Origin of the sequence: Echinicola jeungdonensis (assembly GCF_030409905.1) — a bacterium.
Taxonomy (GTDB): domain Bacteria; phylum Bacteroidota; class Bacteroidia; order Cytophagales; family Cyclobacteriaceae; genus Echinicola; species Echinicola jeungdonensis.
Map to the genome: position 1 here is coordinate 3,163,358 of NZ_JAUFQT010000001.1, position 57,671 is coordinate 3,221,028.

The 57,671-nt window shown below is 38.5% G+C and carries 47 protein-coding genes, 3 pseudogenes and 2 riboswitches (2 of these 52 running past the window's edge); of the genes and pseudogenes, 25 read left to right on the forward strand and 25 right to left on the reverse strand.

All coding sequences use genetic code 11. The features are described from left to right. The 3 genes from QWY93_RS13175 to QWY93_RS13185 all read left to right on the forward strand — a co-directional run. Nucleotides 1-1,044: the 3' portion of a TIGR00366 family protein gene (locus QWY93_RS13175; protein ID WP_290248739.1), read on the forward strand. 270 nt of this gene lie to the left of the window's left edge; 1,044 of the gene's 1,314 nt are visible here — the last part of the coding sequence; its start codon lies beyond the left edge, outside the window; it ends in the stop codon at nucleotides 1,042-1,044. 166 nt (nucleotides 1,045-1,210) lie between these two features. Next, a complete protein-coding gene (locus QWY93_RS13180; RefSeq protein WP_290248740.1) occupies nucleotides 1,211-3,475 on the forward strand; it encodes an aconitate hydratase in 2,265 nt (754 codons plus the stop codon). A gap of 270 nt (nucleotides 3,476-3,745) precedes the next feature. Then, a complete protein-coding gene (locus tag QWY93_RS13185; protein WP_290248741.1) occupies nucleotides 3,746-6,340 on the forward strand; it encodes an ATP-binding protein in 2,595 nt (864 codons plus the stop codon). Here QWY93_RS13185 and QWY93_RS13190 read toward each other — a convergent pair. Beyond that, entirely contained in the window at nucleotides 6,328-7,170 is an 843-nt protein-coding gene (locus QWY93_RS13190; protein WP_290248742.1) for a tetratricopeptide repeat protein, read from the reverse strand. The genes QWY93_RS13185 and QWY93_RS13190 overlap by 13 nt on opposite strands. Nucleotides 7,171-7,561: 391 nt before the next feature. Here QWY93_RS13190 and arsC point away from each other — a divergent pair, with 391 nt between their 5' ends. The 4 genes from arsC to QWY93_RS13210 all read left to right on the forward strand — a co-directional run bounded on the left by arsC (nucleotide 7,562) and on the right by QWY93_RS13210 (nucleotide 13,163). Beyond that, the gene (gene arsC, locus QWY93_RS13195) at nucleotides 7,562-7,915 is read left to right on the forward strand and encodes an arsenate reductase (glutaredoxin) (protein ID WP_290248743.1); all 354 of its coding nucleotides are present in this window, start codon (nucleotides 7,562-7,564) and stop codon (nucleotides 7,913-7,915) included. A 33-nt stretch (nucleotides 7,916-7,948) separates the two neighbouring features. After that, nucleotides 7,949-8,947 (forward strand): cation diffusion facilitator family transporter, encoded by a 999-nt coding sequence (locus QWY93_RS13200; RefSeq protein WP_290248744.1) that lies wholly within the window; start codon nucleotides 7,949-7,951, stop codon nucleotides 8,945-8,947. 1,076 nt (nucleotides 8,948-10,023) lie between these two features. Then, on the forward strand, nucleotides 10,024-12,318 hold the full coding sequence (locus QWY93_RS13205; protein WP_290248745.1) for a TonB-dependent receptor: 2,295 nt from the start codon (nucleotides 10,024-10,026) through the stop codon (nucleotides 12,316-12,318). 2 nt (nucleotides 12,319-12,320) lie between these two features. Beyond that, nucleotides 12,321-13,163: a DUF4249 domain-containing protein gene (locus QWY93_RS13210; protein ID WP_290248746.1), complete on the forward strand. Its 843-nt coding sequence runs from the start codon at nucleotides 12,321-12,323 to the stop codon at nucleotides 13,161-13,163. A 145-nt stretch (nucleotides 13,164-13,308) separates the two neighbouring features. Here the strand turns inward: QWY93_RS13210 and QWY93_RS13215 are convergent, their stop codons facing one another. Beyond that, nucleotides 13,309-15,336, reverse strand: coding sequence for a M3 family metallopeptidase (locus tag QWY93_RS13215; protein WP_290248747.1), 2,028 nt, complete (start codon nucleotides 15,334-15,336; stop codon nucleotides 13,309-13,311). A gap of 307 nt (nucleotides 15,337-15,643) precedes the next feature. On the opposite strand from QWY93_RS13215, the gene QWY93_RS13220 reads away from it, so the two are divergent. Both QWY93_RS13220 and QWY93_RS13225 read left to right on the forward strand, forming a co-directional pair. Further along, nucleotides 15,644-16,165, forward strand: coding sequence for a DinB family protein (locus tag QWY93_RS13220; protein ID WP_290248748.1), 522 nt, complete (start codon nucleotides 15,644-15,646; stop codon nucleotides 16,163-16,165). Nucleotides 16,166-16,308: 143 nt separating this feature from the next. Beyond that, entirely contained in the window at nucleotides 16,309-16,821 is a 513-nt protein-coding gene (locus QWY93_RS13225; protein ID WP_290248749.1) for an acyl-CoA thioesterase, read from the forward strand. A 61-nt stretch (nucleotides 16,822-16,882) separates the two neighbouring features. Here QWY93_RS13225 and QWY93_RS13230 read toward each other — a convergent pair whose 3' ends face one another. Continuing rightward, nucleotides 16,883-18,094: a hypothetical protein gene (locus QWY93_RS13230; protein ID WP_290248750.1), complete on the reverse strand. Its 1,212-nt coding sequence runs from the start codon at nucleotides 18,092-18,094 to the stop codon at nucleotides 16,883-16,885. A gap of 306 nt (nucleotides 18,095-18,400) precedes the next feature. Here QWY93_RS13230 and QWY93_RS13235 point away from each other — a divergent pair, with 306 nt between their 5' ends. Both QWY93_RS13235 and QWY93_RS13240 read left to right on the forward strand, forming a co-directional pair. Further along, nucleotides 18,401-19,558, forward strand: a complete 1,158-nt coding sequence (locus tag QWY93_RS13235) for an acyl-CoA dehydrogenase family protein (RefSeq protein ID WP_290248751.1) — start codon at nucleotides 18,401-18,403, stop codon at nucleotides 19,556-19,558. A 364-nt stretch (nucleotides 19,559-19,922) separates the two neighbouring features. Then, on the forward strand, nucleotides 19,923-21,608 hold the full coding sequence (locus QWY93_RS13240) for an AMP-binding protein (protein WP_290248752.1): 1,686 nt from the start codon (nucleotides 19,923-19,925) through the stop codon (nucleotides 21,606-21,608). A 34-nt stretch (nucleotides 21,609-21,642) separates the two neighbouring features. Here the strand turns inward: QWY93_RS13240 and bioB are convergent, their stop codons facing one another. Together bioB and QWY93_RS13250 are read right to left on the reverse strand one after the other, a co-directional pair. Next, nucleotides 21,643-22,620, reverse strand: a complete 978-nt coding sequence (gene bioB / locus QWY93_RS13245; RefSeq protein ID WP_290248753.1) for a biotin synthase BioB — start codon at nucleotides 22,618-22,620, stop codon at nucleotides 21,643-21,645. A 265-nt stretch (nucleotides 22,621-22,885) separates the two neighbouring features. Further along, nucleotides 22,886-23,443, reverse strand: a complete 558-nt coding sequence (locus tag QWY93_RS13250) for a DinB family protein (protein ID WP_290248754.1) — start codon at nucleotides 23,441-23,443, stop codon at nucleotides 22,886-22,888. A 146-nt stretch (nucleotides 23,444-23,589) separates the two neighbouring features. Here QWY93_RS13250 and QWY93_RS13255 point away from each other — a divergent pair, with 146 nt between their 5' ends. Together QWY93_RS13255 and QWY93_RS13260 are read left to right on the forward strand one after the other, a co-directional pair. Further along, complete coding sequence (locus QWY93_RS13255; RefSeq protein WP_290248755.1) at nucleotides 23,590-24,969, forward strand: exonuclease domain-containing protein; 1,380 nt, start codon at nucleotides 23,590-23,592, stop codon at nucleotides 24,967-24,969. Nucleotides 24,970-25,296: 327 nt separating this feature from the next. Then, a complete protein-coding gene (locus QWY93_RS13260; protein ID WP_290248756.1) occupies nucleotides 25,297-26,100 on the forward strand; it encodes a hypothetical protein in 804 nt (267 codons plus the stop codon). 218 nt (nucleotides 26,101-26,318) lie between these two features. Here the strand turns inward: QWY93_RS13260 and QWY93_RS13265 are convergent, their stop codons facing one another. The 3 genes from QWY93_RS13265 to QWY93_RS13275 all read right to left on the reverse strand — a co-directional run bounded on the left by QWY93_RS13265 (nucleotide 26,319) and on the right by QWY93_RS13275 (nucleotide 28,575). Then, nucleotides 26,319-26,936 carry an RNA polymerase sigma factor sigma-70 region 4 domain-containing protein gene (locus tag QWY93_RS13265; RefSeq protein ID WP_290248757.1) on the reverse strand — a complete coding sequence of 206 codons (618 nt, stop codon included), beginning with the start codon at nucleotides 26,934-26,936 and terminating at the stop codon, nucleotides 26,319-26,321. 68 nt (nucleotides 26,937-27,004) lie between these two features. Further along, a complete protein-coding gene (locus QWY93_RS13270) occupies nucleotides 27,005-28,033 on the reverse strand; it encodes a patatin-like phospholipase family protein (protein WP_290248759.1) in 1,029 nt (342 codons plus the stop codon). A 53-nt stretch (nucleotides 28,034-28,086) separates the two neighbouring features. Next, a complete protein-coding gene (locus QWY93_RS13275) occupies nucleotides 28,087-28,575 on the reverse strand; it encodes a DUF4199 domain-containing protein (protein WP_290248760.1) in 489 nt (162 codons plus the stop codon). A gap of 96 nt (nucleotides 28,576-28,671) precedes the next feature. Between QWY93_RS13275 and QWY93_RS13280 the strand changes: the two genes are divergently transcribed. Both QWY93_RS13280 and QWY93_RS13285 read left to right on the forward strand, forming a co-directional pair. Further along, nucleotides 28,672-28,977, forward strand: a complete 306-nt coding sequence (locus tag QWY93_RS13280) for a hypothetical protein (protein ID WP_290248761.1) — start codon at nucleotides 28,672-28,674, stop codon at nucleotides 28,975-28,977. A gap of 62 nt (nucleotides 28,978-29,039) precedes the next feature. After that, entirely contained in the window at nucleotides 29,040-30,449 is a 1,410-nt protein-coding gene (locus QWY93_RS13285; RefSeq protein ID WP_290248762.1) for an alkaline phosphatase PhoX, read from the forward strand. A gap of 404 nt (nucleotides 30,450-30,853) precedes the next feature. Here QWY93_RS13285 and QWY93_RS13290 read toward each other — a convergent pair whose 3' ends face one another. The 3 genes from QWY93_RS13290 to metE are packed head-to-tail and all read right to left on the reverse strand — an operon-like array spanning nucleotide 30,854 to nucleotide 34,110. Then, nucleotides 30,854-31,243 (reverse strand): acyl-CoA thioesterase, encoded by a 390-nt coding sequence (locus tag QWY93_RS13290; RefSeq protein WP_290248763.1) that lies wholly within the window; start codon nucleotides 31,241-31,243, stop codon nucleotides 30,854-30,856. Next, nucleotides 31,240-31,731, reverse strand: a complete 492-nt coding sequence (locus QWY93_RS13295) for a PAS domain-containing protein (protein WP_290248764.1) — start codon at nucleotides 31,729-31,731, stop codon at nucleotides 31,240-31,242. The genes QWY93_RS13290 and QWY93_RS13295 overlap by 4 nt, the downstream gene beginning before the upstream one ends. 54 nt (nucleotides 31,732-31,785) lie before the next feature. Further along, nucleotides 31,786-34,110, reverse strand: a complete 2,325-nt coding sequence (metE, locus tag QWY93_RS13300; protein ID WP_290248766.1) for a 5-methyltetrahydropteroyltriglutamate--homocysteine S-methyltransferase — start codon at nucleotides 34,108-34,110, stop codon at nucleotides 31,786-31,788. Nucleotides 34,111-34,283: 173 nt separating this feature from the next. Next, nucleotides 34,284-34,479: riboswitch (cobalamin riboswitch) on the reverse strand. A 249-nt stretch (nucleotides 34,480-34,728) separates the two neighbouring features. Between metE and QWY93_RS19690 the strand changes: the two genes are divergently transcribed. The 3 genes from QWY93_RS19690 to QWY93_RS13310 are packed head-to-tail and all read left to right on the forward strand — an operon-like array spanning nucleotide 34,729 to nucleotide 35,807. Next, the gene (locus QWY93_RS19690) at nucleotides 34,729-35,043 is read left to right on the forward strand and encodes an LbetaH domain-containing protein (protein ID WP_353959640.1); all 315 of its coding nucleotides are present in this window, start codon (nucleotides 34,729-34,731) and stop codon (nucleotides 35,041-35,043) included. Between the two features lie 32 nt (nucleotides 35,044-35,075). Further along, nucleotides 35,076-35,312 carry an acyltransferase gene (locus QWY93_RS19695; protein ID WP_353959641.1) on the forward strand — a complete coding sequence of 79 codons (237 nt, stop codon included), beginning with the start codon at nucleotides 35,076-35,078 and terminating at the stop codon, nucleotides 35,310-35,312. A gap of 12 nt (nucleotides 35,313-35,324) precedes the next feature. Further along, nucleotides 35,325-35,807 carry a cupin domain-containing protein gene (locus tag QWY93_RS13310; RefSeq protein WP_290248768.1) on the forward strand — a complete coding sequence of 161 codons (483 nt, stop codon included), beginning with the start codon at nucleotides 35,325-35,327 and terminating at the stop codon, nucleotides 35,805-35,807. A 47-nt stretch (nucleotides 35,808-35,854) separates the two neighbouring features. On the opposite strand, the gene QWY93_RS13315 is transcribed toward QWY93_RS13310, so the two are convergent. Beyond that, nucleotides 35,855-36,742, reverse strand: a complete 888-nt coding sequence (locus tag QWY93_RS13315) for an AraC family transcriptional regulator (RefSeq protein WP_290248770.1) — start codon at nucleotides 36,740-36,742, stop codon at nucleotides 35,855-35,857. Nucleotides 36,743-37,262: 520 nt separating this feature from the next. On the opposite strand from QWY93_RS13315, the gene QWY93_RS13320 reads away from it, so the two are divergent. The 5 genes from QWY93_RS13320 to QWY93_RS13340 all read left to right on the forward strand — a co-directional run bounded on the left by QWY93_RS13320 (nucleotide 37,263) and on the right by QWY93_RS13340 (nucleotide 45,398). Beyond that, nucleotides 37,263-40,412 carry a SusC/RagA family TonB-linked outer membrane protein gene (locus QWY93_RS13320; RefSeq protein WP_290248772.1) on the forward strand — a complete coding sequence of 1,050 codons (3,150 nt, stop codon included), beginning with the start codon at nucleotides 37,263-37,265 and terminating at the stop codon, nucleotides 40,410-40,412. A 15-nt stretch (nucleotides 40,413-40,427) separates the two neighbouring features. Further along, entirely contained in the window at nucleotides 40,428-42,017 is a 1,590-nt protein-coding gene (locus tag QWY93_RS13325; RefSeq protein WP_290248773.1) for a RagB/SusD family nutrient uptake outer membrane protein, read from the forward strand. A 496-nt stretch (nucleotides 42,018-42,513) separates the two neighbouring features. Beyond that, a complete protein-coding gene (locus QWY93_RS13330) occupies nucleotides 42,514-43,104 on the forward strand; it encodes an MFS transporter (RefSeq protein ID WP_290248774.1) in 591 nt (196 codons plus the stop codon). Beyond that, the gene (locus QWY93_RS13335) at nucleotides 43,089-43,904 is read left to right on the forward strand and encodes an MFS transporter (RefSeq protein ID WP_290248871.1); all 816 of its coding nucleotides are present in this window, start codon (nucleotides 43,089-43,091) and stop codon (nucleotides 43,902-43,904) included. Before QWY93_RS13330 ends, QWY93_RS13335 begins: the two co-directional genes overlap by 16 nt. 6 nt (nucleotides 43,905-43,910) lie before the next feature. After that, the gene (locus tag QWY93_RS13340; protein ID WP_290248776.1) at nucleotides 43,911-45,398 is read left to right on the forward strand and encodes a DUF5107 domain-containing protein; all 1,488 of its coding nucleotides are present in this window, start codon (nucleotides 43,911-43,913) and stop codon (nucleotides 45,396-45,398) included. A 27-nt stretch (nucleotides 45,399-45,425) separates the two neighbouring features. Here QWY93_RS13340 and QWY93_RS13345 read toward each other — a convergent pair whose 3' ends face one another. The 10 genes and pseudogenes from QWY93_RS13345 to QWY93_RS13400 form a co-directional block, all read right to left on the reverse strand. Then, nucleotides 45,426-45,650: a hypothetical protein gene (locus QWY93_RS13345; protein ID WP_290248777.1), complete on the reverse strand. Its 225-nt coding sequence runs from the start codon at nucleotides 45,648-45,650 to the stop codon at nucleotides 45,426-45,428. Then, nucleotides 45,634-45,834 (reverse strand): DUF5107 domain-containing protein, encoded by a 201-nt coding sequence (locus tag QWY93_RS13350; RefSeq protein ID WP_290248778.1) that lies wholly within the window; start codon nucleotides 45,832-45,834, stop codon nucleotides 45,634-45,636. Before QWY93_RS13350 ends, QWY93_RS13345 begins: the two co-directional genes overlap by 17 nt. Before the next feature lie 4 nt (nucleotides 45,835-45,838). After that, a pseudogene (locus tag QWY93_RS13355) lies at nucleotides 45,839-46,150 on the reverse strand (DUF5107 domain-containing protein); the annotation flags it as partial. A 5-nt stretch (nucleotides 46,151-46,155) separates the two neighbouring features. Then, complete coding sequence (locus QWY93_RS13360; protein ID WP_290248779.1) at nucleotides 46,156-46,749, reverse strand: DUF5107 domain-containing protein; 594 nt, start codon at nucleotides 46,747-46,749, stop codon at nucleotides 46,156-46,158. Nucleotides 46,750-46,755: 6 nt separating this feature from the next. Next, nucleotides 46,756-47,585 (reverse strand): annotated as a pseudogene (locus QWY93_RS13370) (MFS transporter). Continuing rightward, nucleotides 47,555-48,144: pseudogene (locus QWY93_RS13380) on the reverse strand (MFS transporter). The pseudogenes QWY93_RS13370 and QWY93_RS13380 overlap by 31 nt, the downstream one beginning before the upstream one ends. Before the next feature lie 496 nt (nucleotides 48,145-48,640). Then, complete coding sequence (locus QWY93_RS13385; RefSeq protein ID WP_290248773.1) at nucleotides 48,641-50,230, reverse strand: RagB/SusD family nutrient uptake outer membrane protein; 1,590 nt, start codon at nucleotides 50,228-50,230, stop codon at nucleotides 48,641-48,643. A 15-nt stretch (nucleotides 50,231-50,245) separates the two neighbouring features. After that, nucleotides 50,246-51,481, reverse strand: coding sequence for a SusC/RagA family TonB-linked outer membrane protein (locus tag QWY93_RS13390; protein WP_290248783.1), 1,236 nt, complete (start codon nucleotides 51,479-51,481; stop codon nucleotides 50,246-50,248). Next, the gene (locus tag QWY93_RS13395) at nucleotides 51,430-53,097 is read right to left on the reverse strand and encodes a SusC/RagA family TonB-linked outer membrane protein (protein WP_290248784.1); all 1,668 of its coding nucleotides are present in this window, start codon (nucleotides 53,095-53,097) and stop codon (nucleotides 51,430-51,432) included. Before QWY93_RS13395 ends, QWY93_RS13390 begins: the two co-directional genes overlap by 52 nt. After that, nucleotides 53,067-53,393 carry a carboxypeptidase-like regulatory domain-containing protein gene (locus QWY93_RS13400; RefSeq protein ID WP_290248785.1) on the reverse strand — a complete coding sequence of 109 codons (327 nt, stop codon included), beginning with the start codon at nucleotides 53,391-53,393 and terminating at the stop codon, nucleotides 53,067-53,069. Before QWY93_RS13400 ends, QWY93_RS13395 begins: the two co-directional genes overlap by 31 nt. Before the next feature lie 520 nt (nucleotides 53,394-53,913). Here QWY93_RS13400 and QWY93_RS13405 point away from each other — a divergent pair. Next, nucleotides 53,914-54,801, forward strand: a complete 888-nt coding sequence (locus QWY93_RS13405) for an AraC family transcriptional regulator (protein WP_290248770.1) — start codon at nucleotides 53,914-53,916, stop codon at nucleotides 54,799-54,801. A 46-nt stretch (nucleotides 54,802-54,847) separates the two neighbouring features. On the opposite strand, the gene QWY93_RS13410 is transcribed toward QWY93_RS13405, so the two are convergent. From QWY93_RS13410 to QWY93_RS19705, 3 genes are read right to left on the reverse strand one after another with little or no spacing between them, the layout of a single operon-like run. Then, complete coding sequence (locus QWY93_RS13410) at nucleotides 54,848-55,330, reverse strand: cupin domain-containing protein (protein ID WP_290248768.1); 483 nt, start codon at nucleotides 55,328-55,330, stop codon at nucleotides 54,848-54,850. Nucleotides 55,331-55,342: 12 nt separating this feature from the next. Continuing rightward, nucleotides 55,343-55,579: an acyltransferase gene (locus QWY93_RS19700; RefSeq protein WP_353959641.1), complete on the reverse strand. Its 237-nt coding sequence runs from the start codon at nucleotides 55,577-55,579 to the stop codon at nucleotides 55,343-55,345. Between the two features lie 32 nt (nucleotides 55,580-55,611). Then, entirely contained in the window at nucleotides 55,612-55,926 is a 315-nt protein-coding gene (locus tag QWY93_RS19705; protein WP_353959640.1) for an LbetaH domain-containing protein, read from the reverse strand. Nucleotides 55,927-56,174: 248 nt separating this feature from the next. Continuing rightward, nucleotides 56,175-56,370, forward strand: a riboswitch (cobalamin riboswitch). Nucleotides 56,371-56,543: 173 nt separating this feature from the next. On the opposite strand from QWY93_RS19705, the gene QWY93_RS20015 reads away from it, so the two are divergent. Next, nucleotides 56,544-57,671 carry the 5' portion of a hypothetical protein gene (locus QWY93_RS20015; protein WP_435380193.1) on the forward strand. 102 nt of this gene lie beyond the right edge of the window, so only the first 1,128 of its 1,230 coding nucleotides appear in the window; it begins with the start codon at nucleotides 56,544-56,546; the stop codon falls past the right edge of the window.

The following is a 57,671-nucleotide window of genomic DNA, read 5'->3' on the forward strand; positions in this document are numbered from 1 at the left end:
GCCAAAACAAATACCCAAGCCGTAATGATTACCGGTATTTCAACAATGGTGGCTGGTTTTCTAAATTGGGGATTTGGTTTGATCCTGGGAGCCATTTTGGCAAGAAAAATAGGGGAGGAGGCTCACGCAAACCGTAAACCAGTAAATTACTCCCTGGTAGCTGCTTCTGGATATTTGGGAATGTTAATTTGGCATGGAGGGTTTTCAGGTTCAGCCCCACTAAAAGTTGCCGAACCCCAACATTTTTTGATGGACAAAATTGGAATTATTCCAATAGAGGCCACTTTGCTTAGTGGTTTTAATTTAAAGATAAATCTGATCCTTTTTCTTGCAATAGGAGTAACTCTATTTGCTCTTTCCAAAGTGCATTTTAAAACAAATTTCCCTCCCGAACTTTCAAAGAAAAATAAAAAAGTTTTCCAAAAGTCAAGTTCCGGGTTTTCGGGAATTATCGTGGGAGGGATAATGGTGGTTTTGGCTTTATCGGAAATATGGTTCCAAACGGGCCAAGGTTTGGGCTTTGTTCATTTAAACTATATCAATTTTTTACTTTTTGGATTGGCATTAGTATTTCACATTAATTTAAGTTCATTTGTTAAGGCTATTAAAAATGCCATTGCAGGAGCAAGTGGAATAATCCTTCAATTCCCATTTTATGCAGCCATTTTAGGAGTATTAAAAGAATCAGGCTTGTTGGTCCTGGTTGCCGATTTTTTTGTAAAAATCAGCTCCCCAGTCAGTTTTCCCTTATATGCTTTATTTAGTGCAGGTTTGATCAATTTGTTTGTTCCCTCCGGTGGAGGTCAATGGGCAGTACAAGGGCCTGTGATAATTGAAGCTGCCCAAAAAATGAATTTATCCATTCCCCAAATGATTATGATAATGGCCTACGGTGATCAATTGACCAATATGCTTCAACCCTTTTGGGCTTTACCCCTGTTGGCGATTACAGGTGTGGCGCCAAAAGAATTGTTGAAATATACCTTTTATTTTTTTATGGTGGGGGGAATTGTTTTGGGGATTGGGGTGTATTTGGCCTTTTAAAAAGAGGTGATTTAGAAAAAACAAGTTGAAAAAGCAGCAATAAGTTATTTTAAACCCTTATAAATAAGTAATAATACTTAGTGCGGGCTTCTATTTTTCGGCTAAAACCGTATCTTTGCCAACGATTTAAATGAAATCAAGTTATCACTAAAATAATTCATTTCAAATGGCATTTGATATAGAAATGATCAAGGCAGTGTATGCGAAGTATCCTGAGCGTATCGCGGCTGCCAGGAAGGTAGTGGGAAAACCGCTTACTTTAGCAGAGAAAATACTTTACGCTCACTTGTGGGATGGAGATGCTTCACAAAGCTTTGATAGAGGAAAATCATATGTGGATTTTGCTCCTGATAGAGTTGCCATGCAAGATGCAACAGCTCAAATGGCCCTTTTGCAGTTCATGCAAGCTGGCAAGGAAAAAGTAGCAGTACCTTCAACTGCCCACTGTGACCACCTTATCTTGGCACAAAACGGGGCAAAAGAAGATTTGAAAAGCTCTCTTTCTGCCAGTGGTGAAGTATTTAACTTTTTGGAGTCTGTATCTAATAAATATGGAATAGGATTCTGGAAACCAGGTGCAGGGATTATCCACCAAGTGGTTTTGGAAAACTATGCATTCCCAGGTGGAATGATGATCGGTACTGACTCCCATACTGTAAATGCCGGAGGTCTTGGTATGGTTGCTATTGGTGTTGGGGGTGCAGATGCCGTTGACGTGATGGCAGGAATGCCTTGGGAACTTAAATTTCCTAAATTAATTGGAGTGAAGTTGACCGGTAAAATGAACGGTTGGACTTCAGCAAAAGATGTGATTTTGAAAGTGGCCGGTATCCTTACCGTAAAAGGAGGAACTGGTTGCATTGTTGAATATTTCGGAGAGGGTGCCAAGTCCCTTTCTGCTACCGGTAAAGGTACCATTTGTAATATGGGTGCTGAAATCGGGGCTACCACTTCTACATTTGGTTATGATGAGTCCATGGAGCGTTACCTGAGATCAACCGACCGTTCTGATGTAGCTGACTTGGCTAATGAAGTGAAAGAACACTTGACCGGAGATGAGGAAGTTTATTCCAACCCTGAAAAATACTTTGACCAGGTAATTGAAATTGACCTTTCTACCCTAGAGCCACATATCAATGGACCTTTCACCCCAGATAGAGCTACTCCTGTTTCTCAGATCAGAGAAGAAGCTGAGAAAAATGGTTGGCCTACTAAAGTAGAATGGGGATTGATTGGTTCTTGTACCAACTCTTCTTATGAAGATTTATCTAGAGCTTCCTCCATTGCTCAACAAGCAGTTGATAAGAATTTGAAGACCAAGGCAGAATTTGGCATCAACCCAGGATCAGAACAAGTAAGGTTTACCGCGGAAAGAGATGGATTGCTGAAGATATTTGAAGATTTGGATGCCACTATCTTTACCAATGCTTGTGGACCTTGTATTGGTCAATGGGCAAGAACCGGCGCTGACAAACAAGAGAAAAATACCATTGTTCACTCTTTCAACAGAAACTTCTCTAAGCGTGCAGATGGCAACCCTAATACGCATGCTTTTGTAACTTCTCCGGAGATGGTTGCTGCAATTGCTATTTCCGGTGATTTAGGGTTCAATCCGCTTACTGATACCCTTAAAAATGCTGATGGGGAAGAAGTAAAGCTTGATCCACCAAAAGGGAAAGAACTTCCAGAAAAAGGTTTTGCAGTTGAAGATAATGGATACCAGGCACCTGCAGAAGACGGAAGCGGGGTAGAAGTAGTAGTAAAATCTGATTCCAAGCGTTTGCAATTACTTGAGCCTTTCCAACCTTGGGATGGTCAAAATATTACCGGTGCTAAGCTATTGATTAAAGCTTATGGTAAATGTACCACTGACCACATCTCTATGGCAGGCCCATGGTTGAGGTTTAGAGGTCACTTGGATAATATTTCCGATAACTGCTTGATTGGTGCGGTGAATGCATTTAACGAAGCCACCAATTCTGTGAAAAGTCAATTGACCGGTGAATATGGTCCCGTACCTGCTACTCAAAGGGAATATAAAGAAGCAGGTATCCCAACTATAGTAGTAGGTGACCATAACTATGGTGAGGGTTCTTCCAGAGAACATGCAGCCATGGAGCCAAGACATTTGGGAGTGAAAGCTGTTTTGGTGAAATCTTTTGCCAGGATTCACGAAACCAATTTGAAGAAGCAGGGTATGCTTGCCTTGACTTTTGAAAATGAAACTGATTATGACAAAATCCAGGAGGACGATACCATCAACTTCCTTGATTTGGATCAATTTGCTCCTGAGAAACCATTGACCTTGGAATTTGTCCATGCTGATGGTTCAAAAGATGTGATTATAGCCAACCATAGTTATAATGAAGCTCAAATTAATTGGTTTAAAGCGGGATCTGCTTTAAACTTGATTAAAGCTCAGGAGAAATAAAATAAAAATAAAATAATTAATTTTAAGCCTCTTGGACTTCCCAAGGGGCTTTTTTAATTTCTTGGTTTTTATGTTTTCGTCTTTAATTCTCCCTAATTATAATTTATCAGGGTTTATTGGGGTGTTTTTTACCCTGTCCCATTTTTATTTTTTGAAAATGAATAGGTTTTAAGTGGTTTTAAAATAAAATATCACATATTTAATGATAATAAACAAGAATTTGGTAATTGACGCAACTTTGAGTTATTTTTAGAGGTACGGAATGAACTTATGAAAAAAGGGGGAATCAATAATACTTTTAAGAAAATAATCCATCAATCTCCGGAAATGGTGTTTTTGGTGGATAACAGTTCCCCATATTGGATTTTTTATTCGAACAGGGCTTTTGAAAAACAAATAGGAGAATCATTAAAAGAAAAAAATCTTGCAGGTTTGGGTCTGGATGTTAGTTCTTATCTTTTTAAGGAAGAGTTGATCATACCATTTAATGAAAAATATTATCTTTTTAAAGTAGAGTTTCCAAATGAAAATTCCGATTACTTTTTATTTTATAATGGTAAGGAAATCGGTACAAAAGGGGGGGCCGATTATAATGAATCCCAAAAATTCAATAATTCACCAAATGACATTCTAGCCATCGCTACTGATAATTTTTTTACCTGGGTCAATGGTAGTGTAAAGAATGTTTTGGGTTATTCCCCGGATGAATTAATAAATGTTGAGTTGGACCACTTTCTCCATCCTGATGAAAGGGAGGCCTTTAAGGAAAGATTAAAGGAAATTAATTCTTCCGGGCAAGATCAAATTAAAATTGTCCATCGATTTTTGACCAAAAATGGAGATTATTCCTGGGTAGAGTGGCATGTCCAAGTGGATGAAGAAAAGTACTATTTAATCGGAAGGGATATTAACGAGTTTCAAGAATTGTCCCAGGATTTAAATTTTCAGAATTCCCTGTTTGATAAAATACCTGAAATGGTGGTTTTGGCAGGGCCAACAGGTGATATAATAAAAGCAAATTTGGAAGCGGCTTCTTTTTTTGGGGTAGAGGAGAGTCGATTAGGAGATTCTCTTCATGCGGGGTTAACCTCCTTTTTTATGGACAAAAAAGTTTGGCAGGATGCCTTAATAAATTTGGAGGGGACCCCTGATTATAAAATTGAAAAAGTTCGGCTTCAAAACGAAGGAATTGAAAAATCCTTTGACATTAGCCTAAGGAAAATCCCTATTGAAGATTCTTTCAATATTTTATTGGCTTTTAATGAAATTAAGGAAGAAGGAAAAGAGGATGTCCTTCAAAAAAATGTTCAATTTTTGAAGCATCTTACCGACCAGGTTCCCGGACTTTTATTCCAATTGGTGCTTGATCAAGAAGGGAAAATGAATTTTCCCTATTTAAACACTGGTTCCTTAAATGTATTTGGAAGTGAAAAAGCTTTTAACGAAAAGGATAACGACTTCAACTATTTTATTAGCAAAGTGCATCCCAAAGACATTGGGAAAATAGTTTCCTCAACGGTAAATTCTGCCAAAAACCTTGTTCCGTGGAAAAGTCAATTTCGCATTAAGCTGGGTGAGGGAAAGGGATATCGATGGATGCTGGGCTCTGCAATGCCCACTGAGTTGGACAATGGGGAGGTTCACTGGTATGGATATTTATCTGATATTGATGAAGTAAAACAGTTTGAAAAGAAACTTAAAAAATCCAAAGAATCAGCAGAGAAGGCAAGTAAGCTTAAGTCCGAATTTATTTCCATGATCAGCCATGAGATTAGGACTCCCTTGAATGCTATTTCGGGATCTGTGTACTCCCTGTTGAATGAACCGCATTCTCACCCCCAAGAGATGGCTCTGAATACCATCAATTTTGCAGTGGATAACCTCATCATTATGATCAATGATCTCCTGGATTTCCAGAAAATGGAGGCCAATAAAATGGAACTGGAAAAGCAACCCTTTAATTTGAAATTGTTGTTGAATCAGGTGATTAATGGACTGCAATATCAAGCCCAGGAGTCAAAAAACAATTTGCATCTGGTAGTTTCTGACCGATTGGATGTGGAAGTTTTAGGGGATAAGATCAGGTTGATCCAAGTGATTAATAACTTGGTGACCAATGCCTTGAAATTTACCAATGAGGGTAAAGTGGATGTAACAGCTACCCTGGTTCAGGAAAATGAGGAGCAAGTAGAAGTTTTCATTGAGGTCAAAGATACAGGAATTGGCATTGCAAAGGAGAATTTTGAAAAGGTATTCAATGATTTTGACCAGGTTAATCAAACTTTCAGTAAAAAATACGGTGGAACAGGATTAGGGATGTCCATTACCAAAAAAATCCTGGAAAGAATGGGTAGTGAAATAAAATTGGAATCCGAGCTTGGAGTGGGGTCCACATTTTATTTTGAGTTGATCCTGGGAAAAGCCCCAGGGAAAGGTCAATTGGTGGACGAAGCGTTGATGCCAGCTCCTGAAGAAATCCAAACATCCTCTGAAAATGTCCAAGTTTTATTTGCCGAGGATAACGATGTTAATGCTTTGGTTGTAGGAAAAATCATGAAAAGGTGGGGGTATGATTGTGATCGGGTAAACAATGGCCAGGAAGCAGTAGAAGCGGTGGACAAGAAGAAATATGACCTGATCCTAATGGATATTCAAATGCCCGTAATGGATGGGTTTACCGCTTCCGAAATTATTAAGAAAAAACAAGATATTCCTATAATTGCCCTAACGGCTGCTTCAAAAGCAGAGGTGTTGAATAAAATAGAAAAAAGCGGAATGGAAAGATTTTTATCCAAACCCATTGATGCCGTGGAACTACACCAAAACATCAAAGAATTGGTCAATGGTAAAAGTTATATGTCTTGAGCTCTATCCAAGTAATCTTTGGTTAAATTGATTGAGCTATCCTTTTGGTAGACCTCCTCCAAATATTCTAATGCCAACTTTTTATCCCCTTTTAGAACATAATAAATCCCTTTATTCCTCAAAGCAAAAAGGTTTCTACTGTTTTGTTTTAGGCTTAGATTGATGTCCTCCAGGCCTTTTTCAAGGTTGCCCAAGTACAAATGATAAAGACCTCTGTTATTGTAAAAATAGGGATGCCCTGGATCGATTTGAAGGGCCTTTTCTACAAATGCCAATGCCTTTTTATATTCCGCCATTTTAAATGCTATCAAAGACCTTAAATTATAAATATTAGCCTCCATAGAGTTGAGCTGTTCAGCCTTTTCAAGGTCTTTTTGGGCAAGGGAAAATTGGTCCAAATAATAATGAATGGTAGCCCTATTTACGTATAAATCTACATTTTCAGAATCACGAGAAAGGGCTTCCCCAAATGCATCCAAAGCTTCCGGGTATTTTTTGAGCTTTTCCAAAGCCAGACCCTGGACAAAATATCCTCTAAAATCCTGGGGCTGTAATTGGATCAATTTTTCGGAATCTCGAATTGCTTTGTAAAATTCTCCATTATCTAAATAAGCAAGGCTTCTTTGATAAAATGCCTCCTCATAATTTTCTTTTGATTGGATGGCTTTGGTGAAATCCTGAATTGCCTTGTAATAATCAGTTTGCCTGTAGTGGGAAATTCCCCGGTTGTAAAATGCAACTGAATATTCCGGGTCTATTTGAAGGGCTTCAGTGTAATATTCGATGGCGCTTTGATAGTCATTTTCCTTCATCTTATTATTCCCTTTCAATAAAAACCGTCCTTTTTTATCCTCTGGAGAATCGCAAGCAAATAAACCCAGAATCAGAGAGATTAATAAGAAGATTGATTTTATATGAATTTTTGCCATCATCATTTTTTGTGTGGGAAGGGAAGTGTTTTTTCCTCCTCCTGTTTCTAGAGGGAATTAATTTGGCTACAAATTTACGGAAAGATTTTTGTAATATCTTTTTTTGAAACCTATCGAAAAAAAATAGGGTTGAAAGGTCAAAGGCATTGAGTTAATAATATTTTCCTAAAAAGGAAGAGCCTCAGGAAAATTGGTGACTTTTTCTTTGGATTCCTTATCTTGGGATAAATGAAATCAATTTTATTTTCATTTTCCATTTTATACTTTTGCATTCCTTTAAAAATATAGAAACATGAGCGATATCAAAATCTTTCACAATCCCCGTTGCAAAAAAAGCAGGGAAACCCTGAAATTGGTAGAAGAAAATGTGAGTAAAGACCATATTGAAATCGTTAAATATTTGGAGACCCCTCCCAGCGAAGCAGAGTTGAAAAGCATTTTATCGATGCTGGGAATTTCCCCGAATGAATTGGTAAGAAAGGGAGAAAAAGCGTGGAAGGAGGAATTCAAAGGAAAAGATCTATCAGATGAAGAACTAATTAAGGTGATGGTGAAAAATCCCAAATTAATAGAAAGACCAATAGTTATCGCCCATGGGAAGGCTGTTTTGGGACGGCCCCCGGAAAATGTTTTGGTTTTGCTATAAATAAAGTACCATTAAAAAAATACCCTCAATACAGTGAACAAAGCCAAAAGGCATTGGATAATCGTTTCTTTTGTGGTCAGTATCATATTGCTGATTATTAAGTTTTATTCTTTTCATATTACCGGATCAAAGGCCATTTTAACCGATGCCTTGGAAAGCATTGTTAATGTGGTGGCATCGGGTTTTGCCTTTTATAGTATATACCTGAGTGCTCAGCCAAGGGACCAGAACCATCCATATGGCCATGGGAAAATAGAGTTTTTCAGTGCCGGCATCGAAGGTGTTTTGATAATTTTGGCTGGTATTTTTATTATTTACCAGTCTATTATAGCCTTGGTTTATCCAGTTGAATTGCAGATGCTTCCATTTGGGATGGTATTAGTTGGAGCATCGGGTTTGGCCAATGGAGTGCTGGGGAAATTACTTGCCCAAAAGGGGAAAGAATACCACAGCCTTACCCTGGAAGCTGATGGTAAGCACCTGATGACTGATGCAATCAGCAGTTTTGTATTGATATTAGGGGTCGGGGTAATTTACCTTACAGGATATTATATATTAGACAGTGTTTTTTCCATGATTTTTTCCATGTATATCATTTATAATGGGTATATATTGGTAAGGAGATCGGTTGCTGGACTAATGGATGAACGCAACCCAGCATCCATGGAATGGGCTGTAAAAGTATTAAACCAGAATAGAAAGAATAACTGGATAGATATCCATAATATGAGGGTGCAACAATATGGAGGAGATAAGCATGTAGATCTCCACCTAACCCTTCCGTATTATTTCGAATTGAACCAAGTCCATGATGAAGTTGAAAATGTGGAAGATGTCCTTGAAGAAAACATGCCGGGCAATGTGGAAGTTTTTGTCCATGCAGATCCTTGTTTACCCGAAAAGTGCTGTCATTATTGCCAAGTCAAAAACTGCGCAGTGAGGAAGTATCCGAAAAGCAAAAAGATAATTTGGAATGCCAGCAATATGTCCAAAAATCAAAAGCATTATCATGAACTGAGTGATGCTCTGTAAAAGGGTAATATTTAATTTTTATTATTCTCAGTGGTTGAACCATTATTTTAATATTGAAAGTAGTTTATTTTTTTTCTGGTCAAGGACTTACTGAATCTACGCCAACATTTAGTTAAATATTCAATATTTAAAATAATCTTGATTCGAACATTTTGCTATTGAACTTTCAGAAAATCTGATAGGCTTAAAATATTATCGGATTACCCGCAATCTGGTAATTTCAATTTATTTCAACTCCTGGCAAGTTTGGCAAGACATCACAATTCAAAGTTCCCAGGGATTCCACCTCGGACCATTTTAGTTGAAACCTTAACAGGCTTCCAACTGTAAATCTTTGAAACACATTAGAATAGGAGATTTAAATCAAATGCTTACTCATTAGTCTTCCGAATGTAGGTACGAGTTACCCCCGGCCTATTATTGAATTTTTGGTTCCTGGCAAAATTGGGTATACACTTTAAATATTAAATTTTATTTTTTTAAGATTTTTTTTAAACTAAATAACTTTATTCCCGCTGTCAAGGTACTGGGTGTTAAAAAATATAGTTTCCAATAATTTGTTTTTTATATACAAAATTATTGGTTTTGATTTATGAAAATGCTTATAATGTGTTGTTTTTCAGTTGTTTGTAGCCTGGGTTGGATTGGTTTTGTCTTAATTAATATGTAAATTAAACCAAAACAACAATATGATGAGCGACGAGAGGAGATTTAAAATGTTCCTGGCTGCGTCAGCCGTTGTTTGGTTAGCGATAATTGTGTTAATTATCGTTTTGTAGTCAGGGTGATTGAAAGTTGTTATTGTTTCTGTTCACCATACAGGGCTTTTTTTTAAATGGGCTTATTTTTTTGGAAAAAAAGGGAAGCGAATTAAATCGCTTCCCTTTTTATTTTTTTGAACATAACCATGAAAAATTGGTTTAAATTTTTCATGGCCTATAGGGCCTTTCCCAAAATTTGTAGTTTTGGTAAACTATTCTGGTAATATGTTAATTATGAAGTTTTGTTTTGATAATAATGGTACCCCTTATTGGTTAAGGAAACTCCTTTTAAGTTTATTTTTTCTTTTTTTCATAATGATAAGTTTTTCACCTACAGCTCAATCCAAATTTACCATCAGCGGTACAATTGAAGATGCCACTAACGGTGAAGGGTTAATTGGGGCAAGCGTTTTTATTCAGGAATTACAAAAAGGGACAACCAGTAATGTCTATGGATTTTATTCCCTTACAGTCCCTCCTGGAAAATATACAGTTCAGGTAAGTTATATTGGTTATGAGCCATTTACTAAAAAGATAGACTTAAATCAGCCACAAACCATGGATGTTTCCCTCCAGCCTGGGGAGGCCACTCTGGATGAAGTAGTAGTCAGTGCCGATCCAGATGATCAAAATGTCCGTTCCACACAAATGAGTGTCAATAAACTGGATATGGAGGAAGTGGAGGTAATACCAGTTATTTTTGGTGAAAAAGACATCATCAAAACCATTCAGTTGCTTCCTGGTATAAAATCCAGCGAGGGAGGAGGAGGATTTTTTGTTAGGGGTGGAAGTGCAGGGCAAAACCTAATTTTGTTGGATGAGGCGCCGGTTTACAATGCCTCACATCTTTTGGGATTCTTTTCTGTTTTCAATGCAGATGCTATTAAAGATTTGTCTATATATAAGGGACACATTCCTGCAGAATATGGAGGGAGGGCCTCTTCGGTATTGGATATCAAGATGAAGGAAGGGAACAGTAAAAACTGGGGAGCTCAAGGTGGAATTGGCCTGATTTCCTCCAGACTGACCGTGGAGGCACCTATTGTAAAGGATAAGGGTTCATTTGTAGTTTCAGGCAGGAGGACCTATGTGGATGTCTTTTTAAAAGCTTCCAGTAATGAGGATGTCAAAAATTCCATTTTATACTTTTATGATTTGAATGCAAAGGCCAATTACAGATTGGGAGAAAACGACCGCTTGTTTGTTTCCGGTTATTTTGGAAGGGATAATTTTGGCTATAGTGATGTGTTTGGGTTTGATTGGGGAAATTCCACTGCCACTGCCCGCTGGAATCACCTATTCAATGACCGTTTGTTTTTAAACACCACAGCACTTTTCAGTGACTATAATTATAATGTGGATATTGGTGGAGATGAGGGAGAAAATAATGGCTTTTTGATTACCTCCGCCATTCAGGACATCAGCCTCAAGGAAGATTTCGAGTATTATATCAACCCTTCCAATACATTGAAATTTGGGGCAAGTGGGGTTTACCATATTTTTGTCCCTGGGGAAATAAGGACGGATGAAAATGCAACAGTCAACCCTTTAGAATTGCAGCAAAAATATGCATGGGAGGCTGCTGCCTATGTTTCGGATGATTGGGAAGTTTCCAAAAGTTTTAAAGTCAATGCAGGCCTTAGGTATTCCTGGTTTGGGCAAGTAGGCCCAGGGGAAGTTTATACTTATGATGAAGTAGGGGATGTTGTCCAAAACGAAAATTTCGGAAAAGGGGAATTGGTTAAAGCTTACTCAGGCTTTGAGCCAAGGCTGGGTTTAACTTATTTATTGAATGAAAATACTTCCATCAAGGGGTCATTTGGGAGAAACCGGCAATACCTTCACTTGGTTTCCAATTCCAATTCAGGGACTCCTATTGATCTTTGGATTCCCAGCAGCAATAATGTTCGGCCACAAATTGCTGACCAATTGGCAATAGGGTATTTTAAGAATTTTAATGACAATGCCATTGAGGGGTCCTTAGAGGTTTATTATAAGGATATGAAAAACCAGGTTGATTATAGAACTGGGGCGGATTTGATTTTCAATGAAAATGTTGAGTCCCAATTTTTATATGGAAAAGGCTGGAGCTATGGAACAGAGTTTTATTTGAAAAAAAATAAAGGGCCATTAACTGGTTGGGTAAGTTATACCTGGTCGAGAAGTAAAAGAAAATTTGATGGAGTGGATCGTGGGGAAATTTATCCTGCAAGTTGGGATAGGCCCCATGATCTTTCCCTAGTAGGAATTTACAAACTGAGCAAAAAATTAACCCTTTCTGGAACTTTTGTGTACAGAACTGGTGATGCTGTGACTTTTCCGATAGGTAAGTATCAGGTGGATGGCGAGGTTATCAATCGCTATGGCAAAAGAAACAATGACCGTTTGCCTGATTATCACCGATTGGACCTGGGTGCTACTCTTCAACTGAAAAACACCCAAAAATTTGAATCAGACCTTAATATCTCCATTTACAATGTGTACGCCAGGAAAAATGCCTTTACAGTCAATTTCAGGGAAAACAGAACGGACCCATCCAAAACAGAAGCAGTAAAGCTTTCCTTGTTCAGTATTTTGCCCTCCATTACTTATAACTTTAGATTTAAATAATCATGTATAGCAAATTTTGGCATATTGGCGCTTTGATCTTATCCTTAGCTTTCTTTTCTGCTTGTGAGGAAGTTATTGAATTGGATTTAGATGATGGTGGCCCCATGTTGAACATTGAAGGGGTTGTGGCAGATCAAACAGGGCCTTACTTGGTGAAAATTTCCAGGTCTGTAGGTTTTTATGAGGATAATGAATTCCCTCCGGTATCCGGGGCATTGGTGACCATAAGTGACAATGAGGGCCATAAAGAAACCTTGGAAGAAATAAGCCCCGGGATTTATCAAACCAATACTTTACGGGGAAAACGGGGAAATTCGTATGATCTGGAAGTGGAATTGGAAGGCAAATCATATCAAGCCTCCAGTCAAATTCCCCCTGAACGAATTCCAATTAAAAATTTAGAATATGGATACCGGAAAGGGTCATTTTTTAGTGATGATGGTTACTATGTTACTGCATTTTTTGAAGATCCGGAAGGGTTGGGCAACTATTACCGTTTGGTTTTATTGGTGAACGGGGAGGAATACTTTTTTGAGGTGGATGGAGACATGGTACGGGACAATAATCTATGGCTGTCAGATGATAAATATACCGATGGAAATATTCAGGATTTTGAATTTCCTCATACCCTGGAAGAGGGAGATACAGTGGATGTAGCATTATATCATTTGGATCAAACCACCTATGACTATTACAGGACTTTAGAAGAAGTCATAGATGGGGGAGGAGTTGCTCCTTCCAATCCGCTTTCCAATTTTGGAGATGAAGCTTTGGGGTATTTTGGGGCCTATTCAGTAACTTCCTTAAGGGTAATTATTATTGATCCCGAAAAGGAGGAGGAATGACAGGTTTGTAAAAGTGATTTCGTGGCACAAATAAAATAAGTTGCAAGAAAATAGATAAAAGCGCAAAAAGGGCTGTTTGAGTAATTTACTTCCAAACAGCCCTTTTCAATTTTATTTGAAATGGATCATTTGTTTTTTTTTATAACTATATCAAACCAGCTCTTTTGAGAAGTGCTTCAGGTTTGGGTTCTCTTCCTCTGAATCTTTTATATAAGATGGATGGGTGCACTCTACCGCCTGCAGAAAGGATATTTTCTTTAAAGGATTGGGCAGTTTCGGGGTCAAAAATGCCGTTTTCCTGGAAAAGCTCAAAAGCATCTGCATCCAAAACTTCTGCCCACTTGTAACTGTAATATCCAGCCGCATAGCCTCCCTGGAAAATATGAGAGAAGGAGGTAGTCATCATGGTTCCTTCCACATTCGGAAGCAAGTCTGCCTCCTTCATTGCTTTCCTTTCAAAATCAAATAAAGAATTTACTTCAGCAGGGTCAGTGTTGTAATAAGCCATATCCAAAAGTCCAAAGCTAACTTGTCTCAAAGTTTGATAACCTTGGTGGAAATTTGCAGCTTTTTTTATTCTTAAGATAAGGTCAGCAGGAATTTTTTCCCCGGTTTCATAATGCTGGGCAAAAAGGTCCAAACATTCCTTTTCGTAGCACCAGTTTTCGAAAATTTGGGAAGGCAATTCCACAAAATCCCAATATACATTGGCACCGGATAGAGATTCATAAGTTCCGTTAGCGAGCATTCCATGCAATGCATGTCCAAATTCATGGAAAAGGGTGGTAACCTCACTGAAAGTCAATAAGGAAGGTTTTGTTTTGGTGGGCTTGGTAAAGTTGCATACAATGGATACATGAGGCCTTTTGTCCTGGCCACCTACTTTTTTCTGTCCTTGGTATATGGTCATCCAGGCGCCATTCCTTTTGCCCGCTCTGGGAAAGAAGTCAGCATAAAAGACGGCGAGGTGTTGGCCGGAAAGGTCTTTGACCTCATAAGCAGTGACCTCTGGATGGTAAACTGGGATGTCCGTATTTTTGATAAATTCCAGGCCGTAAAGTTTAGAGGCTGTTTTGAATACCCCCTGAATGGTGTTTTCCAATTCAAAATAGGGCTTGAGTAGTTCATCATCCACTTCAAATTTGGCTTTTTTTAGTTTTTCCCCATAAAAGCTAAAGTCCCATTTTGCCAGCTTTTCCGGGCCACCCTGTTTTTTGGCAAATTCTGTCAATTCAGACAATTCCTCCTCAGCTTTTGGCTTGGCTTTGATCAATAATTCCTGTAGGAAGTTTAGTACTTTATCGGCACTTTCAGCCATTCTTTCCTCCAAAACAAAATCAGCAAATTTTTTGTACCCCAATAGGTTGGCCCTTTTGTGCTTGAGTTCCAGTATCTTTTTGACAATTTCCTGATTGTCCAGGTCGTCACCCTTACAGGACTTGGTGTTAAAGGCTTTGAAAAGTTTTTTCCTTAATTCCCTGTTTTCCGCATAAGTCATAAATGGAAGGTAGCTGGGGAAGGCAAGGGTAAATACCCAATTCCCATCTTTCCCCTTTTCTGAGGCAGTTTGAGCAGCTGCTTCAATAACCGCTTCTGGAAGCCCTTTTAGATCTTCTTCATTGTCCACCACCATTTCATATTTATTGGTTTCTGCCAATACATTTTCCCCAAATTGAAGGCTGTATTGTGCCAGCTCCTTGTCAATTTCCCGCAATTGGAGTTTATCCTCATCAGATAAATTCGCACCATTTCGGACAAAAGCCTTATAAGTTTTTTCCAATAGGGTTTGCTGTTCCTCATCTAGAGAAAGGCTGTCCCGCTTTTGAAAAACCGAATTAACTAATTCGAAAAGCTCTTTATCTAACAAAATATCATTGCTGTGTGCGGTCATCAAGGGTGAAATATCCCTTGCCAGTTTTTGGATTTCATCATTGGTTTCTGCAGAATTGAGGTTGAAAAATATGCTGGCTACTATATTTAACCTTTCTCCAGAACGGTCCAGGGCTTCTATAATATTGCTGAAATCTGGTTCCTGAACTTCCTTAATATTTTCAATTTCAGCCCTAGCTTCTGAAATGGCAGCCTGAACTGCAGGTAAAAAATGTTCGTTTTTTATCTTGTCAAAAGGGGCTGTATGAAAAGGAGTCTCAAATTTTTCCAATAAAGGATTCATAAATATTTTTTTTTCTATGGTTTATCTAAATTATTGGCCTTTATGGCATCAGATAGACAAAGTTAATGATTTGGTGAAAGTGGCAAGCTTCTCAGGAGGATTAAGGTGATTACCCTTTTGAAATCCACGATTTTAATGGAGGCAGGAAAGAAAAATCGGGATAAAGAAATCCCGAAGAAAATTCCAACTAAAACTATACTTTGAGATTCAATAAATGCTGAAAAAAAAGGAATTTTTTGGTTTTTGACTGTATTAATGGTGGTTAATCAATTAAATTTATTAATAAGCAGATCAAAATATATTTGATATGAATGAAAAGTTGATGCCGGAAAGCAATGAATATGGTTCATTTTATGAAACCTATATTTCCTACGTCCGGGGAAAAGATCCGTTGGATTTGATGCTTTCCCAAATAGGGGTATTGAGAGAATATTTTGTCGGGGTTACAGAGGAAGTGGCCCAGTCAAATTATGATGATGGGAAGTGGAGTTACAAGGAAGTCATTGGGCATATTAATGACACAGAGAAGATCATGCTTTATCGGGCCTTGTGTATAGCAAGGAATGAAAAAATAAAGCTTCCAGGTTATGAGCAGGAAGAATATGTCAAGGCAGCCAATTTTAATCAAATTCCTCTTGCCATATTGTTGGATGATTTTGAACAAAGCAGAAAATTGATGGTTCCTTTTTTTAAAAATCTACCTGATGAGGCTTTGACCAGAATTGGAAATGCCAATGGTTATGATCTTAGTGTCAGGGCTTTGCTGAATATCATCCCAGGGCATTTTGAACATCATATGCGTATTCTGCACGAAAGGTATGGCAGGTAATAAAAGATTCTAAATGACTTTCTATATGCCAGTAAAATAAAAATAATGTTCACCGTGGACTGTTCAAAATGTCCTCTGAGCTTTCCTCAATTTGAAACAGAAAGAAACTAAGCTTATTGGTGAACCAAATAACATCAACAACTATGTTTGAATATAATCCCGAAAAGCATTATCCACAGGAAACAGAAAGCAGGGTGGTGGTAAGGTTTCAAGATTGCGACCCTCTTCAGCACCTGAATAATGCCAAATATTTTGACTATTATTTTAATGCACGGGAAGATCAGGTCCCCAAGTTATATGGAATTGAAATGATTGACATGATCCGGAAATATCAAGCGGCTTGGGTAGTTTTTAATCACAATATTTCCTATGTCAGGCCTGCCATGGTAGGAGAGTGGGTAAGAATAATGAGTAGGGTACTCTGGCACAATAACAATACGGTTGTGGTGGAATATTATATGACCGATGATTCAAAGAAGGAACTAAAAAATGTACTTTGGACTACTTTGCGTTATGTTACCTTAAAGAGTGGAAAGTCTACTGATCACAAAGGGGCCGTGGTGGAGTTTTTGAAAGCCACCTCCGGGGATTTTGATATTAAAGGGTGTACCATATCGGAAAGAGTTAAGCAGTTGAAATCTGAATTGTTTAACTGAATGTAGATTTGGAATAAAAAAAGGGCCGCCAAATTTTTTGACTGCCCTTTTTTGGGGAGGACTAATATACCTTATACATTTTATTGGCTGAATTAATGTATTCCAAGGGCTTAAAGGCCTTGTCAAAGGAGTTTTGAAGACTGATTAACTTGGATTCCAATTCAATGATTCTTGGGCCGATATGTTTGCTTTCCTTATACTTTTTGATCAGTTCATTGTATTTATTGATATTTTCACTGATTCGGAAAGTGATTCCACCAAATCTAATCTTAAGAGATTGGATTTCCGCCATTTCATTATGAAAGGTGTTTTTCCAGTTTTTGGGATTTTGGTCCCTTTCTGCCCGTACTTTATTTGATATGGTTTTGGTCAGATCATTGAGGTATTCGTACCGGAGGTTGGCATCATTTTCATCACTGTACCTCTTTTCAAATTCCTTTTTGGAGATGCCCAAAATGTCCAGGTTTTTTTTCAAGTTTTGCTCATAGATTCTTTTTAATTCCTCCAGTTCTGTATCTATAGCTTCCCATTCAGTTTCAATAAGGTTTTTGTCATGGGTGTATTGGCCTAATACGGTCACCAATTCAAACATTTCCTGACTTTGATTCCTCAATTCCCTATGTCTTCTTCCATTTCCAATATCTTCTATGTAATTGGACATGCCCATAAACAAAGCCTGACTAAAGGTCCCAAAGATCGGTGTTCCTGCAGAAAGATCGCCAGTTAAGTTAATTAAGTTGGAAACCACACTCAATGCGGGACTGTCCTCCTTGTTTTCTTTTACATAGCTTTGGAAACCTTTGTACCAATCATTAAACCCGGGGTATTGAGTAGGGTTGCCCACCGAATTAAGGGTTTGGAAAAAATCCCTTGTGGCCCCAAAAAGAATTAATGGCCTCAATTCCCTTTCCATTGATACCAAGTTGATCATTGCAGATTGGTAATTACCCTGGTATATATTAAGTTCGGCCTCTTTCTCAGCATGTTGAAAGTCCTCGATCAATTTGACACGCTCAATCAATTTTTCGATTTTTTGGGTTTCACTACTGGTCTGGTTGAGCGACTTGTCCAGCATTTGGATTTTTTGGTCCAGGTCGTGGAGTTTGGTCCCCAACTGGTTGTCCAGGGAGTCCGTTTTTAGTTTAATGCTTTTTAAAAGGCTGTTTTTTAAGGCTTGTTCCAGGGAAATGGTCATCGAATCCGTTTGGGCTTGGGCAGACCATAGGGCTAAAAAGAAGATTAAAATGGATATTGGGTATATTTTCAGTTTCATACAATTTAATTTTTCTTGCTCTATACGAAATTTGTGCCATAAATGTAATTCCAAAATTTCAGCTATGAAATAAGAGCGATTTCAAAAATTGTAATAGGTGAATTTAAATTCAATGAATAAATGTTTTAATCAATTAGTTATTTGCTTGAAATAGGTTTGAAAAGCATAAAAATATATATAAAAAGCAAAATAATGCATTGAAATGTGGATTTTTACTATTATATTATTGGAGGTAATAATCCGGTCCCGGATAAAAATGAATGTTTATTTGGTGCCGGATAGCTTGATCACCCTAAATTAATCCCCATGTTTTTCACCCCCAGGATTATTTTTGACGAGGAGCACCTTTTGTTTCGTCAGTCGGTAAAAGAGTTTGTAAAAAGGGAAATTACGCCCAATAATGCACAATGGGAGCAGCAAAAGATGGTGTCCAGGGAATCCTGGAAAAAGTTAGGGGAAAACGGTTTTTTGTGTATGCAGGCACCCGAAAGATACGGTGGGTTGGCATTGGAAGATTTCAGGTTCAATGCCCTATTTATTGAGGAGTTAGGTCTAAGTGGTTGTTCAGGACCGGCGATTGGGTATCCATTGCATAATGATATTGTATTACCCTATATTCTGCATTATGGTTCCGAGGAGGCAAAAATAAAATATATCCCCAAAATGGTATCAGGAGATTATATTTCTGCGATTGCAATGACGGAGCCAGGAGCAGGAAGTGATTTGCAAAATATTAAATCCAGAGCTATTGACCAGGGAGGATATTATACCCTTAGTGGAACAAAAACTTTTATTACCAATGGCTACCTAAGTGATGTCGTTGTAGTTGCTGCAAAAACTGACCCTAGTAAAGGAGCTAGGGGGATTAGCTTATTTGTGGTGGATAAGGAAATGCAAGGGTTTACCAAAGGAGTTCCATTTAAAAAAGTCGGCCTGCATGCACAGGATACTTGTGAATTGTTTTTCGAGGAAGTCAAAGTTCCCAAAAAAAACTTATTGGGGGAGCCTGGAAGAGGTTTTACCTACCTGATGACTGAGTTGGCTCAGGAAAGATTGGTAGTAGCCTTGGCCGCTTTGGCATTGGCAGAATTTATGATTAATGAAACCATAAAATATGTGAAACGCCGCCCCGCTTTTGGAAAAACCGTGGCCGATTTTCAAAACACCAGGTTCAAATTGGCTGAATTGGCTGCTAAAATCGAGCAAGCCAGAATATATTGTGATCAACTGGTAATGCTGCATAATGAGAAAAAAGTGGACAGTGCCATGGCTTCCGCTGCAAAATATTTAATGACTGAATTACAATGCGAAGTTGCCGATGAATGCGTTCAACTTCATGGGGGCTATGGATATATGTGGGATTATCCGGTGGCAAGAGCTTATGCAGATGCCCGGGTGCAAAGGATATATGCAGGAACCAATGAAATTATGAAGGAGCTAATTGCCAGAAAGATTTTAAAGTAACTGCTGTTTTATGGTAAAGCAAGACCCAAGTCGTTGGACGGCTGAAATCAGGATTTGAAGGTTTTATTTTTACCCAAAATTTATTTGAATCAATGCCATATCACCTGTTCAGGGACCGTCCATTTAATGGTTATTATTTCCTTTTAATAAAGCTAAAACTGGGTGGGCCAGGGGCCTAAATAAAGAGTTGATTTTATTTTGTTAATTCTTCTTTACTGGTATAAGGTTTTTATAATCAATAATTAAGCAGAATTTCTTCTTTCAGGTAAATTTTTTTCTTTTTTTTAAAATCATAAATAAGCTATATTGATAAGTAAATCAGCGGTTAATATTAACTAATCACCTCATTCAAATTTCATATTTCATGCAAGATTTCCCATGGTTCAAGCATTATCCCAAATCCGTTCCCAAAGAAGTGGATGTCCACGCATATGGCAATATCGTGGACCTATTTGAAGAGTGCATCATTAAATATAAGGATGCCGTGGCCTATGAATGTATGGGTAAAAAAATGAGTTTTAACCAACTCGATCAATTATCTCAAAATTTTGCAGCCTTTTTACAGGAAGATTTAGGGTTGAAAAAGGGTGACCGGATAGCAATCCAAATGCCTAATTTACTTCAATATCCAGTGGTGATGTTTGGGGCTTTGAGGGCAGGTTTGATCATCGTCAATACCAACCCCCTTTATACTTCCAAAGAGATGTTGCATCAGTTTAAGGATGCCAAGATTGAAGCCATTGTAATTTTGGCCAATTTTGCCAGTAAACTAGAGGAAATCCTACCGGAACTTGGAGTGAAACATATCATCATTACAGAGATTGGGGATATGTTGGGAGGAATGAAAGGAAGCATTGTGAATTTTGTAGTGAAATACATCAAACAAATGGTGCCTACATATCATATTAAAAATAAAATGGCCCTGATGGATTGTCTGAAAAAGGGAGTTTCTTCTATTTTTAAACCTGTAGAAATATCTTCTGAGGATACTGCCTTTTTACAATATACTGGAGGAACCACTGGGATTTCCAAAGGTGCCGAGCTTACCCATGCCAATATTGTGGCCAATATGCAGCAAATTTCTGCCTGGATGCTTCCCAAACTGAAGGAACGGGAGGAAATGGTTATAACCGCCCTTCCCCTGTATCATATATTTGCTCTTACTGTCAACTGTCTTGCTATGTTGAAAATTGGGGCGCATAATGTACTTGTTACCAATCCTAGGGATATGAAGGCTTTTTGTAAGGACTTGCGTACCCATCCATTTAGTATTCTTACTGGAGTAAATACTTTATTCAATGGTTTATTAAACCAAGAATCATTTAGGAATCTTGATTTTAGTGCTTTAAAGATATCTGTGGGAGGAGGAATGGCTGTTCAAAAATATGTGGCCGAAAAGTGGAAAGAAGTAACAGGAACTCCACTGGCAGAAGGATATGGCTTGACGGAGACTTCACCTGTTGTTTCCTGTAACCCTATTGATGGAAATGAGCGGCTGGGAACTATCGGCTTGCCGCTACCCAATACCGAAATTAAAATTATTGATGATGATGGCAATGCTTTGTCTTTTGGAGAAAAAGGGGAACTATGCATCAAAGGGCCCCAAGTGATGAAAGGTTATTGGAAAATGCCGGAAGAAACCGCCAAAGTATTGTCTGAAGATGGTTGGTTAAAAACCGGAGATATTGCTGTTTTAAATGAAGATGGCTATTTGAAAATTGTGGATAGGAAAAAAGAGATGATTTTGGTTTCTGGCTTTAATGTATATCCCAATGAAGTGGAGGATGCTATTGCCTCTCATGAAAAAGTGGTAGAGGTGGGCGTCATAGGCATACCTGATGAACAAAGCACAGAAAGGGTAATTGCCTATGTAGTTCCAAATGATACCTCTCTTTCAGAGGAGGAAGTAATCCAGCACAGCCGTCAATCCCTGACAAGCTATAAAGTTCCTAAAGAAGTCCATTTTGTTGATGAATTGCCCAAGTCCAATGTAGGAAAAATCCTCAGAAGGCTAATCAAGGAAAATCACCAGAAAAAAGTATTACCATAAAAAAAGCGGGTTTATAAACGACCCGCTTTTTTTATTAAAGGCTTACTTCTTTATCTTTAAATGCTTCCCTGGGTTTTAGATTCAGGGTTTGGAAAAGTTGTTTGTCTGAATCTTCTTCCGGATTTGGGGTGGTTAATAATTTGTCCCCTGCAAAAATGGAGTTGGCTCCAGCCATAAAGCAAAGGGCTTGTTCCTCTGTGGTCATTCTTACCCTTCCCGCAGAAAGTCTGACCATGGCTTTCGGCATGATAATTCTAGCAGTGGCGATCATCCTGACCATTTCCCAAACAGATACTTTTTCCTGTTCCTCCAATGGAGTTCCTTCTACTGGAACCAGGGCATTTACAGGTACAGACTCTGGATGACTTGGCAAAGTAGCCAAAGTGTGTAACATGCCTACCCGGTCTTCCAGATTTTCCCCCAATCCGATGATTCCACCCGAGCAAACCGAAATATCAGCTTTCCGGACATTATCCAGGGTGTTTAGCCTATCGTCATAGTTTCGGGTGGTTATGATCTGGTCATAATGTTCCTCACTGGTGTCCAGGTTATGGTTATAGGCATAAAGGCCAGCATCTTTAAGCTTTTTGGCCTGTTCTTCAGAAAGCATACCTAAGGTGCAGCACACTTCCATGCCCATGGTATTTACCCCTTTTACCATTTCCAGAACCTTGTCAAAGTCCCGGTTGTCCCTTACTTCTCTCCAGGCAGCACCCATGCAGAACCTTGTGCTACCGGCAGATTTTGCATCAGCAGCTTTCTGCAAAACTTCTTCCACTTCCAATAGTTTGTGGACCTTTACATCAGTATGGTACCTTGCTGCTTGAGGGCAATAGGCACAATCTTCAGGGCAACCCCCAGTTTTTACTGACAATAGGGTGCAAACTTGTACTTCCTGTGGGTCATTAAACTCCCTATGAACAGTGGCTGCCTTATATATTAATTCTAAAATGGGTTGATCAAAAATAGCTTTGATTTCTTCCCTTGTCCAATCGTTTCTAATCTCAGTCATCAAAATGGCATTTGGATGGTGAATTCAGGGGCTAAAATTATTGATTTTTGTTTAGTATGTAATGATTTTTTCTGCTTTTTCCCTATTCAATTGAGAATGGGTGAGTTAAGCTAACCTGATCCGGGGTTTGGATTGAGGTGATATTATATAAGAGGGTAATTAATCTCACTTATTAAGCCTTAAACCAGGATGGTCTTAAGGACATGGAATTAACTTGTCTGGGGCAACAGGCCAGAATAGGATTTTAGGCTAATAATAATCAGAATTATTTTTTTATTTCTTCCAGGAGATGGAAAGCTTGATTGTAATGTCTTTTTTCATGACTGATAATGATATTGATTGCCAATTCCAAGGGATAGGCAATTAAACGGTTAGCCGGGGAATGAATCACCTGTTTATTTTCTAGAAATGGCTTAAGTTGACCTATCCAACGAGAAAGATTCTTTTGGTGTTTTTCAAACTGGTCTAATAGTTCTTTATTTTCGGGTACTTCATATTTGGATGGGATCCATATGGGAAGGGTTTTGAATTTTTTGTGGTTTTCCGGGGCAACGGATTTGAGGATCATTTTACCCAGCGCTTTTGTAAGAAAACCAAAATTGCCAATGAATGGCTTGGAATAATTTCCCTTTTCCAATTGTCGAAAAATAGGAAAATAGCTTTCGTTTAGGACGATCAAATGTTGGATGTTTTCAGCAATACTCCAGGTTTTTGCATCGGGTTTCATATGCAGGGTTTCCACATCCAAAGATTGAAAGCTGTCTTTAAACGATGCAGTAATTTCTTGAATATCCTGTTGCCAATTCTTAATGGTGGTATCCATGTTCATATTAAGGGAAATGTAGCTTTTTTGAATTTAGTAAAAATGTAAAATACTATGACATTAAGCGTCAAAATTCGCTAATATGATTGAAAAAACATGAATTTTGGTTGGTGAAAAGCTAAATTTGTCAATATAAAAAAATGGGTATGTATGCAATCGTTGATATTGAAACCACTGGAGGGTATGGGAGAAGACATCGAATCACAGAAATTGCCGTGGTTGTTCATGACGGAAAACAGGTTTTGGATACATACCAGACATTGTTAAATCCTGATTGCGAAATTCCAGCTTTTATTACCGGCCTGACAGGAATAGATAATGAGATGGTCCAAGGTGCACCATTTTTTGAAGAAATAGGAGAAGAATTATATGAATTATTGAAGGATAAGGTCTTTGTGGCCCATAATGTAAATTTTGATTTCAATTTTATCAAATCAGAATTTAGCAGAGTGGGTATCAATTTTGAGAGGCCAAAGCTATGCACTATTCGACTAAGCCGAAAATTGATACCTGGGTTGCCCTCCTATAGTTTGGGCAGCATTTGTGAGTACATGGATATCGAAATTCACGATAGGCACAGGGCGTTTGGGGATGCGGAGGCTACCGCCATTCTTTTTGGGATTTTGGTCCATAGGGATGATCAGGGAGTGATCGCCCAAGCTATGAAAAGGAATTCTGGGGAATCCTTTTTGCCACCTCATATTTCCAGGGAGCAATTTTTGGAATTGCCCACATCTGTGGGTGTGTATTATTTTCATGATGAGCATGGAAAAGTCATTTATGTTGGAAAGGCCTTGAATATTAGAAACCGGTTCAAGGGCCATTTTTCAGGTGCAGGAAAGGGCAAACAGGCCATGAAATCAGCCATTCATCATGTTTCATATACATTGACAGGAAGTGAATTTTTGGCTCTTTTGGTGGAGGCATTGGAAATAAAAAAACACTGGCCAAGGTTTAATAGGGCATTAAAAGTGAAAGCTGGGGCCTGGGGGCTTTATCAGTACCAGGATGGAAAGGGTTATATGAGGTTTCAGGTATCGAAAATCAATAAATTCAAAAAGCCTCTTATTACTTTTAGGACCCACCATGATGCCTGGTCGTATCTTTTGAAAAAAGTGGAAGAGTTTAAGCTATGCCCCAAACTTTGTGGGATTCAAAAAACTCCTGGTGCTTGTTATGATTTTGAATCGGGTTTTTGTGATGGAGCTTGCGCGGAAAAAGAAGATTCTTCCTCTTACAATGATAAAGTACTGGATTGGTTGGGGCAGATTCCTCTTGAAAACCAACGGATGTTGATCAAAGAAAAGGGGAGAAACCCTGAGGAAGAAGCTGCCATTTATTTCGATCAAGGGATATTAAAAGCCTACGGTTTTTTGGATCTTAAACAGGAGTTTCAATCCGATGAGGAAGTAATTGCAAGTTTAACTCCGGTGAAACCTGTTTCTGAAACGGCAGTTATTCTAGAACAATATTTGGGTAAAAATTTGTTGAAAAAGGTCAAAGTGATTGAAGGGTTAAGTTTATGAGGTTTCTGAAATAACAAAGGAATATGGCTCATTGCCTCATTTCAGTATTTATTTTTAATCTGGCACATTTTTTAGAATGGTTCATTTTTAAAGATTTTTTCAAGAAAGGGATAAGGGTTATAGACTTGAATTACCACTTCTCGGAATAATATACTTAAAAGGTATTTGTGTCAAATTTTTGGGTATATCTGTGTTTTATTTTATGATAAAATCACGATGAAGTTGTTGTTTAATATGTTCTGTATGGTTTTATAAAAACAGAATAATTGTTTATATTGATTACAGTCATGATTGACAATATTTTATGCAACCCAAAATCACAAGAATATGAAAAAGCTGTTTTATTTAGTCATTATTGTAGCCTTGGTGTGTCCTGCTGCAATAGCACAAGAGGAGCCCCACCCCAAATATTTGGTCATAGAATTTATCAAAGTAGATTCTGATAATATGGTTGACTTTTCAGAGGCAAAAGGATTTTTGGAGGGCATTTATAAGGAAGCTGTAAAGCAAGGAGAAATTGAGGGTTGGGATTTGTGGACTTTGCAATCTGGGCCCGAAAGGGGAGAATTTCAGTATGTAACCATTACTTACTATGATGACCCTGTAAAAATGATGAACGGTATGACGGATGATAACCTTCAAGCTTATGCTGAAAGGGCTCATTCAACTGATATGTCTGAACAACAATTGGAATTGGCGGTAGACAAAAGTGTCAACAACCGGGACTTGGCATTAAGGGCATATATGGTAGAAATCGCCCATACAAAAGATGATTTTGAAATGAAACCCGGGGTCTTGGCTTCTTTTGACCTGATGAAAGCTGCGGAAGGGCGTTTCAATGAATATGAGCAAATGGAAAAACAACTTTACCTTCCCTTTCACCAGAAAAAAATAGAAGCGGATATGATGGGAAGTTGGAGACTGCTAAGGACGGCTGTACCGATGGGAAGCGAAGCCGAATATACCCATATGACCCTCAATTTTTATGATAATTATATGCAGTTTTTTAATGCACAGGAATATGAGGATTTGGAAGCAAGTGAGGAAAGACAAATGGCAATGGAGGAAGGATTGAAATCCAGGGAGCAGAAATGGGTTTATCTTGCAACCCTTTTGAAATCAGTAAGGTAGCTTGTGAATAAGGGTAGTTGGTTATGGTTTGTAATTGCATTTTGCTGCTGATATTTTCAGTTATTTTGTAGCTGGAAGCAAATCAGCGCGAAGGATCAAAAATAAGGAACCATGAATTCATAATTCATGGTTCCTTATTTTTGATAAAACATATTTTTTCCGCCGGGTAAAATAGAACGTACAAAGACAGTAATAAAAGGCAAGATTTCTATTAGCTTTTAGGATACCAGAATGGATGCTGTCTTTTGTCTAAAATATTTTTCCAGATCAAAAATCAACCCTGCTTCTGCTCTGCTATATCGTTGACTTACTGCGGCTTGCTTGATTCCCAGGCGTCTTGCAATTTGTTCCTGTAATAAGTCCCTTTCCCAACAAAGCATATTTACCAGTTCTGCTGAGCTTACGGACCACTTGTCCATGATCAACAGGGCCAACCTAAATATTAGATTCATGGTTTCGTCCCAGTCTTGAAAATCACTTTGAATGCCCAGGTTTATTTTATGCTTTTTTAAAGCTATTCTTATAGATTCAGCATAATCTTCAGCGGTAAGTTGGCCCGGGGTAATATCTATAATTTCAGATTTTTTCTCACCAATTCCAATGGCCAATCTTACATCCATATTTTTTTTCTTTTTTATGGAAGATTTGATCTGAATTACCCTCAAGAAAGCTTCTTCGGGATTTTGAATTTCCAATCGAAAACCAACTTCCTTACTGATTTTCCACTGATCGGGCGGGGTAATAATTACCCCCAGCTGTTCCTTGAGAAAGGAAAACCAATGGTTCCGGGTAGTATTTACAGGACCGACAACCTCGCCTAAAATTATCGCTACCATAATATTATTAAACGAAAAAAAGCATAGGATTGATTGCTTTATCTAAGCGAGACCTTTGGTTACCCGATTTATAATTCCCCTTTATTCATTAGCAAATTGGTTACAATATCATCGATTTGTTTTTCATTTTCCGATACATAATTCAATCCAGCTTCTTTTAAAGCATTCATATTTTTCCTAGTAGCCTCATCCATTTTTGGGGATGCATGTAATAGTTTGGGCTCCAGGCGAACATATCCTTCTTTATTATTTCCAGCATCAAAAAGCCATTTTAACTGGTGGGAAACTGTTTCTGAATTTCCGGACATCATTATACTGATTAGGGGTTTGATCCATTGGGCCAAACCAAAATTTTTGGCTTGGGAATAACTATAGGTTTCATTTTCAGAACCAGTTCCTAGAGATAAAAGGTACATGTCCTTAGAAGTGGGCTTTTTTACATTTTTAAAATCCAATTTTCGAGTTTCTGCATAGGCACACATAGCCGGATTATTGGCAAATACCCCTCCGTCTATTAAAGGGTAGTTGACCCCAATGGCTGACTTGATCATCGCCACCTGAAAATAAGTGGGGGCTGCCGAAGTAGCCTGGGCCACCTCTTTAACCAAAAAGTCCTCGGAAGGAGAGAGGTTGGCATTGTGTTGGGTGAAAAATTTGGCTTTCCTGTTGTTGATTTCATAAGAAGTGATCAAACAGGGTTTTATCAATTGGCTTAACTTAATTTCTCCAAATTGTTTTTGAAGGGCTTTCCTTAATGCCTTGTTGGGGAATTTTTCATCCAATATTCCCCAAAGTCCCCTTACCTCGTGCCAAAAGGATTTATGGAAAATAGCTTTTCCATGTTTGTGATATAAATTGACCACTTCCTGAACCTTGAATTTAGGTTTTTGTGGATCTTCATCGGAGGGTGTTAATAGTCCACAGCTTAGTATTCCACCGGTACTGGTCCCAGCCACAAAGTCCAAATAATCCACTAATCTGGCCTGATCATCTCCCTTTCTTTGTTGGATTTTTTCTTCAATAACCTGAAGGATAGTGCCAGGAATAATGCCTTTTATTCCTCCACCGTCGATGGATAAAATGTTGATTTTTTTCATAATGATTGGGGTAAAAAGTTTGAATAATAAAGATTAAAGTAAAGTTTTAATGTTTAAATGGCTTGAGGGCTTTTTCTGATGAAAATAGAAATAAGGGCAGCAGTTATACAACCCACGATAAAAGCAAAAAAGGTTGTTTGAAGGATGTAATTCCCAAGGGAGAAATAACTTTCTGCTTCTTGCTGGCTCATTATTTTTCTACTTACTGCGTGGTTTATGGCATTTTCAAAATAATGTGGGGTGACAATTTTATGGCTGATCAACTGGGACAGGGGGCTAAGAATGGCTATAATCGCGGATAAGACCAGGCCGGAGAAAAAAGCATTTTTCCAACTAATATACCCTTTATAATAGTGGTTCCTTTTATCCAAAAGCGCCAAAACATAGAGTAAAATGGCTATAAATGCAAAAAGGTTGGTATAGGTAGAATGGAATCCAATGTATTCATCATGAAGTCCTACAGCTCTTTCCAGCCCAATCCACAACAAACCTATAAATGTAAATATGATCCCCCATTTGATTTCAATCTCATACTTTTTCATAATGAGTGCATTAGAGGTTTATTCTTACTTACAATTTACATATATTTCTTATCGAAAAAATGGAAAATGATTAAGTACCTTTTAACAATAGGGTTGATGGGGTGCTTTTTTTTCGGTTCTTGCCAAACATCCAAAAATTTAAGGCAAGGAACCGGATGGGTGCTCGCTAAAACTGCCACTCGTGGATCTCAACAATATTTGATTGTTGTGGATAATCAATGGTATTATCCTGAGGAATTGCCCGAAAAATTTAAAATGGATAGTGTTAGGGTACAGGTGAAATACAGGGTGTTGGACAGATTGGATACTGTTTTTAAGCCAGCTCCCAATGACCTGTTGGAATTTGATTTTACTGCCCGGGCTATAAAAGTGAAAAAAATCAAACTATTGCCCCAAAGGTAAAATCCAAGGTAGAACAGATTTTAAAAATAAATAGCACGTAAAGTTGTAAATATAATAGGCCTATGGAGGAGAAATCATTTAATTCACGTCGACAATTTTTGATTAATTCAGGAGTGGCTACCCTTGGTTTTATGGGCTTAAACCAATTTCTAAACCCTTTGGCCGAGGCTCATGAGATTAATGGCTGTTTAGGATATGGACCTTTGCAAAATGATGATAAGGGAATATTGAATTTGCCTAAAGGTTTTGAATATAAAATCATTTCGAAGAAAGGAAAAATCATGGATGATGGCTGGTGGACTCCAGGGAGGCCAGATGGTATGGGAGCTTTTGAGGGGGATGATGGAAAAGTGATATTGGTTCGGAATCATGAAAACAGTCCAGATGATTTTGAAAATGGTGCATTTGGACCGGAAAATGAAAACCTTGCCCAAGCTGAACTTGATAAGTTTTATGAAAAAGGAAAGGGAAATTTACCTGCTCTGGGAGGAACAACCACCTTGGTCTACAATGAAAAAACGGGTGAGGTAGAACAAGAGTTTATGAGCCTTGCAGGAACGGTGAGAAACTGTGCGGGAGGGGTTACTCCCTGGAATTCATGGTTGACTTGTGAGGAATCAGTTGTGAAGGCAGGTGATTACAGTGGAAATCTGGAAAAAGATCACGGATTTGTCTTTGAGGTACTGGCCAAAAGAGACGGGAAGTTACAAAATGCGATTCCCATAAAAGAAATGGGAAGGTTTAACCACGAGGCGGTGGCAGTTGATCCCAGAACCGGAATAGTATTTTTGACCGAGGACCGGGGTGATGGCTTGTTTTACCGCTATATTCCCCATGTTCCAGGGAAATTATACCAAGGAGGGAAACTTCAAGCCCTTTGCCTTTCCTGGGGAAAAGGAAGGGATACCCGGAATTGGAAAGGGCAACAAGAGGGTTTTTTTCCAGTTGGAAAACCTCAAAGCATCTATTGGATTGACCTGGAGGATATTGGTTCCCCTCATGATGATTTGAGGTACAGGGGGTATGGAAAAGGGGCTGCAAGGTTTGCTCGTGGTGAGGGGATTTGGTTTGGGGAGAACGAGCTGTATTTTGCTTGTACTAATGGAGGAGAAATAGGGGCAGGACAGGTTTTTAAGTATATTCCAGGGGAAAATGAAGGAAAAGAGAATGAATATAAAACGCCCGGTTCATTAGAGCTTTTTGCAGAACCCAATGATAGGGATTTATTAAAGAATTGTGATAATGTGGCCATTGCACCTTGGGGAGATTTATTGCTTTGCGAGGACCATCCCCACCCATTTGTGGTTGGGATTACACCGGAGGGTAGGTTTTATAAACTGGCCGAGAATATTGGGTTTGAATCAGAATTTGCTGGAGGGGTGTTTTCCCCTTCCGGGCAAACATATTTTGTCAATATCCAAGATGCAGGCATCACCCTGGCAATAACAGGACCCTGGAGGAATTTGAGATGAGGTTTTGGTGAGAATTTAAAAAAAAGGGTCCATCAATTCCCCTAATTATCACTAATTATTCTTGAGTGAACTGATTGGATTAATTTTATTTTACGCTGAATACTAAAATGAATATCTGCTTTTCCAGAAGGAATTTAGGAAGTAGGAAATCATTTAAATTAATTCCAGGTAACCCATTTTGATCCATGGAATGGATACCTTTGGAAAAGGGAGTTTATGATCTGCGGTGAAAAATTCAAATTTGATGCTTTTTTTGGAATTACAAATGCTGGGCTTTCAAATTCCTCAATGCAAATGAGGAATTTTTGGGTTGCTTTCAGCATCCGGCCTTAAGCTTTTGGCAAAAGAAATAAACCATTTTTCCATCATGAAGATTTTCAATCCAGCTTTCAATATGGAGAAGTTTAATGATCAATAGGGGTGGGCTTTTTATTTTCATCAATTGCTACCAGGGTGAAAGTGCCGCTAATGGCTTTTTCTCTACCCTCCTCATACATTTTTTCAATAAATATGTCCACTTGGACTTTTAAACTGGTCCGGCCAATATGGATGATATGCCCCACCAATTCGATAATGGTTCCTGCGGGAATGGGGACGGTAAAATCAATTTTATCACTTCGTACGGTAACCATTTTTTGTCTGCTGAACCGGGTGGCTGCGATAAAGGCAACCTCATCCATCAGGTGCATAGCCGTGCCACCAAACAAAGTATCATAATGGTTGATGGTATTGGGGAAAACAGCTTTAAATATTCGGGTTTCTGCGTTTTTAATTTTTTGGTCTAAATCGGTCATATTTCGTTTTCAAGTGCCAGAAAATGGGTGATTTTCCCTTTTGGATCTTCCAATGGAATGATAGTGATTTCGCAAAGGTAAGGTTCTCCATTCTTTTTATAATTAATCAATTGGGAAGAAAATGGTTTTCCTTCATTGATTTTTTTTCTTATTTGGGTTTTTGCTTTATAAGAAGAATCCTTTCCCTGTAAAAAAGAAGGGTTTTTACCAATTGCTTCAAAGACATGATAATCCGTCATTTTTTCAAAGCCTGGACTTGCCCAAAGGATGGTTTCCTGCCTATCGGTAAGTACTAAAGCATCAAACCTTTGATTTAGGAAATTCAAATCTGTTGACCAACTGAATGATTTTTTGAAAAAACTTAAAGTGTGAGATAGGGATTCAAGACTTTGGTTTGCAATGCTTGGGTATAATTGGCAGGCAATGATGTCCCAACAGTGAAGAGGAACGGAGGAGGCTTTTTTGGATGGCTTTGAAAAAATTGTCATTGCAAATAGAAATTATACCGGGCAAGTAATTAACCTGCCCGGTGGGGTAATTGTTTAATTTTCGATACCAGCAACTGTGGTTTTTCTAAGTGCTTTAGCAGCTTGTACCATGCGCTCCAAAGCTGGCTCAGTTTCTTTCCATCCTCTGGTTTTAAGGCCACAGTCAGGGTTGACCCAAAGCTGTTCCTCCGGTAATACGGATTTAGCTTTTTCTAGCAATTCAACCATTTCCTCTTTGGAAGGTATCCTTGGAGAGTGGATGTCATAAACCCCTGGACCAATTTCATTGGGGTATTGGAACTCAGCAAAAGCATCTAATAACTCCATTTGAGACCTGGAACATTCGATGGTAATGACATCAGCATCCATGCCAGCAATATGTTTGATGATATCATTAAACTCTGAATAGCACATGTGTGTATGGATTTGGGTTTTGTCCTCCACCACTGATGCAGAGATTCGGAAACATTCTACAGCCCAGTCCAGATAGGCTTCCCAGTCGGACTGCCTTAAGGGCAAACCTTCCCTTAGGGCAGGTTCATCAATTTGGATGATCTTGATGCCTTCTTTTTCCAAATCAGCCACCTCTTCTCTGATAGCCAGGGCAATTTGCTGACAAGTGGTTGATCTGGGCTGGTCATTTCGGACAAAGGACCATTGCAAAATGGTTACCGGCCCTGTGAGCATTCCTTTTACATTTTTTTCTGTCAGGGATTGGGCAAAAGAAGTCCAACCAACGGTCATAGGCTCAGGACGGGAAACGTCTCCATAAATAATGGGAGGTTTAACGCAGCGGGAACCATAACTTTGGACCCAGCCATTTTGGGTGAAGACAAAGCCTTCCAATTGCTCCCCGAAATATTCAACCATATCATTTCTTTCAAACTCCCCATGAACCAAAACATCCAATCCAATTCCTTCCTGCCAACGTATTGCCATTTCGGTTTCACTTTTGATCAGCTCATCATATTGATTTTGAGTCAATTTCCCCTTTTTCTTTAGAGCTCGCCATTGCCTTACCTCCTTGGTTTGAGGAAAGGAACCAATGGTTGTGGTTGGGAAAAGTGGAAGGTTCAGGTTTGGGGTTTGAAGTTTTCTCCTTTCTCCAAAAGGCTTATTCCTCGTGCTATGGCCTGGTGTAAGGCTGCTTACAGCCTGTCCCACCTCTTGTTTATGGATGATGGAAGAGGTTTTTTTAGATTGGATAGCTTTTTGATTTTCCTCCAATAATTGTTGGTTTTCCGGCAAACCGGAATCCAAAGCTAGTTGCTTCAAGCTTGCAATTTCACCGACTTTTTGCTTGGCAAAAGCCAACCATTGTTGGATCTCAGCCGTCAACCCTGAGCCAGATTTTTCCTCCTCCAAGTCACAGGGTGAATGAAGCAAAGAGCAACTGGAAGCTATCAATAGGCGGTTTTCACTTTTCTTGCCTTTGGCCAATTCAAGTAATTCCAAAGAAGCTTTGAAATCATTTTTCCAGATATTCCTTCCATCTACCAATCCTAAAGAAAGGCTTAGGTTTTGCGGAAGTTTATCCAATGTCTTTTCAAGTTGTTTTGGAGCCCGGACCAAATCCAAATGCAGGCCACAAACTGGCAATTCACAAGCCAGGTCCAAATTTTCATCCAGGCCGCCAAAATAAGTGGTCAAAAGGATTTTAAGGTTCGGACAAGCTTTGCGGATGGTTTTGTATGTATATTCAAAAGCTTCCTTTTCTTCCTGATCCAGATCCATGGCAAGAAAAGGTTCATCCAATTGTACCCAGGTAGCGTTTGATTCCTCCAGTTTTTTGAGGATGTCCAAATAAACAGGGACAAGGTTTTTGATCAGCTCAATTCGCTTAAAACCTTTTTCCTTTTCTTTACCCAATAGGAGGTAGGAGACCGGTCCAAGGATGACAGGTTTGGTGATGATACCCTGTCTTTTTGCCTCTTTGAACTCATCCAGGATTTTTGTGGAGAAGAGTTTAAAGGGCTGATTCTTTTTAAATTCAGGAACGATATAATGGTAATTGGTATCGAACCATTTGGTCATTTCCATGGCAATGATATCAAGGCCATTTTTCTGATAGCCCCGGGCCATGGCAAAATAAAGGTCCAGTTCAGGTTTTTTCTGGTCAGTTACAATCTCATGGTATCTTTCAGGAATAGCACCAACGGTAAAGGACATGTCCAAAACCTGATCGTAGAAGGAAAAATCATTGGAAGGGATCAGGTCAATGCCTGCTTCCTGTTGGATTTTCCAATTTTCTTCCCGGATGTTTGCACCGGTTTCCTGGAGTTCACGAAGGGTTGATTTTCCGGCCCAGTAAGCTTCACTGGCCTTTTTGAGTTGTCTTTTGCTACCAATCCGCGGGTAGCCAAGATTGTGCGTTAGCATAATTTTAAACTTTTAACGTGATAAATAGGTCAAAAGCCTTTAGCTAAACTTCACAATGCCCTGCGGATAAGAAGTGGAGGTGAAAAACAGGATATACTTTTTCCTTAGGCACACGAGTCCCATAATTTTTTGGAAAAAGCATCCTACTTGACAGGGCTTCAAATCGCGAAAGCATTGTCATTTCAATATAGGCAGGTCTCCTGGCTTGTAACATTTTTACCGTCCTTCCCACCCCGATGGTTATCGGGACAGTGGACCACTAAGGGTAAAAACTTTTCCATTACTTACAGTTGCGCGACAGCCCGTGATTTTCACACGGTTCCCTATTCACCCTGACCTTGGTCAAGGACCTATATTGGAAGATGAAGAAATCAAGTAAAGAACTTTGGGCTGCAAATATAGGGAATTCGGTTAAAGTAATTGGTTGTTGGGTAAATTAGTTATTGGTTTTTCCTCTATATCAATGCTGATTGCAATAACCCTTTTATTATTTAAGGCCATATTTTAGGACTTGAACTGAAATGTGGGTTTGAATTTCTTACTTTTTGATTTGAAAATCATTAATTTCTAATAGATTTCTAGGTATACATTTGTAATGGAAAATCAAGTTCATACAGAATGGGAAAGCACCAGACAAACCAAGCAAAAGATATTTTTGAAAGGCTGAGGTCAGGGGAAGTGATTTCCATGGATGACCCGGATTACGGGAAGATTAGGAAGGCAGTTAATGAGACCATCAAGCTTTCTGTGAAACTGAATTCAGCTTGTAATATCCAGGAAATTCGGTCATGGCTCTCCGAGATCATAGGAAGCCCAATTGATGAAAGTACCACATTGTTTACGCCATTTTATACCAATGTTGGAAAAAATATAAAGCTGGGGAAAAATGTGTTTATCAACCATGCCTGCAGCTTTTTGGATTTAGGGGTATAACTATTGAAGATGAAGTGATGCTTGGCCCACGGGTGAATATAAGCTCCGAAAACCATCCAGTGGAGATTGCCTCCCGAAAGACCATGGTTCCTGCAGAAGTGATAATAAAAAGGAATGTCTGGGTCGGTGCCATTGCTACCATCCTTCCCAGGGTTACCATTGGTGAAAACTCGGTAGTAGCTGCAGGTGCGGTGGTAACAAAAGATGTGCCCTCAAACTGTTTTGTGGCAGGTGTTCCTGCAAAGGTTATTAAGAAAATAGGTCAATAAATTTCTTATATTATGAAAAATATCAATCTGTTATTAGTATTCTCAGCTTTGGTTCTCCAGGGGTGTCAAGGACAAGATTCATCCGAAACAGAACAAAAAGATTTGGAAGCCATTTTCCCTAAAGGGAAGTTAGGACCTTCTGAGTATTTTACTGGCAAAGCCTACAATTATGGCCTTGTGCCCAATGATTCAACTTATACCACTTTGGTGGGAAATGTTTTTTTTGAACCAGGGGCAAGAAGCAACTGGCATACCCATCCTGGAGGCCAAATCCTTATTATTACTGATGGTGTAGGCTATCACCAAATCGAAGGGGAGCCCATTCAGGTAATGAAAAAAGGGGATATAGTAAAATGCCCTCCCAATACCCGTCATTGGCATGGTGCAAGTCCTGATACCGGTTTACAGCAAATGTATATTGTTCCAAATACTGAGAAAGGCATAGTAGAATGGATGGAGCCGGTGACTGATGAAGAGTACAATGTTGGTGAATAAATGATCCCTTTCCTGGTTTAAATGTAATCGGTAATAGGTTTGGCTTTTTAAAGCTCATTTTTATACGTTGATGGGGATACCCCCATGTATTTTTTAAATAACCTCGAAAAATAAAGTGGATCCTGAAAGTTCAGTTCGTAGCTGATTTCTTTTACAGACATGTTAGTTAGATTGAAAAGCTCACAAGCTTTTTGGACTTTTAATAAATTGAAAAAATGGATCAGTGATTGGCCGGTCTTTTTTTTGAAAAGTGAAAAAATGGTGGAGGAAGACTTATTAAACGTACGTGAAATTTCCTCAATGGTCACCGTGTCGTAAATATGTTGGTTCAAATAGTCAATGATTTCATTGACTAAATCTTCGTTGGAAGACTGAACCTTTTTGTTTGACTTAATAGAATAATAAATAAAGGAACCTAGGGTTTTATGAAGCAACATGCTCGAATACTCGAATATTTCCTCCGAAATACCATTTTTAAAAAGGTCAATCATGTATTCAAACTCTGCAATCCGGTTTTTCTCAAAAGGGATAATGATGGGTTGGTTATTATTCTGTTTTCTGAACCTTTGAAAAATTTCCTTCGCATTTACACCTGTAAAATGAACCCAGAAAATGGACCAAGGATTTTTCTCATCCGAAAAATAGGCGTGATTCTGCTTTGACTCGATGATGTAAAAAGAATTGGGAGTTAGCTGAAAACTGGATTGATTAATTTTGATGGTTCCCTTTCCTTCAATACAATAAATTAAAATGTACTCAGGGCAACCCTGTGGTCTTTTCCGGAAGTGATGAAGCGCTTTTGGAAAATAACCAATATCAGTTAAGTATAAGTTTTTAGTAAGTTCTCTTTTTGAATAATCTGTTAACAGTCTTCTTGGGATTACATTGATTTTTTCTCCTTTAAAACCGGTTTTTAGTGTTGGCTTATTTTTCATATAACAGTATAGGGTGATTGTAGTGCTAATATAATCATATTTTTATTTTTAAAAATTTGTGCTTTTGTCCATGTGTAAAATATCATTGTCCATTTACCTCCTGCCTTATTGGGCTACATTTGAGTCATAATGATTTATTAAATGATTATAAACCTACTGTTTATTCTGTATTAAAAGAATTGTTGGTTTTAATTATTCTGATAGGAGCTCCGTAGAAATACAAACAATAATTAATGAAATACTATAGGAATAAACATGTTTTACTCAGTTGTGGGAAATTTACGACTGACAAAATTAGCTTAAGAATAAATATTAAATAAATGGGAGCGTACAAGTCCATAAAACCAATATGCAAAGGTTTGGATAATCAATTTCGAAACTTAATTTGGAATACTATTGCTTTGGAGTAATAAATAATTTCAAACAATAAGTTTGTTGAAATAAAATATGGTGACGCTATATTAATAGCGCGTTTTGATTACCTAAAGAAAATCTAATTAATATCCAAAATAACATCCTTATGAAACAGTTTTCACAAAAATGGTTAAAAGGGTTTAACTCCTGTAATAGCAGGATAATTGACCCTATAACAATGGCCAAAATGCTTGGGGTTATCATTTTGATGACCTTTACAAAACTAGGTTTGGCACAATCCCAGGAAATTACCGGAAAGGTAATCTCAGGAGAGGACCAATTGCCTATTCCAGGGGCAACCGTCCTTGTAAAAGGATCCAGTACTGGAACAGTTACAGATTTTGAAGGAAATTATTCCCTGAATGTTTCCAATCCAGCAGAGGCAATTTTGTCTTTTTCCTTTGTGGGCTATATTAGTCAGGAAGTTCCTGTAAACAATCAGTCACAAATAAATATCACCTTGGAACCAGATTTTGCCCAACTGGATGAAGTTGTGGTGGTGGGATATGGTGAAACCAAAAGAAGTGATCTTACAGGTGCTGTATCTTCAATAGATGGAGAAGCTGTAAAAGAATTACCTATTACTTCTGTAGATCAGGCCATCCAAGCAAGGGCGCCAGGAGTTCAGGTGACGCAAACATCAGCAGCTCCCGGAGGTGGGGTGTCGGTAAGAATTAGGGGTTCTAATTCAATTAATAGCGGAAGTGAGCCATTATATGTTGTGGACGGTTTTCCTATTTATCCAAACAATGGAGCTTATAGTGCAGGAGGGAATAGGCAATCTGCCAACGTAATGGCGTCTATTAATCCAAATGATATAGAATCTATCGAGGTGTTAAAGGATGCTTCTGCAACTTCGATATATGGTTCCAGAGGGTCCAACGGGGTAGTTTTAATTACTACTAAGCGTGGTAAAGCGGGTAAACCAAAATTTAGTTATGATGGTTCTTACTCAACTCAAACAATGTCTAATCCTATAGAAGTTTTAAATGGTGCTGAATATGCTACTTATTTAAACATTCTTGAGCAAAGCCAGGGAGGATCTCCTATTTATACTCAGGAGGAGATTAACGCATTTGGAGAAGGGACAAACTGGCTGGATGAGGTAACAAGAACAGGTTACATTCAAAATCACCAGATTACATTTTCTGGCGGAAATAAAGACAATAAATATGCATTAACGGGTAATTACCATGATAATGCGGGTATCATAAAGAAAACGAATTTTAAAAGATACGGTATAAGATTAAATCTGGATAATTCTGCATTTGATGACTTTTTAAATGTAAGTTCAAGCTGGTCATACAACCGCACGGCGTCCAACAATGCACCTACAGATCAAGGAGGGCCGGGAGGAACTATTATTACAGCATTAGGTTTAGATCCTACAACCCCGGTTTATAATGAAGATGGAACTTATGCCCTTGCTTCTTATGACGGACGTTTTTTGATTAATCCCCTGCAAGAGCTGGAATATGCTACAGATGAAGATATCACCAACCGTGTTCTTGGAAATACAACATTTACATTGAATATTACAGATCATTTGAAAGTAAAAAGTAGTATTGGAGCAGATATTTTAAATATCAATAGGACCAGTTTCTTCCCTACCGTTACGACTAGAATTGGTAGAGATAATTCAGGTGAATTAACTCTTGCTAACAGGCATTCAGCAAACATTTTGAATGAGAACCTTATAACGTATACCAACGACTTTGGTGGAGATCATTTTGTAGATGCAGTGGTGGGATATACTTATCAAAGAGAAGTGAATAAATTTTTTAGAAGTACCACCCGTGGTATTACCGCATCTTCGGTAGATCAGGCAACCCTTCAGGGAGGTCCGGACATTTTGACTCCATTTTCAAGCCGAAGAGAATGGCTATTAGAATCATTATTAGGACGTTTAAACTATAATTATGATAGTAGATATCTTCTTACTCTTACTTTTAGACGCGATGGTTCCTCCAGATTTGGAGCTCAAAACAAATGGGCTAACTTTCCATCTGTAGCCTTAGGTTGGAACATTGCGAACGAAAGCTTTTTTGATGAAAAAGGGATATCCAACGTAATTAATAATCTTAAGATAAGAGGTAGCTGGGGATTAACGGGTAACTCAGAAATTCCTGTGTATAATTCATTAGCAAATCTGAATGAATACAATTATGTAATTGGTGGTAATTTAGTTTTGGGGTTAGCAGACGGCAGATTAAGTAATTCTGATCTAAAATGGGAAACAACCACAATGAGAAATATCGGTCTGGATGCTTCTTTCTTTAAAAGTCGTCTTAATTTAACCTTGGACTATTTTGATAACAAGACTGAAGACCTGTTATTATTTGTATCTATACCAAGTAGTTTAGGGTTTGAATCCATATTGAAAAATTCCGGTTCATTACAGAATAAAGGTTTTGAAATTGGTTTGGATGGTTATATAATAGATAATGGGGATTTTAAATGGAATCTAGCTGGAAACCTTTCTATCTTAAGAAATAAACTTACGGATTTAGGAAGCAGTACACCCTTCTTTTCAAGTACCACCAGTGGGCATCTTGGGGTAGCAGGTAGCTGGGTAGAAGAAGGAAACCCAATTGGAGTATGGAGAGGTTATGACTATATAGGGATCTTTCAGTCTCAGGAAGAAATCGATAATAACGCATCGCGTTCAGGTGATAAACCAGGATATCCGCGATATAGAGATGTGAATGGAGATGGCCAAATCACACCAGACGATTATACTATTATAGGTGATCCAAATCCAGATTTTACCTGGGGACTAAACTCAACATTTACTTATAAAGATCTCGATTTAGGTATTTTCCTTAGAGGTTCGCAAGGATTTGATGTAAGAAACCTTCAGGCTTCTGAATTAGGTGATGGAGTGCAAAAGATTAACCAGATTGCCGGCATTCTTACCGATTCATGGACCCCAGATAATCCAAATGCTACCAGACCAGTTATCGATGGTAACAGGGATTTTGCAAACTCCTATAGAGATTCCGATTATTTTATTGAAGATGGTTCTTTTATACGTCTACAAAATATTTCTTTAGGATATACAGTTCCATCTTTTTCAGAATTTGTTTCGAGAGCTAGAGTTTACGTAAGCGGTCAAAATTTATTTACTATTACAGATTATACAGGTTTTGATCCTGAAGTAAATAACCGTGGGCAGGATAACCTGAACAGAGGAGATGATTATGATGCGTATCCGCGATCCAGAACATTCACGGTAGGAATCAATTTAGAATTTTAATAAGCAAAACATATTATGGTAAAATTTATAAAAAAGACATGTTTAAAAGGAGTTTTTGTATTACTCCTAATGAATGTTTTCTCAGCATGCTCTGATCTTGAAGAGAATCCGGATTTTACGACGCAAGACAACTTCTTTAATACTGCCGAGCAGCTAGAATTAGGTGTGAATGCAATTTATGATGGGATTGGATATGGCCAGGATTGGGAAAATCATTTTTATAACCGTTTTGTATTCGAATGTTTGGTGGGGTATCAGGTAGGCTGGGAAAAAGGGCCTCTGAATTACCAAAATGGGAATGTTTCTCCAGACGATGTTTATATTTCAATTTACTGGAGAATTTCTTACGAGAATATTAATAGGGCAAACTCTATAATTGCCAAAGCAGACGAGCTTAAAGACGCTGGGGCAACAAATGTGGCGTTGATTGATAGAGTAAAGGCCGAAGCGCAATTTTTAAGAGCATTTTACTATTATAATTTAGTAAGATATTTTAATAATATTCCTGTAACAACAAGTCCAACCCTAAGTGACCAGGATCTACCGTCTAATGAAAATGGAGAACAAAAGGCTTTAGAGCTTATTCAGTCAGATTTGTTAATGGCAAGAGATATTCTACCAGAAAGTTATGGCCCATCAGAAGCTGGTAGAGCAACTCGTTGGGCAGCAGAAGCATTATTGATGAAAGCTTACTTACAGGGAGAAAAATGGTCTGAAGCCTACAATGTTGCTCAGACGATCATTGATGAAAGTGGAATGTCATTATTTGATGATTTTGCAAATACTTTTTCTGTGGAAACAGAGAATATGGGGCCAAGAATTTTTGAGGCTCAGGTTTCTGCTTCAGCGAATGCTGGTGAAAACCAGGTCTATCATGCCCATTTTGTGCCTGCAGATCTACCAAATGATTTAGGCGGTGTTGGATGGCATTGGTTAAATTCAACTAAAGATTTCAGAGAAAAATATGATCCAAACGATAAAAGGATAGCGGGTACATTCATACAAGAATATCCATCAAATCGTGTGGGACGTAATGATGATGGAGAATGGCCAATAGTTCGCTGGAGTCCAGATGCGCCGTACAACTTAAGCCGTTTTGGAGGTTTAGTTCCTGCAGATTCAGATCCGAATAATCCTGAAGAGCTTATCTATTCTGCTGCTTGGTCTGCTAAATATACTGAAGTTGGAATTTCTAATGCGTACATGAATGAAAAGAATATTGTTTATCTAAGATATGCAGATGTACTTTTAGGACATTCTGAAGCTGCTAATGAAAGCAATATGGGCGATCCATATTACGGTATTAACGAGGTAAGAAGAAGAGCTGGTCTAACTCCGCTTTCAGGTTTAAGTCAATCGCAGCTTCGCGACGCAATTGTAAATGAAAGAGTTTTAGAATTTGCAATGGAATCTGAGGTTTATCCTGAACTTAAAAGAAAAAGTACTTATGGTGGATCACCAGATTATTTAGGAGATTATATCGAAGATTTTATCGAAACCTATAATGTGGATAGGTCACTTTCTCCCAGAGATTATGTATTACCATTACCTTTAAATGAAGTTTTGGGTAATCCTAATGTTACTCAAAACCCAGAGTATCAATAGAAGTTATTTTAAAATTAATAGAATTAAACCTGTCTCTTTGGGCAGGTTTAATTTCATTATCTTACCAAACTGCCCAAACTCTCAATATGAATCTTCGATACCTTTTGAAATAATTTATGCTGCTTTATGCTCTGATTTAATTAACCAACTGCGGAAATAAGAGTGCCGATAAAAATAGTGAGTTTACAGAAACTCTTTTTAAAAAGGTGCCTGAAGATTCCACTATGATTTTTTTAATAATAAAATCATAGAAAATGATTCTTTTAATATGGTAGACTTCTTTTATGTCTACAATGGAGGTGGAGTAGCTATTGGAGATTTCCGGCTTTTATATAACAGATGAGAAACGTGACCTGGAAAAACAACTGGTAAAAGGTAGTGTAGTGAGAATACCTTCCAGATCGGTTGTGACCATCGTGGGAGATATGTGACTAAAGGGCTTTTCTTTTGAAAGACTGATTAAGAGGAGAAAAGAATAAAATTTCAAGATTATATCATGAGTAATATAAAATATAATTTGCCCTATTTATTGGCGCTAGCCTTCACCTCGGCAATGGGAGGCCTGTTATTTGGTTATGATTGGGTGGTAATAGGGGGAGCCAAACCATTTTATGAACTGTTTTTTGATATCAATCATTCGCCCAAATTACAAGGATGGGCAATGAGCAGTGCTTTAGTAGGCTGTATTCTGGGTGCAGTGACATCAGGAACCTTTTCCGATAAATATGGCAGGAAGATACCAATGATATGGGCCGCAGCTTTATTCATTATCTCGGCTTTTGGAAGTGGGTATGCAAATGATTTTTATTGGTTCATCATTTTCCGGTTAATAGGTGGCGTGGGTATTGGCTTGGCATCAACGCTATCCCCCATGTATATCGCAGAATTGGCCCCCGCAGAACTTAGAGGAAGGTTTGTTGCCATTAACCAACTGACCATTGTAATCGGTATTTTGGCCGCACAAATCATCAACTTTTTAATTGCAGAACCAGTTCCCTTGGAATTTCCAATCAGGAATTGGCAGCTTCCTGGAATGGTACCATCGGTTGGCGATGGATGTTTTGGGCTGAGATGGTTCCTGCAATAGCCTTTTTTGTTTTAATGTTTGTTGTGCCAAAAAGTCCAAGATTCTTATTGAAAATCGGAGACTTAAAGGCCGCCTCAAGAGTTTTAACCAAGGTCGGTGGAGAGGCCTATGCACTACAGGAAGTGAAAAATATTAAGAGCACTCTCCAGGAAAATAATGACAGGGTGCATTTCAAGGAATTAAATGAACCAAAAATAAAACCCATTGTCTTCTTGGGCGTGGTATTGGCCATTTTCCAACAATGGTGCGGCATAAATGTCATTTTTAACTATGCAGAGGAAATTTTTAGTAGTGCAGGGTATAGTGTTGGAGATATGCTTTTCAATATTGTCATCACCGGAAGCGTCAACTTGGTGTTTACCCTTGTTGCCATGAAAACAGTGGACAAATGGGGCAGGAAGAAGTTGATGCTGTTTGGTTCAGGAGGCTTGTCTATCATCTATTTCGTCTTGGGATTAAGTTATTTTCAGGGTTGGACAGGTTTGCCGATACTTATTTTGGTCGTGGTGTCAATTGCCACCTATGCAATGTCACTTGCCCCTATAACTTGGGTGGTATTGTCTGAAATATTTCCAAACCGGGTGAGGGGATTGGCAATGTCTCTGGCCACTTTCAGCCTTTGGGTAGCTTCATTTACCCTGGCTTTTTCCTTCCCCATTTTAAACAGTGAATTAGGGGCGTATGGTACATTTTGGGTGTACTGTGTGATTAGCATAATGGGCTTTGTTTTTATAAAAATGAAGTTACCTGAAACCAAAGGAAAAACATTGGAAGATATTGAATTGGAGTTCTTAAAATAATAGAATATGAAAAATTTTGAAACCGTAAAAGCATGGGAGGAGAAGGTAATTATTCCGACTTACGAAGTAAGTGAAGCGGAAAAGTACCCCATCTTTTTAGAAAAAAGGGTTTATCAGGGAAGCAGTGGGGCGGTTTACCCTCATCCGGTAATTGAAAAAATTAGCGATGAAAAAATCGATAAAGAATGGGATGTCATTTTCCTGGAAAACCAGTACCTCAAGATCATGGTACTACCTGCTTTGGGTGGTCGTATCCAAATGGCCTATGATAAGGTAAAGGAACGCCATTTTGTTTATTACAATGAGGTCATTAAACCTGCATTGGTAGGACTGACTGGGCCATGGATCTCAGGAGGAATAGAATTTAACTGGCCACAGCACCACAGGCCGAGTACCTATGACCCAGTGGATGCTACCATTGAGGAAAATCAAGATGGAAGTGTGACTGTTTGGGTTAGTGAATTAGAGAGAATGTTTCGGACAAAGGGAATGGCCGGATTTACGCTCCATCCTGACAAAGCTTATTTAGAAATAAAAGGTAAACTTTATAATAGGACACCTCATCCCCAGACTTTCTTATGGTGGGCCAATCCGGCAGTAGCTGTTAATGATCATTACCAATCGGTATTTCCAGAGGACGTGAACGCTGTGTTTGACCATGGAAAAAGAGATGTGTCCAGGTTTCCAATTGCGACGGGAACATACTATAAAATGGATTATTCTGCAGGGGTGGATATTTCTAGGTATAAAAATATTCCTGTACCAACTTCTTATATGGCAGTCAATTCAGATTTTGATTTTGTAGGAGGCTATGAGAATGATACGCAGGCAGGTTTGCTGCATATTGCTGACCACCATGTGTCCCCGGGAAAAAAACAATGGACTTGGGGAAATGGGGACTTTGGTCAGGCATGGGATAGAAATTTGACCGATCGAAATGGACCCTATATCGAACTGATGTGTGGAGTTTATACTGACAATCAACCTGACTTTTCTTGGATACAACCTTACGAGGAACGTAATTTTACGCAATATTTTATGCCGTACCAACAAGTTGGGGTAGTGAAAAATGCTACTAAAGATGCCATGGTCAATGTAACCCTTCAGGATGGAAAATGCAAGGTAGTGGTTTATGCCACAGGAAACTTTGCCAATAGTAGCGTTATTCTTACAGCGGATGGAAAGAAAGTATTGGACGAAAATTTTGATTTCAGCCCTGCAAATGTTTTCAGCCAAACCATTGAACTGGGAAGCCTTCCTGAGGGTTCACAATTGGAGGTTTTGGATGAAAAGGGCCATAGCCTGGTGACTTGGCAACAAAAATCCGATGAATTAAAACCAGTACCTGAGGCAGCAAAGTCGGTCAAAGATCCCGAAGATATCTTGACCAATGAGGAATTGTATCTGACCGGATTGCATATTGAAAAATTGTTTCAATATGCAATCCGGTCAGATACAATTCCTCATTGGTCAAGATATCTTCGGGATCTTTGACCGACTTTGCTGCCTCAGGTACTGGTTTTAATTCATCGGATTTTGTTGCCAAGTCACCAGGCTATGGCCCTTTTCATCCAAAACCTCCAATTGTGAACCCTCAGGAAGGCTTCCCAGTTCAATGGTTTGGCTGAAAACATTTGCAGGGCTGAAATCAAAATTTTCGTCCAATACTTTCTTTCCATCCGCTGTAAGAATAACGCTACTATTGGCAAAGTTTCCTGTGGCATAAACACTACCTGCATTTTCCATCCTGAAGGGTTACATTGACCATGGCATCTTTAGTAGCATTTTTCACTACCCCAACTTGTTGGTACGGCATAAAATATTGCGTAAAATTACGTTCCTCGTAAGGTTGTATCCAAGAAAAGTCAGGTTGATTGTCAGTATAAACTCCACACATCAGTTCGATATAGGGTCCATTTCGATCGGTCAAATTTCTATCCCATGCCTGACCAAAGTCCCATTTCCCAAGTCCATTGTTTTTTTCCCGGGGACACATGGTGGTCAGCAATATGCAGCAAACCTGCCTGCGTATCATTCTCATAGCCTCCTACAAAATCAAAATCTGAATTGACTGCCATATAAGAAGTTGGTACAGGAATATTTTTATACCTAGAAATATCCACCCCTGCAGAATAATCCATTTTATAGTATGTTCCCGTCGCAATTGGAAACCTGGACACATCTCTTTTTCCATGGTCAAACACAGCGTTCACGTCCTCTGGAAATACCGATTGGTAATGATCATTAACAGCTACTGCCGGATTGGCCCACCATAAGAAAGTCTGGGGATGAGGTGTCCTATTATAAGTTTACCTTTTATTTCTAAATAAGCTTTGTCAGGATGGAGCGTAAATCCGGCCATTCCCTTTGTCCGAAACATTCTCTCTAATTCACTAACCCAAACAGTCACACTTCCATCTTGATTTTCCTCAATGGTAGCATCCACTGGGTCATAGGTACTCGGCCTGTGGTGCTGTGGCCAGTTAAATTCTATTCCTCCTGAGATCCATGGCCCAGTCAGTCCTACCAATGCAGGTTTAATGACCTCATTGTAATAAACAAAATGGCGTTCCTTTACCTTATCATAGGCCATTTGGATACGACCACCCAAAGCAGGTAGTACCATGATCTTGAGGTACTGGTTTTCCAGGAAAATGACATCCCATTCTTTATCGATTTTTTCATCGCTAATTTTTTCAATTACCGGATGAGGGTAAACCGCCCCACTGCTTCCCTGATAAACCCTTTTTTCTAAAAAGATGGGGTACTTTTCCGCTTCACTTACTTCGTAAGTCGGAATAATTACCTTCTCCTCCCATGCTTTTACGGTTTCAAAATTTTTCATATTCTATTATTTTAAGAACTCCAATTCAATATCTTCCAATGTTTTTCCTTTGGTTTCAGGTAACTTCATTTTTATAAAAACAAAGCCCATTATGCTAATCACACAGTACACCCAAAATGTACCATACGCCCCTAATTCACTGTTTAAAATGGGGAAGGAAAAAGCCAGGGTAAATGAAGCTACCCAAAGGCTGAAAGTGGCCAGAGACATTGCCAATCCCCTCACCCGGTTTGGAAATATTTCAGACAATACCACCAAGTTATAGGGGCAAGTGACATTGCATAGGTGGCAATTGACACCACGACCAAAATAAGTATCGGCAAACCTGTCCAACCCTGAAAATAACTTAATCCCAAGACGAAATAGATGATAGACAAGCCTCCTGAACCAAACAGCATCAACTTCTTCCTGCCCCATTTGTCCACTGTTTTCATGGCAACAAGGGTAAACACCAAGTTGACGCTTCCGGTGATGACAATATTGAAAAGCATATCTCCAACACTATACCCTGCACTACTAAAAATTTCCTCTGCATAGTTAAAAATGACATTTATGCCGCACCATTGTTGGAAAATGGCCAATACCACGCCCAAGAAGACAATGGGTTTTATTTTTGGTTCATTTAATTCCTTGAAATGCACCCTGTCATTATTTTCCTGGAGAGTGCTCTTAATATTTTTCACTTCCTGTAGTGCATAGGCCTCTCCACCGACCTTGGTTAAAACTCTTGAGGCGGCCTTTAAGTCTCCGATTTTCAATAAGAATCTTGGACTTTTTGGCACAACAAACATTAAAACAAAAAAGGCTATTGCAGGAACCATCTCAGCCCAAAACATCCATCGCCAACCGATGGTACCATTCCAGGAAGCTGCCAATTCCTGATTGGAAATTCCCAGGGAACTGGTTCTGCAATTAAAAAGTTGATGATTTGTGCGGCCAAAATACCGATTACAATGGTCAGTTGGTTAATGGCAACAAACCTTCCTCTAAGTTCTGCGGGGCCAATTCTGCGATATACATGGGGGATAGCGTTGATGCCAAGCCAATACCCACGCCACCTATTAACCGGAAAATGATGAACCAATAAAAATCATTTGCATACCCACTTCCAAAAGCCGAGATAATGAATAAAGCTGCGGCCCATATCATTGGTATCTTCCTGCCATATTTATCGGAAAAGGTTCCTGATGTCACTGCACCCAGAATACAGCCTACTAAAGCACTGCTCATTGCCCATCCTTGTAATTTGGGCGAATGATTGATATCAAAAAACAGTTCATAAAATGGTTTGGCTCCCCCTATTACCACCCAATCATAACCAAATAACAGGCCTCCCATTGCCGAGGTGAAGGCTAGCGCCAATAAATAGGGCAAATTATATTTTATATTACTCATGATATAATCTTGAAATTTTATTCTTTTCTCCTCTTAATCAGTCTTTCAAAAGAAAAGCCCTTTAGTCACATATCTCCCACGATGGTCACAACCGATCTGGAAGGTATTCTCACTACACTACCTTTTACCAGTTGTTTTTCCAGGTCACGTTTCTCATCTGTTATATAAAAGCCGGAAATCTCCAATAGCTACTCCACCTCCATTGTAGACATAAAAGAAGTCTACCATATTAAAAGAATCATTTTCTATGATTTTATTATTAAAAAAATCATAGTGGAATCTTCAGGCACCTTTTTAAAAAGAGTTTCTGTAAACTCACTATTTTTATCGGCACTCTTATTTCCGCAGTTGGTTAATTAAATCAGAGCATAAAGCAGCATAAATTATTTCAAAAGGTATCGAAGATTCATATTGAGAGTTTGGGCAGTTTGGTAAGATAATGAAATTAAACCTGCCCAAAGAGACAGGTTTAATTCTATTAATTTTAAAATAACTTCTATTGATACTCTGGGTTTTGAGTAACATTAGGATTACCCAAAACTTCATTTAAAGGTAATGGTAATACATAATCTCTGGGAGAAAGTGACCTATCCACATTATAGGTTTCGATAAAATCTTCGATATAATCTCCTAAATAATCTGGTGATCCACCATAAGTACTTTTTCTTTTAAGTTCAGGATAAACCTCAGATTCCATTGCAAATTCTAAAACTCTTTCATTTACAATTGCGTCGCGAAGCTGCGATTGACTTAAACCTGAAAGCGGAGTTAGACCAGCTCTTCTTCTTACCTCGTTAATACCGTAATATGGATCGCCCATATTGCTTTCATTAGCAGCTTCAGAATGTCCTAAAAGTACATCTGCATATCTTAGATAAACAATATTCTTTTCATTCATGTACGCATTAGAAATTCCAACTTCAGTATATTTAGCAGACCAAGCAGCAGAATAGATAAGCTCTTCAGGATTATTCGGATCTGAATCTGCAGGAACTAAACCTCCAAAACGGCTTAAGTTGTACGGCGCATCTGGACTCCAGCGAACTATTGGCCATTCTCCATCATCATTACGTCCCACACGATTTGATGGATATTCTTGTATGAATGTACCCGCTATCCTTTTATCGTTTGGATCATATTTTTCTCTGAAATCTTTAGTTGAATTTAACCAATGCCATCCAACACCGCCTAAATCATTTGGTAGATCTGCAGGCACAAAATGGGCATGATAGACCTGGTTTTCACCAGCATTCGCTGAAGCAGAAACCTGAGCCTCAAAAATTCTTGGCCCCATATTCTCTGTTTCCACAGAAAAAGTATTTGCAAAATCATCAAATAATGACATTCCACTTTCATCAATGATCGTCTGAGCAACATTGTAGGCTTCAGACCATTTTTCTCCCTGTAAGTAAGCTTTCATCAATAATGCTTCTGCTGCCCAACGAGTTGCTCTACCAGCTTCTGATGGGCCATAACTTTCTGGTAGAATATCTCTTGCCATTAACAAATCTGACTGAATAAGCTCTAAAGCCTTTTGTTCTCCATTTTCATTAGACGGTAGATCCTGGTCACTTAGGGTTGGACTTGTTGTTACAGGAATATTATTAAAATATCTTACTAAATTATAATAGTAAAATGCTCTTAAAAATTGCGCTTCGGCCTTTACTCTATCAATCAACGCCACATTTGTTGCCCCAGCGTCTTTAAGCTCGTCTGCTTTGGCAATTATAGAGTTTGCCCTATTAATATTCTCGTAAGAAATTCTCCAGTAAATTGAAATATAAACATCGTCTGGAGAAACATTCCCATTTTGGTAATTCAGAGGCCCTTTTTCCCAGCCTACCTGATACCCCACCAAACATTCGAATACAAAACGGTTATAAAAATGATTTTCCCAATCCTGGCCATATCCAATCCCATCATAAATTGCATTCACACCTAATTCTAGCTGCTCGGCAGTATTAAAGAAGTTGTCTTGCGTCGTAAAATCCGGATTCTCTTCAAGATCAGAGCATGCTGAGAAAACATTCATTAGGAGTAATACAAAAACTCCTTTTAAACATGTCTTTTTTATAAATTTTACCATAATATGTTTTGCTTATTAAAATTCTAAATTGATTCCTACCGTGAATGTTCTGGATCGCGGATACGCATCATAATCATCTCCTCTGTTCAGGTTATCCTGCCCACGGTTATTTACTTCAGGATCAAAACCTGTATAATCTGTAATAGTAAATAAATTTTGACCGCTTACGTAAACTCTAGCTCTCGAAACAAATTCTGAAAAAGATGGAACTGTATATCCTAAAGAAATATTTTGTAGACGTATAAAAGAACCATCTTCAATAAAATAATCGGAATCTCTATAGGAGTTTGCAAAATCCCTGTTACCATCGATAACTGGTCTGGTAGCATTTGGATTATCTGGGGTCCATGAATCGGTAAGAATGCCGGCAATCTGGTTAATCTTTTGCACTCCATCACCTAATTCAGAAGCCTGAAGGTTTCTTACATCAAATCCTTGCGAACCTCTAAGGAAAATACCTAAATCGAGATCTTTATAAGTAAATGTTGAGTTTAGTCCCCAGGTAAAATCTGGATTTGGATCACCTATAATAGTATAATCGTCTGGTGTGATTTGGCCATCTCCATTCACATCTCTATATCGCGGATATCCTGGTTTATCACCTGAACGCGATGCGTTATTATCGATTTCTTCCTGAGACTGAAAGATCCCTATATAGTCATAACCTCTCCATACTCCAATTGGGTTTCCTTCTTCTACCCAGCTACCTGCTACCCCAAGATGCCCACTGGTGGTACTTGAAAAGAAGGGTGTACTGCTTCCTAAATCCGTAAGTTTATTTCTTAAGATAGAAAGGTTTCCAGCTAGATTCCATTTAAAATCCCCATTATCTATTATATAACCATCCAAACCAATTTCAAAACCTTTATTCTGTAATGAACCGGAATTTTTCAATATGGATTCAAACCCTAAACTACTTGGTATAGATACAAATAATAACAGGTCTTCAGTCTTGTTATCAAAATAGTCCAAGGTTAAATTAAGACGACTTTTAAAGAAAGAAGCATCCAGACCGATATTTCTCATTGTGGTTGTTTCCCATTTTAGATCAGAATTACTTAATCTGCCGTCTGCTAACCCCAAAACTAAATTACCACCAATTACATAATTGTATTCATTCAGATTTGCTAATGAATTATACACAGGAATTTCTGAGTTACCCGTTAATCCCCAGCTACCTCTTATCTTAAGATTATTAATTACGTTGGATATCCCTTTTTCATCAAAAAGCTTTCGTTCGCAATGTTCCAACCTAAGGCTACAGATGGAAAGTTAGCCCATTTGTTTTGAGCTCCAAATCTGGAGGAACCATCGCGTCTAAAAGTAAGAGTAAGAAGATATCTACTATCATAATTATAGTTTAAACGTCCTAATAATGATTCTAATAGCCATTCTCTTCGGCTTGAAAATGGAGTCAAAATGTCCGGACCTCCCTGAAGGGTTGCCTGATCTACCGAAGATGCGGTAATACCACGGGTGGTACTTCTAAAAAATTTATTCACTTCTCTTTGATAAGTATATCCCACCACTGCATCTACAAAATGATCTCCACCAAAGTCGTTGGTATACGTTATAAGGTTCTCATTCAAAATGTTTGCTGAATGCCTGTTAGCAAGAGTTAATTCACCTGAATTATCTCTACCAATTCTAGTCGTAACGGTAGGGAAGAAACTGGTCCTATTGATATTTAAAATATCTGCTCCAATACTACTTTTTACTTTCAAATGATCTGTAATATTCAATGTAAATGTTGTATTTCCAAGAACACGGTTGGTGATATCTTCATCTGTAGCATATTCCAGCTCTTGCAGGGGATTAATCAAAAAACGTCCGTCATAAGAAGCAAGGGCATAAGTTCCATCTTCATTATAAACCGGGGTTGTAGGATCTAAACCTAATGCTGTAATAATAGTTCCTCCCGGCCCTCCTTGATCTGTAGGTGCATTGTTGGACGCCGTGCGGTTGTATGACCAGCTTGAACTTACATTTAAAAAGTCATCAAATGCAGAATTATCCAGATTTAATCTTATACCGTATCTTTTAAAATTCGTTTTCTTTATGATACCCGCATTATCATGGTAATTACCCGTTAATGCATATTTATTGTCTTTATTTCCGCCAGAAAATGTAATCTGGTGATTTTGAATGTAACCTGTTCTTGTTACCTCATCCAGCCAGTTTGTCCCTTCTCCAAATGCGTTAATCTCCTCCTGAGTATAAATAGGAGATCCTCCCTGGCTTTGCTCAAGAATGTTTAAATAAGTAGCATATTCAGCACCATTTAAAACTTCTATAGGATTAGACATTGTTTGAGTTGAGTAAGAACCATCATAACTAAATTTTGGTTTACCCGCTTTACCACGCTTAGTAGTAATTAAAACTACCCCGTTGGACCCTCTGGAACCATATATCGAAGTTGCAGAAGCATCCTTTAACACCTCGATAGATTCTATATCATTTGGATTAATAGACGCCATTACGTTGGCAGATTGCCTATTCCCTCCTGCACTATAAGCTCCATTGTTTGGATAAATAGGAAAACCGTCCACAACATATAATGGCTCACTTCCGCTATTAATTGAATTAGAACCCCTAATTCTTACCGACACCCCACCTCCGGGAGCTGCTGATGTTTGCGTCACCTGAACTCCTGGCGCCCTTGCTTGGATGGCCTGATCTACAGAAGTAATAGGTAATTCTTTTACAGCTTCTCCATCTATTGAAGATACAGCACCTGTAAGATCACTTCTTTTGGTTTCACCATATCCCACCACCACAACTTCATCCAGTTGGGCAAAATCTGGTTCCAAGGTGATATTTATTTGTGACTGATTGTTTACAGGAACTTCCTGACTAATATAGCCCACAAGGAAAAAGACAAAATTGCCTCTGCTGGATTGGAAACATTCAGGGAATAATTTCCTTCAAAATCTGTAACTGTTCCAGTACTGGATCCTTTTACAAGGACGGTTGCCCCTGGAATAGGCAATTGGTCCTCTCCTGAGATTACCTTTCCGGTAATTTCCTGGGATTGTGCCAAACCTAGTTTTGTAAAGGTCATCAAAATGATAACCCCAAGCATTTTGGCCATTGTTATAGGGTCAATTATCCTGCTATTACAGGAGTTAAACCCTTTTAACCATTTTTGTGAAAACTGTTTCATAAGGATGTTATTTTGGATATTAATTAGATTTTCTTTAGGTAATCAAAACGCGCTATTAATATAGCGTCACCATATTTTATTTCAACAAACTTATTGTTTGAAATTATTTATTACTCCAAAGCAATAGTATTCCAAATTAAGTTTCGAAATTGATTATCCAAACCTTTGCATATTGGTTTTATGGACTTGTACGCTCCCATTTATTTAATATTTATTCTTAAGCTAATTTTGTCAGTCGTAAATTTCCCACAACTGAGTAAAACATGTTTATTCCTATAGTATTTCATTAATTATTGTTTGTATTTCTACGGAGCTCCTATCAGAATAATTAAAACCAACAATTCTTTTAATACAGAATAAACAGTAGGTTTATAATCATTTAATAAATCATTATGACTCAAATGTAGCCCAATAAGGCAGGAGGTAAATGGACAATGATATTTTACACATGGACAAAAGCACAAATTTTTAAAAATAAAAATATGATTATATTAGCACTACAATCACCCTATACTGTTATATGAAAAATAAGCCAACACTAAAAACCGGTTTTAAAGGAGAAAAAATCAATGTAATCCCAAGAAGACTGTTAACAGATTATTCAAAAAGAGAACTTACTAAAAACTTATACTTAACTGATATTGGTTATTTTCCAAAAGCGCTTCATCACTTCCGGAAAAGACCACAGGGTTGCCCTGAGTACATTTTAATTTATTGTATTGAAGGAAAGGGAACCATCAAAATTAATCAATCCAGTTTTCAGCTAACTCCCAATTCTTTTTACATCATCGAGTCAAAGCAGAATCACGCCTATTTTTCGGATGAGAAAAATCCTTGGTCCATTTTCTGGGTTCATTTTACAGGTGTAAATGCGAAGGAAATTTTTCAAAGGTTCAGAAAACAGAATAATAACCAACCCATCATTATCCCTTTTGAGAAAAACCGGATTGCAGAGTTTGAATACATGATTGACCTTTTTAAAAATGGTATTTCGGAGGAAATATTCGAGTATTCGAGCATGTTGCTTCATAAAACCCTAGGTTCCTTTATTTATTATTCTATTAAGTCAAACAAAAAGGTTCAGTCTTCCAACGAAGATTTAGTCAATGAAATCATTGACTATTTGAACCAACATATTTACGACACGGTGACCATTGAGGAAATTTCACGTACGTTTAATAAGTCTTCCTCCACCATTTTTTCACTTTTCAAAAAAAAGACCGGCCAATCACTGATCCATTTTTTCAATTTATTAAAAGTCCAAAAAGCTTGTGAGCTTTTCAATCTAACTAACATGTCTGTAAAAGAAATCAGCTACGAACTGAACTTTCAGGATCCACTTTATTTTTCGAGGTTATTTAAAAAATACATGGGGGTATCCCCATCAACGTATAAAAATGAGCTTTAAAAGCCAAACCTATTACCGATTACATTTAAACCAGGAAAGGGATCATTTATTCACCAACATTGTACTCTTCATCAGTCACCGGCTCCATCCATTCTACTATGCCTTTCTCAGTATTTGGAACAATATACATTTGCTGTAAACCGGTATCAGGACTTGCACCATGCCAATGACGGGTATTGGGAGGGCATTTTACTATATCCCCTTTTTTCATTACCTGAATGGGCTCCCCTTCGATTTGGTGATAGCCTACACCATCAGTAATAATAAGGATTTGGCCTCCAGGATGGGTATGCCAGTTGCTTCTTGCCCCTGGTTCAAAAAAAACATTTCCCACCAAAGTGGTATAAGTTGAATCATTGGGCACAAGGCCATAATTGTAGGCTTTGCCAGTAAAATACTCAGAAGGTCCTAACTTCCCTTTAGGGAAAATGGCTTCCAAATCTTTTTGTTCTGTTTCGGATGAATCTTGTCCTTGACACCCCTGGAGAACCAAAGCTGAGAATACTAATAACAGATTGATATTTTTCATAATATAAGAAATTTATTGACCTATTTTCTTAATAACCTTTGCAGGAACACCTGCCACAAAACAGTTTGAGGGCACATCTTTTGTTACCACCGCACCTGCAGCTACTACCGAGTTTTCACCAATGGTAACCCTGGGAAGGATGGTAGCAATGGCACCGACCCAGACATTCCTTTTTATTATCACTTCTGCAGGAACCATGGTCTTTCGGGAGGCAATCTCCACTGGATGGTTTTCGGAGCTTATATTCACCCGTGGGCCAAGCATCACTTCATCTTCAATAGTTATACCCCTAAATCCAAAAAGCTGCAGGCATGGTTGATAAACACATTTTTCCCCAGCTTTATATTTTTTCCAACATTGGTATAAAATGGCGTAAACAATGTGGTACTTTCATCAATTGGGCTTCCTATGATCTCGGAGAGCCATGACCGAATTTCCTGGATATTACAAGCTGAATTCAGTTTCACAGAAAGCTTGATGGTCTCATTAACTGCCTTCCTAATCTTCCCGTAATCCGGGTCATCCATGGAAATCACTTCCCCTGACCTCAGCCTTTCAAAAATATCTTTTGCTTGGTTTGTCTGGTGCTTTCCCATTCTGTATGAACTTGATTTTCCATTACAAATGTATACCTAGAAATCTATTAGAAATTAATGATTTTCAAATCAAAAAGTAAGAAATTCAAACCCACATTTCAGTTCAAGTCCTAAAATATGGCCTTAAATAATAAAAGGGTTATTGCAATCAGCATTGATATAGAGGAAAACCAATAACTAATTTACCCAACAACCAATTACTTTAACCGAATTCCCTATATTTGCAGCCCAAAGTTCTTTACTTGATTTCTTCATCTTCCAATATAGGTCCTTGACCAAGGTCAGGGTGAATAGGGAACCGTGTGAAAATCACGGGCTGTCGCGCAACTGTAAGTAATGGAAAAGTTTTTACCCTTAGTGGTCCACTGTCCCGATAACCATCGGGGTGGGAAGGACGGTAAAAATGTTACAAGCCAGGAGACCTGCCTATATTGAAATGACAATGCTTTCGCGATTTGAAGCCCTGTCAAGTAGGATGCTTTTTCCAAAAAATTATGGGACTCGTGTGCCTAAGGAAAAAGTATATCCTGTTTTTCACCTCCACTTCTTATCCGCAGGGCATTGTGAAGTTTAGCTAAAGGCTTTTGACCTATTTATCACGTTAAAAGTTTAAAATTATGCTAACGCACAATCTTGGCTACCCGCGGATTGGTAGCAAAAGACAACTCAAAAAGGCCAGTGAAGCTTACTGGGCCGGAAAATCAACCCTTCGTGAACTCCAGGAAACCGGTGCAAACATCCGGGAAGAAAATTGGAAAATCCAACAGGAAGCAGGCATTGACCTGATCCCTTCCAATGATTTTTCCTTCTACGATCAGGTTTTGGACATGTCCTTTACCGTTGGTGCTATTCCTGAAAGATACCATGAGATTGTAACTGACCAGAAAAAACCTGAACTGGACCTTTATTTTGCCATGGCCCGGGGCTATCAGAAAAATGGCCTTGATATCATTGCCATGGAAATGACCAAATGGTTCGATACCAATTACCATTATATCGTTCCTGAATTTAAAAAGAATCAGCCCTTTAAACTCTTCTCCACAAAAATCCTGGATGAGTTCAAAGAGGCAAAAAGACAGGGTATCATCACCAAACCTGTCATCCTTGGACCGGTCTCCTACCTCCTATTGGGTAAAGAAAAGGAAAAAGGTTTTAAGCGAATTGAGCTGATCAAAAACCTTGTCCCTGTTTATTTGGACATCCTCAAAAAACTGGAGGAATCAAACGCTACCTGGGTACAATTGGATGAACCTTTTCTTGCCATGGATCTGGATCAGGAAGAAAAGGAAGCTTTTGAATATACATACAAAACCATCCGCAAAGCTTGTCCGAACCTTAAAATCCTTTTGACCACTTATTTTGGCGGCCTGGATGAAAATTTGGACCTGGCTTGTGAATTGCCAGTTTGTGGCCTGCATTTGGATTTGGTCCGGGCTCCAAAACAACTTGAAAAGACATTGGATAAACTTCCGCAAAACCTAAGCCTTTCTTTAGGATTGGTAGATGGAAGGAATATCTGGAAAAATGATTTCAAAGCTTCTTTGGAATTACTTGAATTGGCCAAAGGCAAGAAAAGTGAAAACCGCCTATTGATAGCTTCCAGTTGCTCTTTGCTTCATTCACCCTGTGACTTGGAGGAGGAAAAATCTGGCTCAGGGTTGACGGCTGAGATCCAACAATGGTTGGCTTTTGCCAAGCAAAAAGTCGGTGAAATTGCAAGCTTGAAGCAACTAGCTTTGGATTCC

Bases quoted from the DNA above. Each gene is read 5' to 3' on its own strand.
- QWY93_RS13290 (WP_290248763.1), bottom strand. From the start codon at position 31,243: ATGACCGATTTAGACCAAAAAATTAAAAACGCAGAAACCCGAATATTT.
- QWY93_RS13220 (WP_290248748.1), top strand. From the start codon at position 15,644: ATGAATGAAAAGTTGATGCCGGAAAGCAATGAATATGGTTCATTTTAT.
- QWY93_RS13255 (WP_290248755.1), top strand. From the start codon at position 23,590: ATGTATGCAATCGTTGATATTGAAACCACTGGAGGGTATGGGAGAAGA.
- QWY93_RS13340 (WP_290248776.1), top strand. From the start codon at position 43,911: ATGAAAAATTTTGAAACCGTAAAAGCATGGGAGGAGAAGGTAATTATT.
- QWY93_RS13280 (WP_290248761.1), top strand. From the start codon at position 28,672: ATGGGGTGCTTTTTTTTCGGTTCTTGCCAAACATCCAAAAATTTAAGG.
- QWY93_RS13265 (WP_290248757.1), bottom strand. From the start codon at position 26,936: ATGGTAGCGATAATTTTAGGCGAGGTTGTCGGTCCTGTAAATACTACC.
- QWY93_RS13180 (WP_290248740.1), top strand. From the start codon at position 1,211: ATGGCATTTGATATAGAAATGATCAAGGCAGTGTATGCGAAGTATCCT.
- QWY93_RS13410 (WP_290248768.1), bottom strand. From the start codon at position 55,330: ATGAAAAATATCAATCTGTTATTAGTATTCTCAGCTTTGGTTCTCCAG.
- QWY93_RS13315 (WP_290248770.1), bottom strand. From the start codon at position 36,742: ATGAAAAATAAGCCAACACTAAAAACCGGTTTTAAAGGAGAAAAAATC.
- QWY93_RS13225 (WP_290248749.1), top strand. From the start codon at position 16,309: ATGTTTGAATATAATCCCGAAAAGCATTATCCACAGGAAACAGAAAGC.
- QWY93_RS13385 (WP_290248773.1), bottom strand. From the start codon at position 50,230: ATGGTAAAATTTATAAAAAAGACATGTTTAAAAGGAGTTTTTGTATTA.
- QWY93_RS13335 (WP_290248871.1), top strand. From the start codon at position 43,089: ATGGTTCCTGCAATAGCCTTTTTTGTTTTAATGTTTGTTGTGCCAAAA.
- metE (WP_290248766.1), bottom strand. From the start codon at position 34,110: ATGCTAACGCACAATCTTGGCTACCCGCGGATTGGTAGCAAAAGACAA.
- QWY93_RS13185 (WP_290248741.1), top strand. From the start codon at position 3,746: ATGAAAAAAGGGGGAATCAATAATACTTTTAAGAAAATAATCCATCAA.
- QWY93_RS13320 (WP_290248772.1), top strand. From the start codon at position 37,263: ATGAAACAGTTTTCACAAAAATGGTTAAAAGGGTTTAACTCCTGTAAT.
- QWY93_RS13235 (WP_290248751.1), top strand. From the start codon at position 18,401: ATGTTTTTCACCCCCAGGATTATTTTTGACGAGGAGCACCTTTTGTTT.
- QWY93_RS13345 (WP_290248777.1), bottom strand. From the start codon at position 45,650: ATGGAAAATGCAGGTAGTGTTTATGCCACAGGAAACTTTGCCAATAGT.
- arsC (WP_290248743.1), top strand. From the start codon at position 7,562: ATGAGCGATATCAAAATCTTTCACAATCCCCGTTGCAAAAAAAGCAGG.
- QWY93_RS13310 (WP_290248768.1), top strand. From the start codon at position 35,325: ATGAAAAATATCAATCTGTTATTAGTATTCTCAGCTTTGGTTCTCCAG.
- QWY93_RS19690 (WP_353959640.1), top strand. From the start codon at position 34,729: ATGGGAAAGCACCAGACAAACCAAGCAAAAGATATTTTTGAAAGGCTG.
- QWY93_RS19705 (WP_353959640.1), bottom strand. From the start codon at position 55,926: ATGGGAAAGCACCAGACAAACCAAGCAAAAGATATTTTTGAAAGGCTG.
- QWY93_RS13270 (WP_290248759.1), bottom strand. From the start codon at position 28,033: ATGAAAAAAATCAACATTTTATCCATCGACGGTGGAGGAATAAAAGGC.
- QWY93_RS13205 (WP_290248745.1), top strand. From the start codon at position 10,024: ATGATAAGTTTTTCACCTACAGCTCAATCCAAATTTACCATCAGCGGT.
- QWY93_RS13285 (WP_290248762.1), top strand. From the start codon at position 29,040: ATGGAGGAGAAATCATTTAATTCACGTCGACAATTTTTGATTAATTCA.
- QWY93_RS13230 (WP_290248750.1), bottom strand. From the start codon at position 18,094: ATGAAACTGAAAATATACCCAATATCCATTTTAATCTTCTTTTTAGCC.
- QWY93_RS13295 (WP_290248764.1), bottom strand. From the start codon at position 31,731: ATGACAATTTTTTCAAAGCCATCCAAAAAAGCCTCCTCCGTTCCTCTT.
- QWY93_RS13400 (WP_290248785.1), bottom strand. From the start codon at position 53,393: ATGAAACAGTTTTCACAAAAATGGTTAAAAGGGTTTAACTCCTGTAAT.
- QWY93_RS13215 (WP_290248747.1), bottom strand. From the start codon at position 15,336: ATGAATCCTTTATTGGAAAAATTTGAGACTCCTTTTCATACAGCCCCT.
- QWY93_RS13260 (WP_290248756.1), top strand. From the start codon at position 25,297: ATGAAAAAGCTGTTTTATTTAGTCATTATTGTAGCCTTGGTGTGTCCT.
- QWY93_RS13330 (WP_290248774.1), top strand. From the start codon at position 42,514: ATGAGTAATATAAAATATAATTTGCCCTATTTATTGGCGCTAGCCTTC.
- QWY93_RS13250 (WP_290248754.1), bottom strand. From the start codon at position 23,443: ATGGATACCACCATTAAGAATTGGCAACAGGATATTCAAGAAATTACT.
- QWY93_RS13240 (WP_290248752.1), top strand. From the start codon at position 19,923: ATGCAAGATTTCCCATGGTTCAAGCATTATCCCAAATCCGTTCCCAAA.
- QWY93_RS13405 (WP_290248770.1), top strand. From the start codon at position 53,914: ATGAAAAATAAGCCAACACTAAAAACCGGTTTTAAAGGAGAAAAAATC.
- QWY93_RS13360 (WP_290248779.1), bottom strand. From the start codon at position 46,749: ATGAAAAATTTTGAAACCGTAAAAGCATGGGAGGAGAAGGTAATTATT.
- bioB (WP_290248753.1), bottom strand. From the start codon at position 22,620: ATGACTGAGATTAGAAACGATTGGACAAGGGAAGAAATCAAAGCTATT.
- QWY93_RS13325 (WP_290248773.1), top strand. From the start codon at position 40,428: ATGGTAAAATTTATAAAAAAGACATGTTTAAAAGGAGTTTTTGTATTA.
- QWY93_RS13275 (WP_290248760.1), bottom strand. From the start codon at position 28,575: ATGAAAAAGTATGAGATTGAAATCAAATGGGGGATCATATTTACATTT.
- QWY93_RS13210 (WP_290248746.1), top strand. From the start codon at position 12,321: ATGTATAGCAAATTTTGGCATATTGGCGCTTTGATCTTATCCTTAGCT.